Here is a 57,671-nt window from a genome sequence, read left to right as displayed (position 1 = left end):
GGTATTACGGCGAAGCGCAAGCTGATTGGGACGATTTTTTCCCGACGCTGGAAGAAATCGATTTTACCGACAAAATCGTCGGCATTTTCGGCTGCGGTGATCAGGAAGATTATGCAGAATATTTCTGTGACGCCATGGGAACAGTACGCAATATCATCGAACCGCACGGCGCCACGATTGTCGGCTACTGGTCAACTGAAAGCTATAATTTTGAAGCGTCGCAAGCACTGGTTGATGGCGACAAATTTGTCGGCTTGTGCATTGATGAAGATCGTCAACCGGAACTGACCGAACAACGGGTCAGTGCGTGGGTCAAGCAAATTTATGATGAAATGTATTTGGCAGAGCTGGTTTAATCGTCTATACCTATCATAATTATTTTACATGATAATTTGCAATTGATAAGTATTCCTCATAGAATACAAGGGAATCATAAAACACTTATAGCGATTTTATCTGATTTGTTCCCTAATCAACGATAGCTATCCGATACGAGGTTAATATGTCTGAAGACAACATCAAATTATTAAAAAAAGCCGGTTTAAAAATTACCGAACCACGCTTGAAAATTCTGGCTTTAATGCAGAATCATCATAATACCGAATATCAGCATTTCTCAGCGGAAGATATCTATAAAATGTTATTGGAACAAGGGGAAGAGATCGGTTTAGCCACGGTTTATCGAGTGCTGAATCAATTTGATGAAGCCGATATTCTGATTCGCCATAATTTTGAAGGCAATAAATCAGTGTTTGAGCTGGCTCCAATTGATCACCATGACCATATCATTTGTATGGACTGCGGTAAAGTGATCGAATTCAGCGACGATATTATTGAGAAACGCCAAAAAGAGATCAGCAAAGAGTATGGAATCCAACTGGAAAACCACAGTTTATATCTGTACGGCAAATGCAACGACATCAAAAACTGTGATGAACCCAGTAAAAAATAATTTAGTAATCTAAGTAACAGATAAGCCCGCTAACACAGCGGGCTTATTTTTTAGGGATTTTGGCTATAAGTTAAAACAAATCCTTCAGATGCCCTAAATTAGTTTTCGCGGTATCAAACACTTCGCCCGCTTCCCCGGCATACAATTTCTTGGTCATCGAGGTCATAAAACCGCGCATTTGCTCCAAACTCGCATGTGGCGGCAAGCTCAGCGCATCCGAATTGGTGTAAATATTCACCAATGCCGGACCGTCATGGGCAAATGCCTGTTGAATCGCAGCTTCCACATCTTCAGTTTTGTGTGCCGCAAAGCCTTTGATATTCATCAATTCGGCAATTTTTTCAAATTCCGGATTTACCATGTCAGTTTGCCAATCGACCAAACCGGAGACTTCCATTTCCAGCTTGACCATGCCCAACGCGCGGTTGTTAAACAGGATAATTTTAATCGGCAATTTATATTGCATAATCGTCGCCAGATCACCCAACAACATCGACAAGCCGCCGTCACCACACAGAGCAACTACTTGTCTTGAACCGGAAACCGCAGCACCAATCGCCATCGGCATTGCATTTGCCATCGAGCCGTGATTAAAAGATCCGGTCAAATAACGATTTTTCTTACGCTTGATAAAACGTGCCGCCCATACCGATGTCATGCCGGTATCTACGGTGATCACCGCATCATCTGCCGCGATTTCATTCACCAAATGCGCCACATATTCCGGCTGGATATGATCTTCTGCGCCTTTATGTTGAATATAATGTGCAAAATTCGCCTCCGATTTGGCAAATTCCTGCTGCATTGCCGTCAGGAAAGTGCGGTCTTGATGCTGTTCCACCAGCGGCAGCAATGCGCGCAAAGTGTCACCGACATCGCCCGCCAAGCCTAAATCGACTTTTGCCCGCCGCCCCAGACGCTCAGGTTTGATGTCTAATTGTACAATTTTGTTTTTGGTCGGTAAAAACTCCGCATAAGGGAAATCGCAGCCCAACATCACCAGCAAATCCGCTTGGTTACACGCATCATAACCGGAACGATACCCCAGTTGACCATTCAGCCCGGCGCGAAATTCGTTATCATCACTGTCAAAGAAAATTTTGCCTCTGAACGTATAACAAATCGGTGCTTGTAATTTAGCTGCCAGCGCTTTGACCTCCGCTGCCGCCTCACGACAGCCATGTCCGCAATACAGCGTAATTTTTTTGTTTTGATTCAGCAAATCGGCAAATTGCTGTAATTCATTATCGTTCGGGCGATAAACCGCAGCCGTGGCATAATTGATTTCGGAAGTCGGAATGCCGACCGCACTTGCCGAAGCCACATCCCCCGGCAAGCCTAAAACAGCAACACCCTTTTGTGAAATTGCCGCTTGAGCCGCACTTTGCATCATATGCGGAAACTGCTGTGCCGTATTGGCGACTGCCACAAATTTGCTGCAATCTTGGAACAGGTAATAAGGGTTGGTTTCTTGAAAATAGTCTTGTGCGAATTTATGTGTCGGGCAAGTGCTGGCAATGGCGATCACCGGGTTGCCAGAACGATTGGCATCATACAATCCGTTAATCAAATGCACATGTCCCGGTCCCGAACTGCCCATACAACAGCCGATGCCGTTCAATTCTGCATCCATTGAAGCAGCATAAGCCGCCACTTCTTCATGACGCACATGGATCCATTCCAATTTTCCGTTGCTACGAATCGCAGCATTCACCGGATTCAAGCTGTCGCCGGTAATCGCATACACACGTTTTACCCCTGCTTGCAGTAACATTTCGACCAATTGGTCTGCGACTGTTTTACTCATCGGTTCCTCCTTTTGAAGATTGTGGTTAAAGTCCTAGCAATAAATAGCAGAAAAGTGCGGTTTGTAAAAGGCTATTTTACTCTAGATGTTTTAAAATGCTTTATGCCGAACCGCCAACATATAATTAGCACTGACATCAGGCTTTAAGCAAAAATTACCGCTCAGCGGATTGTAGTGATAACCGGTGATATCAAAACAGTCTAGATTTGCTTGCTCGCACCAGCTGATCAGTTCTGCCGGTTTAATAAATTTATCGTAATCGTGCGTGCCTTTCGGCAGCATTTTCAGCACATATTCCGCACCGACCACCACTAATGCCCACGCCTTCAAAGTGCGGTTGATAGTGGAAAAAAACAGCACGCCGTCTGGCTTCAGCAGTGCTTGACAACTGCGCACCACCGCACTTGGGTCGGGAACGTGTTCCAACATCTCCATGCAAGTGATCACATCAAATTTTTCACCTTGCTGTTGCTGCAACGCCTGTAAAAAATCTTCGATGGTCGTTTGTTGATAATCAATCTTCAAACCGCTCTGTTGTGCGTGTTCCAACGCCACTTGCAACGGTTGCGGCGACATATCAATCCCCGTTACCTCAGCCCCCTGCCGAGCCATGCTTTCCGCCAAAATCCCGCCGCCACAGCCGACATCGAGCACGCGCTTACCGAATAAACCGTTGGCTTGGCGCAAAATATAGTCCAGACGCAGCGGATTTAAGCGATGAATCGGTTTGAAATCCCCATCCGGATCCCACCAACTTTGCGCCATTTTGGCAAATTTTTCGATTTCCTGTTGATCAACGTTTTGCATGCTATCGGTTTCTCAAATAATGAATAAAACCGCACTTTGCCAATTTTATTCTAATTAAAAACGTGGCTTTTATTATGCAGAATTATCCATCAAAATTCACTATAAAATTAGGGAAAAATGGGGCTTTATGCTATAATCCGGTTACTTTTCAGCGATGGTTTTACCCGCTTTATAAGCTTTATATTCAGTCAATTAGGAAAACTTTGAATGAGCGAATTTGCAAGTGACGTTTCCCCCGTCAATATTGAAGAAGAACTAAAATCCTCCTACCTTGATTATGCTATGTCGGTGATTGTCGGACGTGCTTTGCCTGATGTGCGCGACGGGTTGAAGCCGGTGCACCGCCGTGTGCTTTTTGCGATGAATGTCGGCGGCTACGACTATAATAAACCGTACCGCAAATCGGCGCGTGTGGTCGGCGATGTGATCGGTAAATACCACCCGCACGGCGACAGCGCGGTGTACGATACGATTGTGCGCATGGCGCAGCCGTTTTCGCTGCGCTATATGCTGGTCGACGGACAAGGTAACTTCGGTTCGATTGACGGCGACTCGGCAGCGGCAATGCGTTATACCGAGGTCAGAATGACCAAAATCGCCCATTCGATGCTGGCGGATTTAGACAAAGAAACGGTCGATTTTGTGCCGAACTATGACGGCTCGGAGCAGATTCCGGAAGTGTTGCCAACCCGTATTCCTGCCTTGTTGGTCAACGGTTCTAGCGGCATTGCAGTTGGTATGGCAACCAATATTCCGCCACACAATTTAGGCGAAGTCATCGACGGCTGTCTGGCGTATATCGATAATAATGAAATTAGCATTGACGAATTGATGACCTATATTCCGGGGCCGGATTTTCCGACTGCCGCAATAATCAATGGCCGCAAAGGGATTGAGGACGCTTACAAAACCGGACGCGGCAAAATTTATGTGCGTGCCAGAGCGGAAGTGGAAACCGATGCCAAAGGCAAAGAAACCATTATCGTGCATGAAATTCCGTATCAAGTGAATAAAGCCCGCTTAATCGAAAAAATTGCTGATTTAGTTAAAGAGAAAAAAGTCGAAGGTATCAGTGCGCTGCGTGACGAATCCGACAAAGACGGGATGCGGATCGTGATTGAGATCAAACGTGATGCAGTGGGCGAAGTAGTGCTGAATAACCTCTATTCCTTAACCCAACTGCAAGTCACCTTCGGTATCAATACTGTCGCCCTCGATCACGGACAGCCAAAACTGTTAAATTTGAAACAGTTAATTGAAGCGTTTGTTCTGCACCGTCGTGAAGTGGTGACACGCCGCACCGTATTTGAATTGCGTAAAGCCCGTGAGCGAGCACATATTTTGGAAGGCTTGGCGATTGCGCTAGCCAATATCGATCCGGTAATCGAGTTGATTCGCCAAGCGCCAACCCCGGCCGCCGCCAAAGAGGGCTTGTTGTCGCAGCCGTGGCAACTGGGTAATGTGGCAGCAATGCTGGAAGCGACCGGTGTCGACAGCGCTCGTCCGGAAGATTTGGCGCCGGAATACGGGATTCGCGATAACACGTACTATCTGACCGAAGTACAAGCGCAAGCCATTCTCGATTTGCGCTTACATCGCCTAACCGGGCTGGCACACGATGAACTGCTGAACGAATATAAAGAAAAACTGACGATTATTGGTGGTTTACTGCATATTTTGAACACGCCTGAACGTTTGATGGAAGTGATCCGCGAAGAATTAAATGAGATCAAAACCCAATTTAACGATCCACGCCGCACCGAAATCACTGCCAGTTCTGCAGATATTAATCTGGAAGATTTGATTGCACCGGAAGATGTAGTGGTCACCCTGTCGCACGAGGGCTATGTTAAATATCAGCCGCTGTCTGACTACGAAGCACAACGTCGCGGTGGCAAAGGCAAATCCGCCACCAAGATGAAAGAAGAAGACTTTATCGAGCGCTTATTGGTTGCCAACACTCACGATACGATATTATGCTTCTCTAGCCGTGGTCGTCTGTATTGGCTACGCGTATTCCAGTTGCCGCAAGCCAGCCGTGGCGCACGTGGCCGCCCGATTGTCAATATTCTGCCGTTGCAGCCTGATGAACGTATCACCGCTATTTTGCCGGTCGCAGAATATGCCGATAATAAATTTATCTTTATGGCAACCGCCAGCGGTACGGTGAAGAAAACTGCACTGACCGAATTCAGCCGTCCACGCGCCAGCGGGTTGATTGCAATTAACCTGCGTGACAACGATGAGTTGATCGGCGTGGATATCACCGAAGGCGACAATGAAATTATGCTGTTCTCGTCGCAAGGCCGTGTGGTGCGTTTCAGCGAAGAAGCGGTGCGCGCCATGGGAAGAACTGCCACCGGTGTGCGTGGCATCAAACTGGCTCTCAGCAACGATCTCAGCGACGACGAAAACGAGAATGACGACAGTGCCGGGGATGATTTTGACACCGCACTTGACCTGAATATCGACAAAGTGGTTTCGTTGGTCGTGCCAAAAAATGATGGCGCAATTCTGACCGCCACGCAAAACGGCTACGGCAAACGCACCAAATTGGACGAATACCCGACCAAATCACGCAATACCAAAGGCGTGATCTCGATTAAAGTCAGCGAACGCAACGGCAAAGTCGTGGCGGCAGTGCAGGTGGAAGACAATGATCAAATTATGCTGATCACCGACGCCGGCACCCTGGTGCGCACCCGTGTCAGCGAAGTCAGCACTGTTGGACGTAATACCCAGGGCGTGCGCCTGATCCGCACCGCCGAAGACGAACATGTCGTCAGTTTGGAAACGATTTGTGATTTGGACGACGAGGAATCAGAAATAATTGATTCAGAAGTTACTGATACCACCGAAATGGTGGAAGAAGTCAAAGAATAAACACAAATTAAGATAAATAGCGCTATTTATCGACTCGATAGGGCGGATATTTTCCGTCCTATCGATAGATCACTCAAGTAACAAGCAAAAATATCTTTTGCTCTACGCTACATCAGATCAATATTTGGATAACATTTTTCGAATTGCCGCAACCGTCATAAATAATCGTTGTTGATCAATAGGCTCAAAACCATATTGACTATAAAAATCCGCTCTTCCCTCTTTCGCATCAACAAATACAACTGGGAAGCCGACAATTTCTGCTGCTCGCTTTAAATTTACCAGCGCATCAACCAGTAGTTTTGAACCAAAACGCTTTCCTTGAAAACGTTTATCGACAGCTAAACGAGAGATCAATCCTGCACTTTCAACAAATTTATGCTTATTTTGTAAGGTCAGTGGTAGGTTATCTAACTGAAAATTAATCATTGTCAGTGTATAAAAACCAATAATTTGTGATGGCTGTATCGGATCAACCAGAACATAGCTTCTTGAATGATCTCTTTCGCCCAATTGATTAGCGGTTAATTTAAGAAAATTATTCAGCGGCTTAACGCCACAATCAAAACCAGATCTATCATGAATTCTACTATTTAGCGGCACAATAACCATACTTATCTGCCTAAGTGTTCTTCAAAGGCTTGCATTAACTTCTGATTTTCCATATCTGGATTGTCTAGAGCAGACAATAACTTGAGAGAGCTCTCTCTATTTAACTTAATCAAATTTTCTGCTTGCAAAATTTCTTTTGCTTTCTCGACAGCAGCATTCACTACAAATGAATTAATACTGGTAATCCCCGCTAACTTTGCAGCTTGCAGTAGTAACGATTGAGTATCTTGATCAATGCGCGCAGTAATCCGTGGCGTGGCAGTAGTATGCATAATAAACTCCTATAATGTGCCATTTTGTCACATTATAGGTATGTTTTGAATATTAAGCAATGCTACCTTAAGTCAGTATAACGATCTCCAATTCATCCTGACCGCACTTTTAATGTTAACGATTAATATCAATCACCACCACTTCCGCTTGTGAGCCGATTCGAAATGGGATGCCCCAAAAGCCGTAGCCGGAGGTGACCACAAAATGACGGTCGTTTAAGTTAAGATAGCCGTGATCCAGCGGATAAATGGCTTTAGTAATCAAATTCGCCGGAAAAACTTGCCCTTTGTGTGCATGTCCCGAGAGTTGCAGATCCAATGCCAATTGGCTGTTTTCAATGATATCGTCCGGGCGGTGATCAAGCAGGATCCGCAGGCGGTTATCTTGCGGTAGATAACCGAGCAGTTGATCTAACGGCAAGCGGGTTTTATCCAGGTGATCGTTGCGTCCGACCACCACGAAGCGACTGTCAATCGAAACCGCTTCGTCTGCCAACACTTTGATCCCTACAGCTTGTAATGCTTGACGAATTTGTTGTTGTGCGCCGAAAAAATCGTGATTGCCGAGGGTGGCATAAACGCCGAGCGGTGCGCGTAATTTCTGCAAGTGCGGTTGCATATTTTCTGCCAGATAATACTCCAAATTATCATCCATAATATCGCCCGGCATCAGGATGATATCGACCTGTTGCTGCTGCATAATCTCGGCTAATTTATCCAACTGTTTTGCACCAAACAGTTTGCCTAAATGCAGATCGCTGACTAAACCGATACGCAGACTCCCCTGCAATTTGTCGCTGTGAATTGCATAATGTTGCACATACGGGGTGTAGGCATTGTATAAACCAAAACCAATGATCGAAACATACAGCAACGGCGCTACCAGACGCAAAGTGCGGTCAAGTTTAAGCGGATTGACGACACGCTTTACCAATAAACGGATCAGCCACAGCCCCAGCGTGAGCATAAAGGCGTAGGCAAGCAAAAACAGTACAAAAGCGGTGATTCTGTATTGTGGAAAAACACGACTGGCCGTAATCGCCATTAAGATATTCGGCAGCAGCCACAGCAAGGCACTCAGCAGAAAACCGCACTTTTGCCCGATGTAGGGTTTCAGATACCAACGCAGACCACGGTTGCTGATATAAATAAACAGTTGTGCGGTTAAAATCACAACCGCAAAGATAATTAAATAGCGTGGCGGCATTATTTGCTCTCCCCAATAACTAAAAAAGTGCTTCAAAAAAAGAAAAATCCTCTGACCAAAATCAGAGGATTGCATTATACCGATTAAATCGGACTTAACGATAGATTTTATACCGCACTTTTAAGCGGCATTTTTATACCGCCGTTTGAAAAATCACTTCATCCGCTTTTTTCACATAGCTATTGATCTGGTCAAAATTCATATAACGGTAGGTATCCGCTTTATCAGTTTGCAGATCGGCTGCGTAGCGCAGATATTCGTCCACCGTTGGTAAACGCCCTAATAAGGCGGCAATTGCCGATAATTCAGCCGAGGCCAAATATACATTCGCCCCTTGCCCTAAACGGTTCGGGAAGTTGCGGGTCGAAGTCGACACCACGGTTGCCCCGCTCGCCACTCGTGCCTGATTGCCCATACACAATGAACACCCCGGCATCTCCATTCTGGCACCACTCTTACCAAAAATGCTATAGTATCCCTCTTCGGTCAACAATGCCGCATCCATTTTGGTCGGTGGCGCAATCCATAAACGGGTTGGGATCACCTCTTTGAATTTATCCAGTAGTTTGCCTGCCGCACGGAAATGACCGATATTGGTCATACAAGAACCGATAAACACCTCATCGATCTTATCTCCGGCAACGTCCGACAGTTTACGCGCATCGTCCGGATCATTCGGCGCACACAAAATCGGCTCTTTGATTTCATTCAAATCAATTTCAATCACTGCTGCATATTCCGCATCGGCATCGGCTTGCAACAATTGCGGATCAGCCAGCCAAGCCTGCATTCCCTTGATTCGACGCTCCAAAGTTCGCACATCGCCGTAACCTTCGGCAATCATCCATTTCAACAGCGTGATATTCGAATTCAGATATTCGATAATCGGTGCTTTATCCAGCTTAATGGTACAAGCCGCCGCCGAGCGCTCTGCCGAAGCATCAGACAGTTCGAATGCCTGTTCGATTTTCAGATCTTCCAAGCCTTCGATTTCTAAAATCCGCCCTGAGAAGATATTTTTCTTGCCTTTTTTCTCTACCGTCAGCAAACCTTGCTGAATCGCATAATACGGAATCGCATGCACCAGATCCCGCAGCGTGATTCCCGGTTGCATAGTGCCGCTGAAACGCACCAGCACGGATTCCGGCATATCTAACGGCATCACGCCGGTCGCCGCAGCAAACGCCACCAAGCCGGAACCCGCCGGGAAGGAAATACCGATCGGGAAACGGGTATGTGAATCGCCGCCGGTGCCAACCGTATCCGGCAACAACATTCGGTTTAGCCACGAATGGATAATGCCGTCACCGGGACGCAGCGACACACCGCCACGGTTCATAATGAAATCCGGCAAAGTGTGATGGGTGGTAACATCCACCGGTTTTGGATAAGCCGCGGTATGGCAAAAGGATTGCATCACCAAATCGGTTGAAAAGCCCAAACACGCCAAATCTTTCAATTCATCACGAGTCATCGGTCCGGTGGTGTCTTGCGAGCCAACCGAGGTCATTCTCGGTTCACAATATTGCCCCGGGCGAATGCCGTCCACACCACAGGCACGCCCGACCATTTTTTGTGCCAACGTGAAGCCTTTGCTGCTCTGCTCAGTGGCTTTCGGCTTCGCAAACACCTCATTTTCCGGTAAGCCCAATTCACAACGGGCTTTATGGGTCAGCCCACGCCCGATAATCAACGGAATCCGTCCACCGGCACGCACTTCGTCCAGCAACACATTGGTTTTTAAACTGAACTCAGCCAAAACTTGCTCAGTGCCGTGTTTGCAGATTTTGCCTTGATACGGATAAATGTCGATCACATCGCCCATTTCCAGATTGTTGACATCCACTTCAATCGGCAATGCGCCCGCATCTTCCAAGGTATTAAAGAAAATCGGTGCAATTTTGCTGCCCAACACCACACCACCGGCACGTTTATTCGGCACAAACGGAATATCGTCGCCCATAAACCACAACACGGAATTGGTCGCCGATTTACGCGACGATCCCGTGCCGACCACATCACCGACATACGCCAGCGGAAAGCCTTTTTGTTTTAACTTTTCAATCTGTTTGATTGGGCCGATAACCCCGGCTTCGTCAGGCTGAATACCCTCACGTTCATTTTTTAACATCGACAGCGCATGCAGTGGAATATCCGGGCGTGACCAAGCATCTTGCGCCGGCGACAAATCATCGGTGTTGGTTTCTCCGGTCACTTTAAACACGGTTACAGTGATTTTTTCCGCTAATTTCGGACGAGATAAATACCATTCAGCCTCTGCCCAAGAGTGTAACACTTGTTTAGCGTAATCATTGCCTGCATTGGCTTTCTCTACCACATCGTGAAAATTATCAAACATCAGCAAGGTGGAAGAGAGTGCGGTCGCTGCCAACGGTGCCAGTTTTTGATTATCCAGCGCTTTCAGCAACGGCTCAATGTTGTAGCCACCTTGCATCGTGCCAAGCAGCTCGACCGCCCTTTCCGCCGAAATCAACGGCGAACTGACATCACCACTCACTAGCGCAGATAGAAATGAGGCCTTCACATACGCCGCTTCGTCAACGCCTGCCGGCACCCTGTTTTCAAATAAATCGACTAAAAAAGCCTCTTCCCCTGCCACCGGTTTTTTCAGCAGCTCCACCAACCGGGCGGTCTGTTCTGCATCCAGCGGCTTAGCAACCACACCTTGCTGTAAGCGTTGTTCAACATGGGCTCGATAATCGGCTAAGAAATCTGACATCATTACACCTCGTCATTATGATTGTGAGTAAGTAGAGTAAGTTATGGCTCAACAACAGATCTTCGCTAAATCTATTGTTATTAAATTGTTACATATTACACCCTCTATAGTGCGACGCTACCACTTTATTTAAATTATTTGGGCTAGATCAAGGATTTTTTGCGATTTAAAGTATAAAAGTGCGGTTTGTCCTTTATTTTTCAATAATTCGTGCGATTCCAGCTTCCCAAAAAACAAAAGCGAACCACTCGGCTCGCTTTTAGTCAACTCATTCAACTGGCTAGTTGATTAGCGCTGTAACAGATAAGTCCTTAACAAACTGAAATCATTTGCCATTTCATCGGACAACAACGGCAGTTTGTTGTGTTTGTCCAACGCTTGCGGCAACGGCAGATCCAATCCAAGAATACGATCAACGCTCTCTTTGAATTTCGCCGGGTGGGCGGTGCAAAGGAAGATGCCGGTTTCGCCCGCTTGCAGATCGGCACTTAAGGTATCGTAAGCAATCGCACCGTGCGGTTCGCACAAATAACCTTTGGCTTGCATTGCTTGAAGTGCGGTTTCGGTTGCCGCATCGCTGCGCGAATCGCTGTGCAGTTCGCTTAAATTCCAACCATTACGCTTAAAGATTTCCTCCACCCGTGGCCAGTTGTTCGGGCGGCTCACGTCCATTGCGTTGGATAAGGTCGCCACGGTGGCGTTTGGTTGCCATTGCCCGCTCTTCAAGTAGCGCGGTACGGTGTCGTTGGCATTGGTCGAGGCGATAAAGCGCTTAATCGGCAAGCCTAGCCATTTGGCGATCAAACCTGCGGTTAAGTTGCCAAAGTTACCACTCGGTACTGAAACCACCAGGTTATTACGCTGCGCTTTCGGCAACTGCGCCACCGCTTCAAAGTAGTAGCACACTTGCGCCAGCAAGCGACTGATATTGATCGAATTCGCCGAATTTAAACCGATCGCCTTGCGTAAGTCTTGATCATCAAAGGCTTGCTTCACCAACGCCTGACAGTCGTCAAAATCACCGTTAATCGCCACAGTGCGGATATTGCCGCCCAAAGTACAGAACAGTTTCTCTTGCAGCGGGCTGATTTTGCCTTTCGGATACAGGATCACCACTTCGATATTGTCTAAACCGTAAAACGCATGCGCTACCGCCGCACCGGTATCACCGGAAGTGGCGGTTAAAATCGTGATTTTGCCTTCGCCACGGATTGCCGCCAAGGTGCGCGCCATAAAACGCCCGCCGAAATCTTTAAACGCCAGCGTCGGTCCGTGGAACAGTTCCAGCGCATAGATATTGTCTTCGACTTTCACCAACGGCGCCGGAAACGTGAACGCATCACTGACGATTTGGTTCAAAACCGCACTTGGCAATTCTTCGCCGATCAGTGCCGATAAGATCGCTTGGCTGCGCTCGACAAGCGGCAGCTCCAGCAACGCATCAACATTGTCCAACGGTGGAATCACTTCTGGGAAAAACAACCCTTGGTTTTTGCCCAATCCTTGACGTACCGCTTGAGCGAAATTGACTTGCTGTTCCGGGTGTTTGATGTTGTATAAATTCATTAAAAAATCCTTTAATTGTGATTTGTTATTCACTTATTCAGCGAGGCGATGTAGGACTGATTGTATTCACTCGGATTATTGACAAAGTCATTGATGAGGCAAAGTAGGGGCGGATTGCATATCCGCCCGTATACGAAGCTCGACATAAGCACTTAATCAATAAAGGAAAAATGCAAAATACAGTTCGGGCAGATATGCAATCCGCCCCTACTCTATTTATAAATTCCCCTACTTATTTATAAATTCCGCTCGTTTATCAGTCATAGAATGACATCAGTCTAGCAGCCTTGCCCCTTGATTATCAACCTGACAAACATGGACGAAGCCCTCGTTGTTCTGCAAATAGTTGTTTTCTAAATAGGTTGCTACTTTACTCGCAGTTGACAAATCTGGCGCGATCGCAAAAATCGTCGGGCCGGAACCTGAAATGCCGGTCGCCAATGCGCCCAGATCACGGCAGCCTTGTTTTACATTATCATAATTCGGCAGCAACTGCTCACGGTACGGCTCGGCAATCACATCTTTCATCATCAAAGCGGCTAAATTGGCTTGTCGGGTATGGCAAGCATGTACAAAACTACCCAGATAGCGACCATGATCGATCACATCTTGGCGACTGTAGCTTTTCGGCAAAATCGCACGGGCTTCAGCCGTGGAGACTTCAATCCCCGGATACGCCAGTACCCAATACCATTGATCAAAAAACGGTAAGGTTTGGCTGATATTGCCTAACGATTGGACCATCAACTGCACACCGCCCAAAAAGCACGGCGCTACGTTGTCATAGTGAATCGAGCCGGAAATCCGCCCCTCCAGTTCGCCCATCATCTCCAGCAGTTCCATTTTGGAAAATGGCTCTTGATGGAATTTATTCAACGCCACCAACGCCGCCACGATCGAGCAGGCGCTCGATCCCAAGCCGGAGCCGATCGGCATATTTTTTTCCAAGATCAAACGCAGCGACCGCACTTTGTAATTGCGCAGTTTTAAACGTTCGCAAAACAGCACATAGGCTTGATAAACAATGTTTTTTTGTGGTTCTTTTGGCAATTTGCGCACAAAATAACCGGCACTTTCCAATTCAAAGCCTTGTGCAATGGCTTCGATCTGCACGACATCCCCCAGCAATGAGCCATCGATCGGCGAAATTGCTGCGCCTAAAGTATCAAAACCAACACTGACATTGGCACTGGACGCCGGGGCGTAAACTCTTAACAAATCTGACATTAATTGCCCCCTCCATTTTGCAGTGTGCGCAAAATATCAGCGAAAATCCCGGCAGCCGTCACATCATTGCCGGCGCCATAGCCACGCAATAACAGCGGAATCGGGTTGTAATAACGGGTATAAAACGCCAAGGCATTTTCTCCGTTTTTCACTTTATACAATGGATTATCACCATCGACTGCTACAATCGAAACCTTGCATTTGCCATTTTCCAGTTGTCCGACATAGCGCAACACCTGCCCGTTGGCTTTGGCGGCAGCAACACGTTCGGCAAATTCAGCGTCCAGCTGCGGCAGCTCAGCCATAAAGTCCGCTACATTTTTGCCGTCGGCAAAACCCTGCGGCAACACACCTTCCACTTCAACGTCTTTCAGTTCCAACATCAAGCCGTTTTCACGGGCGATAATCAACAACTTACGTGCCACATCGCTACCGGACAAATCATCGCGCGGATCCGGCTCGGTGAAGCCTTTTTCTTTGGCCAGTGCGGTGGCTTGCGACAGGCTCAAGCCTTCTTCCAGCTTGCCAAAAATAAATGACAATGAACCGGACAGAATCCCGTCAAATTGCAGCACTTCGTCGCCCGCTGCCAACAGTTTTTGCAAATTATCAATCACCGGCAATCCGGCACCGACATTGGTGTCGTACATAAATTTTCGCTGATTTTGCGCCGCAACCGCTCTTAAGCGCAGGTAGTACTCCACATCGGAAGTGTTGGCTTTTTTATTTGGCGTCACCACATGAAAACCGGCACTCAAATAGCTGACGTATTGATTGGCAATATCTTGGTTAGAAGTGCAATCCACCAGCACCGGATTGACAATATTGTTATCTTGCACAAATTTTACCAGACGCTCCACCGAATATTCAGCGTCGGCTTGCACCAGCTGTTCACGCCAGTTAGTCAATTCCAGCGGCTGTTCGCTCAGCAGAAGTTTTTTCGAATTCGCTAAGGCATAGACGCGGATCGCGATATTCTTTTTTTCCAGATAATCGGTCTGGCGTTGGATTTGATCAACCAACTCGCCGCCCACACCGCCGGTGCCGACCACGAATACATCGACTACTTGATGATGGGTGAACAACGCACGATGGGTGGCTTTCACCGCTTGCACCGATTTGTTTTGCGGCACGACAGTCGAGATTGAACGTTCGGACGATCCCTGTGCGATCGCCACAATATTGATATTGGATCGGGCAAGTGCGGTAAAGAAACGGGCGGCAATACCTTTCGCGGTTTTCATGCCGTCGCCGACCACGGAAACAATCGATAAATTGTCGGTGATCTCCAACGGTTCTAATTGTTTATGCTCCAATTCGTAAGCGAACTCTTGTTGTAACGCTTGCTTGGCGATCGCGACCGATTTGCTTAATACACAAAAACTGATGCTGTATTCAGACGAAGATTGGGTAATCAAAATCACCGAAATCCCCGCTTTCGACATGGTGGAAAAAACCCGCGCCGCCATACCGACCATGCCCTGCATGCCCGGACCGGAAATATTGAACATACTGACATTATCCAGATTGGTAATCCCTTTCACCTGCAAGCTGTCCGATTTAACGTCGTTATTGATGTAAGTACCAGGCGCATCCGGATTGGCGGTATTTTTAATTACGCAAGGAATGCTACAGCGCACCAACGGGCCGATAGTGCGCGGATGGATCACTTTCGCACCGAAATAAGAAAGCTCCATCGCTTCTTGATAAGAAAGACTGTCCAACAAACGGGCATCACTGACTAAACGTGGATCGCAGGTATAAACTCCGTCCACATCGGTCCAAATCTCACAATAATCCGCATCCAGACACGCCGCCAACACCGCCGCCGAATAATCCGAGCCGTTGCGTCCCAGTAATACTAATTCACCTTGTTCATTACCGGCGGTAAAACCGGCCATTAATACGATATTTTGTTTCGGGATAGACGCCGCATCCACACGCGGTTTGGATTTACTGATACTGACCGACGATTCCAAATAAGTGCCTTTCGCCACCAGTTTTTCCACCGGATCAATCTGGCTGACCGAATAGCCTTTCGCCTCAAACCAGGCTTTCATCATCGCAATCGACAGTTTTTCGCCACGGCACAAAATGGTGGCATTCACGCTGTCAGGACAACGCTTGTTGCGCTGAATATCGCTTAATACCTGTTTCAGTTGGGTAAATTCGTTGTCAATAACTTGCAGAAGGGTGATTTTGTCGAGTTTGGGATTGGCTTGGTGTAAGCCATCGATAATGCGGTAGAAAATGTGAAGGGCGTCGTTAAAATCCTGTTCAAAATTTTCTCCGGCGACCGCCTTTTCTACCAACGCCACCAGATAATTGGTGATTTTCGCCGGTGCCGACAGCACGCCTGCCGCCTGATCCTTCAAATGCGCCTGTTCAATCAACCCGGCAGCCTGTAAAAAGCGTTCCGGATTCGCCAACGACGTTCCTCCAAATTTAAGCACTCGCATAATCTTCTCCTAATTCTCTAACATATTGATTTTAAATACTATTCTTAAATACTAAAAAACCCGCACTGGTCGGTGCGGGTTGCTTTGATTTTGTTATACAACACTAACCCGCCACGGACTTACGCATGGTAATCATAATGGTGGTGATAATGGTTGTGTTGTTTTGCATAATTTGGTTAATTTTTAAAAAAAATTGATGTGATAGAAATACAGAATTTCGTTCGGGTTGTCAATTAAAAATTAGAAACAAACCAAATAAACGCTATTTAATCTAGTCTAGCTCTCACTGCAACAATATAGTAGCTAAAAATAATTTTTATATTTCTAAGAGTAAATCTGCCGGAATACCTAATCCATAATGTAATTTTTTAATCATGGTTAAGCTCAGACGGCGTTTACCACTTAACACTTCCGACACTTTTGACGGTGACCCCAAATACGCCACCATATCTTTGGCATTGAGGTCATTTTGTTCCATTTTAAACTTAATAATATCAAGTGCGGTCACATCATTCGTCGGAAAAGGATAATGCTTAGCTTCATAAGCCTCGAGCAGCAACGCCAGCGCATTCAGCTCCAAATCCTGCTCACTTTCGACTTCCGGTTCTAAATCCATTAATTCGGAAAGCCTTACCAAGGCTTCGCGATAATCCTGTTCATCAGCAATTAATTTGATACTTTTCATCTTCGCTCCTAAAAATTCTGCTTACTATACTCAGCGTGTGTGCCAATCCATTCGATTTTTACAATTCCATTAAGATAGCGCACTTTCACCACGAGCCGGTAATGGTTACCTTTAATATTAAAAATAACACGGTTATTCGGCAAGAAATCACTGTTACGATAAGCATTTTTGATCTCTTGTGGGGTTTTCCAAGCCGCTTGTTTTACCTGCTGCAACCACGTTTTTATCGCTTTTTCACTGTTGGCATGTTTCTTGCAAAATGACAGCAACAGCTCTGTTCCAACCACAATCATTGATGCTCCTTAAGAGTAAAGCCAGCATAACATATTTCCCATTTTGGGAATATTATTTTCTACTTTTATATTTTTGTCAGTTACCACTGATGTTCTCTTCGATCCTGATCGCAAAATCAATATTCAATCTGAAACCACTCTTACTTAGACAGCCTCACCATTCCACGCTAGAATAACCCCACTTTTTGTTCACTTAACAGACCCTAGAATTATCCATGTCTATTCAACACAATCTGGCTGAGATTCATCAGCAAATCACATACCATTGTCAACAAGCTGACCGCACGTTGGGATCGGTAAAACTGTTAGCGGTCAGCAAAACCAAGCCATTTTCTGCAATTGCCGAAGCGGTTGCTGCCGGGCAAACTGCGTTTGGTGAAAATTATGTCCAGGAAGGTGTAGAAAAAATTCAGTATTTTCAATCACAAAACATCCCGTTGGAATGGCATTTTATCGGGCCGTTACAATCGAATAAAAGCCGTTTGGTGGCAGAACATTTCGATTGGATTGAAACCGTCGATCGGCTGAAAATTGCCGAACGCCTCAGTCAACAACGTCCGACCGCGCTTGCGCCGTTGAATGTACTGATTCAAATCAATATTAGCAACGAAAGTTCTAAATCCGGCATTATGCCAAACGCCTTACTGCCGCTTGCGACACAGATCGCAGCACTGCCGAATTTGCGCCTGCGTGGTCTGATGGCCATTGCGCAAGACAGTGATGATCCAAGCGTGCAGCAACAGGCTTTCAGCCGCATGCAACAACTATTTCAGCAGCTACGACTTGCCCTGCCTGAACAGCAAATTGATACGCTATCGTTAGGCATGAGTGGCGATATGGCAATGGCGATCAAGTGCGGTTCTACCCAAGTGCGGATTGGCAGTGCGATTTTCGGCGCAAGAAGCTAAAACAGGACATCAATTCGTGCTATACTCCGCCCCTTTTTCGATTTATTGATAGAGGCTGTTTATGTTTGGCTACGATCCAACAATTATTACCTTTACCATTTATATCATCGGTATGCTGCTGATTGGGGTGTTGGCATACCGCTATACCAGCAACTTATCCGACTACATTCTCGGCGGGCGTAGTCTGGGCGGCTTTGTCACCGGCATGTCTGCCGGCGCATCGGATATGTCCGGTTGGTTGCTGATGGGGCTGCCCGGTGCGGTGTATGCTGCCGGACTGGTCGAGGCTTGGATTGCAATCGGTTTGACCATCGGCGCTTATTTGAACTGGTACTTCGTTGCCGGGCGCTTGCGGGTATTTACCGAAAGCCACGATAATGCGTTGACGCTGCCGGAGTATTTTCAAGCCCGTTTCAGCTCAAAACAGGGCAATAATAACCACAAAATGTTAAAAGTCGTTGCCGCTAGCATCATTCTGTTTTTTTTCACGATTTATTGCTCCTCAGGTGTGGTTGCCGGAGCACGATTATTTGAAAACCTGTTCGGCACACCTTACCAAACCGCACTTTGGTATGGTGCACTTGCTACCATTATTTACACTTTTATCGGTGGTTTCTTAGCGGTCAGCTGGACTGACACTGTGCAGGCTACTTTAATGGTATTGGCGTTGATTATCACGCCGGTGATGGTGCTGTTTGCGATTGGTGGCATCGACGACTTTTCACAGGTATTGGCAGCGGCAGGCAATGATCTGGGCAAAAACTTCACCGATATGTGGACAGGCACATCGCTGATCGGTTTATTCAGTTTATCTGCTTGGGGCTTGGGCTATTTTGGGCAACCACATATTTTGGCACGCTTTATGGCGGCGGAAAATGTGCGTTCATTGACCAGCGCACGACGCATAGGTATCTCATGGATGATTTTCTGCTTATTGGGCGCTGTCGGGGTTGGTTTTTTCGGGATTGCCTATTTCTACACCAATCCGGAATTAGCCACAGTGGTCAACAACAATCGTGAGCAAATTTTTATTGAACTGGCGCGCCATCTATTTAATCCATGGATTGCAGGGGTGCTGCTGTCCGCAATTTTAGCCGCCGTGATGAGCACCTTAAGTTGCCAGCTGTTGATCTCCTCCAGTGCGATCACCGAAGACTTTTACCGTGGCTTTATTCGCCCCAAAGCCAGTGACAAAGAGCTGGTGTGGTTAGGACGCTTAATGGTGTTGGCCATTGCGGTGATTGCAATTGCAATCGCACAAAACCCGGAAAGTCAGGTGTTGAAACTGGTGGAACATGCGTGGGCAGGCTTCGGCAGTTCGTTTGGGCCACTGGTGCTGTTTTCACTCTTTTGGCAACGCACTAACGCCAACGGTGCTATGGCGGGAATGATAACTGGCGCATTGGTGGTCAGTTTCTGGAATAGAGTGATTCCGGACAGCGGAATTTATGAAATGATCCCCGGTTTCATCCTGTCTTCACTGGCTATCGTGCTGGTTTCACTGCTGACTAAACAGCCGGAAAATGATATTCTGGAAAATTATCAGACTGCCGATCGTCAATATAAAGCGAATATTTAGCGGCAATTTGCGCTCAAAAATACCGCACTTTGACTTTGCGCCAGTGCGGTATTTTACCAGTGAGTTTTAATCAACCGTTCAGCCGCTGCAAAAGTGCGGTATACAGATTAACGCCGGTCAGCAGTTGCTGTTCATCAAAATCGAATTCAGCTTGGTGATGTCCGGCAGTGCGGTCGGCACCAACAATAAAGTAAATCGCTTTGCCGCCGTGTTGCTGCACCCGTCGTCCGAGAATAGTTGCGTCTTCACTACCGTTGAAGCTATAGGTCGGGGCAACTTGCGCCACGTCGGTCTCTTTTTCCGCCAGTTCGCTGATTAATTCAACCAATTCAGCATCGTTATCGAGATCGACCGCTTCGCCCATAATTTCAGTTTCATAGTTCACATCAAAACTGATAGCGATACCTTTGGCGATTTGCAATACTTGATCCACCATATATTGATTGATCTCGGCATTTTCACCGCGCACCTCCAACTGCACTTCCGCAGTGGTCGGAATCACATTACGCCCTTCGCCCGCTTTCAACCCCCCGACATTGATTCGAGTCATACCGTCGCCGTGGCGCGAAATGCCGTGCAGTTGTGTCACGGCATGTGCCGCCGCCAGCAAGGCATTGCGTCCCAAGTGCGGTGCGGCACCGGCATGCGCCGGTTTGCCGCAATAGCGTATATCCATTTTTGTAGTGCAAAGAAATTTTTTCGGATTGGCAATAATCGTACCGGAATCGGCACAGAAGCTGAGATGAGAGGCGGCAAAATAGTCGGCATCATCGATAATACCGCTGGCGGCAATTGCCGCCGCGCCACGCACGCCCTCCTCCGCCGGCTGAAACACCAGTTTAATTTTACCGTTTAATTGCGCTTGGTTGTCGGCAATCCATTGCGCCACCCCCAAGCCGATCGCCATGTGTCCGTCATGCCCGCAGGCGTGCATAAAACCGTCATTTTGTGAGCGGAAACCCAATTTGTTGGGCAGGTGATCCTCAAGTGCGGTTTCCTGCACATTGACACAATCGATATCGAAGCGCAGCGCCACCGTGTTACCCGCTCTGCCGGAATCAAAAATCGCCACACAGCCGGTATAACCGTCCATTTTCTCCAACCAGTTTTGATCGGCGCCCCGTGCAATCGCCTGCTTCAAACCGACATCGACAATCGGTTGCTGCCGTCCGCGGACAAACTCTGGATTGATAATTTGCTTGCCCAACCTCACTTCAAAGCCCATCTCAGACAAGTATTGTGCCAATTTAGTGGTGGTCAAAAATTCACACCAACCGGTTTCCGGAAATTGATGAAATTCCCGCCGCCACGCAATCAACTGTTGTGGATTAATGCCCATACTACCCTCCAGCTATAACATAAACAGAGCCAAAAACAATACCGCCAGCACCATGCCCGGTGCAGTTCGTTTAATCATATCCACCGGATTCGCCATCGCCAAACCGGCACAGACAATGGTCACCCCGGCAATCGGCGAAGCCGTGCGGCCGATGGCACCGGCAATCGCGGCTGCCATGCCCAAATTGACATGAGTGTAACCCAGCTCAGCCGCATGCGGCGTCACCGCCGTATTGAAGGCTATCGCCGCCGCATCACCGGAACCGGTGATGATGCCCATCAAAAACGGTCCAATGGTCGCCCCCCAACGGACAAATTCATTGGAAGATTTTAAGAATTCAATTGCCGAGTCAATCGCCCCGGTCGATTTCAGTCCGGCGACAAACACACTGGCGGCAATGATAATCCCCAACACGTTGGCATACGAATTGCCCATGCCGTTGAAAAATTCATTAGTGATTTTCACCGGCGAAGCACGAGTGACAATGATCGCATAAATCGCGCCGATCAACATCGCTTCCGGCACCGTCATTTTGGTCCATGCCAGCCAAGAGATTTGTTGCAATTCAGTACCGCCGATCACCAGCAATACCACCGGAATCAACGGCGCCAGCGCATACAAAAAATTCACATTGGTGAAATGTTGCTCTGCGTTTTGGTTTTCTGCCAAATATTCATCACGGAATTTTTTGTGATAATCGCCCAAAGCCACGGCTAAAATCGTCAATACCACCGCACCGATTGCGCCGGCAATAATGGTGTAAGGCGCATGGCTCAGGTTCACTTGGGTCACCGTCAAACCCGACATTTCACTGATCATTGCCGAGTGAGAAGATCCGGGACTCATCATCGAACCGAACGTTCCTGCCAAAATTGCCGCCCCGGCGGTTGCCGGACGCACGCCAGCCGATTTCAGCACCGGTATCAAGGTTGCACCCACCGCCGCCGCACAACCGGCCGCCGACGGAATGGCGATATTGATAAAAAAAGTCAGAATCGTAGCGATCGGAATCAGAAAAAATTTCAAACCGCTTAAAGGCTTAGTCAACAAATGTACCAAGTGCATATCGCATTCGGTATATTTCATCACATAAGCAAAGCCCATGCTGGAACAGATTGCCATAATCAACCCGGCGCTGGTCATGCTTTTGGCAAATGCTTCCAATGCGCCCATCGGATTCAGCGTTAGCACTGCCATCACTAACCCCACGCCTAACAACACCGTGCGGGTTTCATATTTTTTAATCAACAGATAAATGGTCACGACAATGCCCAATAACGCAATGCCCATCTTTAATTCATTCATTTACAATCTCCAAATCATTTTATATCACTCATAATTGAACGTGGAATTAACCGCTATGGTTTCCATATCCATTTTTCCGCTGAAACGCAAAATATCGTCAAAGCCCAATACCGTTGCTTTGTGATCACGAATTTGCAACGCAGTACCTTCCGGCAGGGCATAGACCAGCGCTTTCGGGTTGACCAGCAAAAACTCATTTAACCGCTCTTCGCGACTTTCACCGTTATGCCCCTGTATTTTGCCGGAGATAAAGTGCGGGTTGATTTGTGCCGGAAACAAGTTCAAGGCTTCAAACGACGGCGGATAGACAATCGGCATATCGTTGGTGGTCATAATTGAAGCGCCGGCAACATTCGCCCCGGCACTCCAGCCGAAATACGGCGTGCCGCTATTCACTTTTGCCCGAATCGGTTCCAGCAGGTTGTGCCGATACAGCTGATTTAACAGACAAAACGTATTGCCACCGCCAATGGCAATCGCATCAGCTTGTTCAATCGCCTGCACCGCACTTGAGGCACGATGTACTGAAATAATTTTCATATCCAGCGACTCATATGCCTGCTGTACTGCCGCTTCATACTGATCATAACTACGACTGACCCCGGCATAAGGCACAAACGCCACCGTTTTGCCACGATAATCGGCTAAAAAACGGCTAATCCAAGGGATACAATGCTCCAAATAACCCGTAGTACGGTATTTAGAACCACTCATTAACAGCATTTTCTTGATACTCATCAGTACACTCCTTTTGCTGGTGATCATGTTTTGACGAGTATAAGTTTACCGCAACTATTTTTAGCGTATAGTGAAAGAGATCATGCTTTCAGCAAACAGTTTGTAAACTTTCCTATTTATGACCGTTTTTAAGGAGAAAAAGAATGCAGCCCATAACAACACCAGTTATTAGCCAAACAATTAATATGCCAAGAATCAAAGCGCTGATTAATCATCTCGCCACTATTTCCAGCTCGCCACATGAACTGACACGCCTAGCCTTTAGCAGCGAAGATCTGGCTGCTCGCAATTATGTATTGGAAATCTGTCGACAATATCCGTTAAAAGTGCGGATCGATGAAATTGGTAACCTAATTATCCGCTATGACGGAACTCAAAACGACTTGCCCGCGGTGGCATTCGGTTCACATATCGACACAGTGGTCAATGCCGGAAAATTCGACGGACCGCTTGGCACCATTGCCGGCTTGGAAATCCTGCTGCAATTGTGTGAACAACAACAGCAAACCCGTTATCCATTGGAATTAATCATTTTTACTTGCGAAGAGTCCAGCCGTTTTAACTATGCCACTTTGGGCAGTAAGGTAATGTGCGGTGTCAGCAAGCAAGCGGATTTAGCCCATTTGCAAGATAAAAACGGGATTAGCCTCGCCACCGCACTTCAGCAAATCGGCTTGGATTTTCAGCAAGTCGATCAAGCCAAACGCTCCGCCGCTGAATTTAAATGCTTTTTTGAATTGCATATTGAACAGGGACCACGTCTGGAAAATGAACAAAAAACCATCGGTGTCGTCACCGGCATTGCGGCACCGATTCGCTGCATCGTGAAAATTCAAGGCCAAGCGGATCACTCCGGCGCAACAGCAATGAATTATCGCCATGATGCATTATTAGGCGGCGCCGAATTAGCATTGGAATTGGAGCAAGCCGCGATTCGTGCCGGACACGCCACTGTCGCCACAGTGGGACAACTGCAGGTTAAACCGGGCGTGATGAACGTGGTGCCGGGCTATTGTGAATTATTGATCGATATTCGCGGTACTGATATTACCGCACGGGAAAGCGTATTTTCTGCCTTACAACAAAAAATCGATAAGGTCAGTCAACAACGCGGCTTACAGATCGAACTGCAACTGATTTCGCGCGATCAGCCAATCATCTTGAATACAGACATGGTTAATACGGTTGAGCAAGCTGCGGTAGGCTTAGGCTATACCTATGAAATTATGCCGAGCGGTGCCGGACACGACGCCATGCACATGGCAACTCTATGTCCGACCGGTATGATTTTTGTGCCGTCACGCCAAGGCATCAGCCACAATCCGTTGGAACACACCGATTGGCAAGATGTGGAAGCGGGCATCAAAGTGCTGCAAGCGGTGGTGCTACAACAGGCGGAGCTGATATAAAATCGCAATAAGGCGATATTTTTGCGCAAGCAATTATTTTCGAATCGGCTAATCTGAGCACGATTTTTCATATTAGGAGGCACAAATGCGAATGTTAAAATGGATAGCCGGCGGAATCTGCTTATTCAGCGGCTTATTTTCAACAGTACAAGCCAATATGACTACGCCAAAACACACGCCACAACAATTGCAACAGCAGCAACAAACTCAGCAGGCGATTTTGCTGGATGTACGCAGTCTTGAGGAGTTTAATGCCGGGCATTTGCAAAGTGCGGTTCACATTGCGCACGATCAAATTGCGTCACAAATCAGTCAGATAAGCAGTGATAAACAGCAACCGATTTATGTTTATTGCCGCAGTGGTCGCCGCTCCGAATTGGCAAAAGCCGAATTAGAAAAGTTAGGCTATCATAATGTGATCAATCTAGGCGGCTATCAACAGTTGCAAGCCGATGGTTTCAAATAGAAAACCATCGAAAAGCAAAGTGCGGTTCTGCTCGAACCGCACTTTAAAAATAAACATACTCTATTTTAAACCGATAAGCCGCCAACGGTTATGCGACAAGCCGTCGATTTTGCCTTGCTTCACCTGGGTAATATAGTCGATCATCATATTTTGAATGGTGCCGGCTTCACTGCCTAAAGCCACTTTCGATTCCCATAAAACCGGAATGGTCTGTCCTGCAAAAATTCCCCCTGTTTTGCTGAGTTGCCCAAAGCGGTAGGAATTCATGCCGACTTTTAATTTGAGTTCATCCGTCACCGGACGTCCGTCAGCTAAGGTTAAATCAACAATTTTATGTCCGCTTGGCTGAGTTAAATCAATGTTATAGTTGACCCCACCAAAAATATCGAAGGTCACATATTTGGATTTTCCACGCTCTGGATCATAACGATAAGCCGTATCGCCTGCTTCAATGGTATTAAAATAGTCGGCTGACCACTCCATATACTGCTTCAGCTGTTTGCCGCTCAACTCATACACCGTCACATCACCGCCGGCATAGCGGTAGTTATAAATAATATCTTTTTTCTTAATCGGCCCTTTATCCAAACGTACCTTTTCATGATCGAAGGCAAAGGAAACCACATCAGCTTTGCTGTAATGTAATTCGACGTCGGTAATCAGCGACGATAATCCTGTATCTTGTGAAAAAGCAACGGATACACCATGATTTTTCTGTTGCAAAACCATGTCATTGGCGGTTTCACCAATCACGACATTATTTAAGCGTCTTAACTCGTCATGATAAGGTTGGTAAATGCTGACGATTTCAGGATCGGCATCCAGCTCTTTCACCGGTACAGTTTTTGCCGCTTTTGACAACAGTTTAACCTGCTGTTTCTCATCAATATCAAAGGTTAAATCCACTTCAGAAACCACCGTGCCGTAACGGTGCGGCTCAGTGATTAACACATTATTGATGGTTTCGCCGGGTATATTTTGGTGCATATGCCCGGCAATAATCACATCAATCCCCTCAACCGCATTGACCAGATCCCTAACGCCGGTTTCGGCAATGTTGTTTTCATTCTCAATGCCCATGTGGGCAACCACAATAATCGCATCGACATGCCGGGCTTTTAACGCCGCAATTTGCTGCTTGGCTTCCTCAATCGGCGAGCTAAATTTCATCGCGTTTAAGTGTCCGGTGTCTTTTTCAAAGATCGCCGACATCGGCGTAGTCAAACCGATAATACCCAGTTTCACCCCGTCTTTTTCAATAATCGTGGTCGGGGCTAAGTAACGTTCGCCGGATTGATGATAAAAATTAGCGGTAATTTTTTGTGCGTTGATATCTTGCAAAATAGCATCCAACGCCGGCATACCAAAATTAAACTCATGATTTCCCAACACAAAAATATCATAACCCATCGCATTTAATACTTTCGGAATGGGATTGTCTTGGTAGTATTGCGGGGTTTTGGCAAACACTTCCACTTGGTTATCCTGAATCGCATCGCCAACATCAATCAAAACCACATTATCATGCTGTTGCTTCACGCGCTTAACATAACTCGCAATCTGGGCATAAGATCCCGAACGATCTTCAATATCAGCCCCATAGCTCCAAGGCACCACTCGTCCATGCACATCAGACGTTCCCAGCAATTTGATGTTAATCTCTTTAGCAACCACACTGCCCGCCATCGACAACATCAATAAGCTGCTCATTATTTTACGCATTATAGACCCCTTTTATTTTTATCTATTTTATGATTACCCATTTATAGCACACCACACTTGAGCGGCTAATAACCTTGAAAATATACCGTTTCTACCAATTTCACTGCGAGAAACGCCAAACTGAAACGCTGTTCGTCGCACACCGACCAAAACTGAATACCGTTTTCTAATGCTTGCACATCACTGATATGCAGTTGATCTTGTTCTTGATACTGCTCACCATTTGTCACCGGCGTGACAATTTGTTCCTCATGCCACACAAGCAGTTCATTTTGTTGCCATGCTGCTTGCCATTGCCCCACATCGGTTTGGTAATCAGAAAGTGCGGTTACTTGTTGTGCTAAGCCGTAGAAAACCGCACTTTGCACTTGGTGGATCACCAATTGAATGTCACTGTTTGGCAGGATTTTTTGGAACTGTTGCAGCAAGCGCTCGCTGCTGTGCAGTTTGAACGGCACTGCATCAAATGCCAACCGCACTTCGCCCTCGTCCAATGGGATCCCGTTCAGCAAGCGTGCGGTCTGCCCCGCCAATTTTTTCACCTGCTCGGCATTCACATACGATGCCGGCAGCATTGAGGTAACCAGCACCCGATTAATCCCCCCTTGCAGCAACAGCTCACCTGCGGCAAGCAGTAACTGGCTGATTTGTGGATCGGCAAGCGCCACGATATTGCGGTTACGCAGTTCGGACAGTTGCTCGTCATTAAAACCCGGCACGATTAACGGCACATCTTGCAATGCCGCACACACACCGTTGAGGTCGATCACCACACAGCCACTGTCCGCCGCTTGTGCCAGATAGCTGGCGTGTTTGGTTTCTCCGGCAAAAAATAGATATTGCTTATCCGACCAATCAAGCTCTTCGATATTTTGCTGCTCCACCGCACGGTTATTAAAGCGCAAGCCCTGCTCCTCGCCGAACGGATAAATCTCGGCAACGGTTATTTTCTCCGTCAGCAACTCGCTTTGTTCTAATAAATCTGCGATCTTCTCCGCCAACTCGAACTCTGCGGCAATGACAATATTCAGTTTTGTTTGCATCTTTTCCCCTAATTTCTAAAACAGTGCTACAATAATTTTTAGCTATTCTACGGAATTTCCTGTAATAAGTCTGTAAAAGAATCGAGAGTTCCCCCATGACACCGGCAATTAATTACCTGAAAAAACAAAAAATTTCGCATACGATCCACAGTTACCAACACGACCCGCACAACACCGATTTCGGGCAGGAAGCGGCAGAAAAACTAGGCTTATCCCTTGAACAAACCTATAAAACCCTGTTGGTCGCAATGAATGGCGATCAGAAAAAATTGGCGGTGATGGTGCTGCCGGTGTCGCATTTGTTAAGCCTGAAAAAAGCCGCCAAAGCGCTGAAGGTGAAAAAGGTAGAAATGGCAGAAATCGATGCCGCACAAAAATCGTCCGGCTATCTGATCGGCGGCATCAGCCCGATCGGGCAGAAAAAAGCCTTACCCACTTTTATCGATCAAAGTGCGGTTGAATGGGATGTGATCTACGTCTCCGGCGGCAAACGCGGTTTGGATATTGCCTTGACTGCGCAGGATTTGGCATTGGCAACGAAAGGGGAATTGGCAGATTTGCGGGATGAGTAAATCTACACATTATTTCCTTCTCCCTTGATGGGAGAAGGTGCCCGATAGGGCGGATGAGGGTGAGATATCACAGCACTGCTCCCTGCCCCCTCATCCTGATTTTTGCTTCTGAACGAAGCTAAAATCTGTCCTTCTCCCACAAGGGGAGAAGGAATTCTAACAACTACGCTCCAACGCTTTCACCAGTTCGGTCGATAATATTTGGTGGCTTAGATCACACAAGTCACGGCGATCTTTCCCTGTAGCATCAATCGCTTCAAAAAAATTGAGTTCAATCACACCGCACTTTTGTGCTGCCAGATCTTTTAAGGATTGCACCAGACTGATATCGCCGTAATACGCCATGGTACGGTTGACACCACCGTTTTGCGCCGGATAGAAACACAGCACCGGCCAAATCTTGGCTTCGGCATCAATCGCCGCCTGAAAGAAACTGCTTTTGAACGGCAACACCTGATCGCCGATGGTCGACGTGCCTTCCGGAAACAGGGTGATCTGTGCGCCGTTGCGAAGTGCGGTTGCCACGCCGTCGACTTTGCCCTGTGTACTCCCGTTGCCACGTTGACGCGACACAAACACTGTGTTGGCTTGCGCTGCCAGATAGCCGATAATCGGCCATTTGCGCACATCGTCTTTGGCAATGAACTGCCCCGGTAATACAGCATTGATCGCAAAAATATCTAACCAAGAAACGTGATTCGAGATAAACATCGAGCCCTTGACTTGTGATAAGTGCGGTACGTTATGGGCGTTGACCTGAATGTTAAACACCCGCAAAATATTTTGCGACCAGCGTTGAATCCGCGCCAATTTTTGTTGTGGCGTGCACCAACGAAACAACACCAACATTTGAAACACACCGCTTAACAGATAGTACATAATCCATGATAAGCGCCAAAAAACTCGCAACGTTTGCATAATCCGCCTTATTTTAAACTGTACCGTTCAACGACAGAAATGCTTTAAATAACGTTCGTCCAGACGGGTGATCGGCATCATAATCAACACGTCCGCCGAGTTGAAATCCGGATCCCAAGCCGGTTCGCCGCAAATATAAGCACCGGCACGCAAATAGCCTTTGATCAGCGCCGGTGTCGAGACCTCTAAATCCTGTTGCAATTTATCCAATTGCACCGGCACATGCGGAAACACCCGATATTCCAACGGCGATAGATATTTTTTCTCCAATTTACGGTATAGGCTTGCTGCGCTGTGCCCGCCGTCGCTCATGCTGATACTGCCACAGCCGATCATATACGACAGATTCTCCAAGTGCATAAATTTAATCAATCCGGTCCACAACAGCAGCACGACACCGCCGTTGCGGTAGTCTTTATGTACGCAAGCGCGCCCCAATTCGACGGTACGATCTAAAATATGTTCAATACGACTGAGATCAAACTCGCCGGCACTGTACCAGCCGCCGACTTTGCGTGCGCCTTCAATGGTCAACAGACGATAGCAACCGACAATTCGTCCGTTGTCTTCATCTCGGACAATTAAATGCTGGCAATGTTCATCATATTTATCAATATCCAAACCGTTTATACTCTGAATTTTCGCCCCCATTTCATTGGCAAAAATCTCGTAGCGCAAACGTTGCGCCTCTTCAATTTCGGCTTGAGTGGATGCCAGCGTCACCACTAAGCGCTGGTTGTCAACCACACTGTGTTGTTCGATATGATGTTGCAACACAAGCTCTCCTTACCTAAAACTCACATTATCACTACTAATTTAGGGCGTTATCATATCATTCTTGCGTGTTTCGTAAAACATTTATTGGTGAACGGCGGTAAAGCAGCAAAGACGGCAACAATGCCAGCAAAATGGCAAAAATAAAATTAAACAAAATAAACAGGTATTCCTCTTCGCCCAAGCGCACCGGTAGCACAAAGCCACTTTGCAAGCTAAGATGTTGGGAAATCAACTGTGCCGCGATATAACCGATAGCCACACCCAACAGCATTGCCAGCGCAATCATCACGATCAAAGCAAACCAAATCAGCAAGAAGATCTTGGCACGTGGCGCACCGAAAATCCGCCACGCTGCCACCTGTTTTTGTCGGTTTTGCAGATACAACACAATAATCATCAAAAGTGCAGTTGCGACCAGTACTTGCGTGACGATCGACACCCACAACAGAACCTCTTTGCTATCGCCTAACACGCCATACACCCGCACTAGCACTTCCGCCGGGAAAACCGCTTGGGTAGTGTCGGTTTTATACTGGCTGCGCAATTGATAAGCCGCGGCGAAACTCTTTGGTTTAACCACAATTGCCGATACGCCCAGTTCTGCGATCTCGTGCTGATGATCATGATCGTGCTCATCAACATAGCCCGGCGGACCATCATGTAAATGATCATGATGTTGATGAACATCCCAGACACTGGTAATCGGCACTAAAATCGCTTTATCCCAAATGCTGCCCCCTTCCGGTAAAATCCCGACAACCGTATAACTAATCTCGTCATGGGCGTGGTGATTGGCTTCACCCAATTGACCGTGCATCGGACTGAAACTGTCACCAATTGCCAAACCGCTGTTTGCCCCGACCACAGCTTCATAATCTTTTTCAAATGCTCGTCCGACGGCAAGTTGGCGTTTGCCGCCGTCGAGCAAAAGTGCGGTATTGGTGCCAACAATCGGCATAGTTTGATAATAATCACCAAATGCTAACGGTGCCGCCCACTCGACCAACGGGTTGGCTTCAAGTTCTTTGAACACCGCTGTATCCAGCAAATTGAGTGGTGACGGCTGTAGGAACACCGTACTCAGCACCAGTTGCACTTCGCTGCCCGCTGCGCCGATCAATAAATCAAAGCGATCCGCCGCTTGCGCACTGCCTTCACGCAATGCACGTTCCTGCAAGTTAACGGTGATACTCAACGCAGTTGACAACGCAATCAGAAAAATAATCAGCAGGCTGCCAAATTTGCTCTTTTTAAAATCAAGTAATAACAGTTTTAGCATTAACATATTTGCGCTCCTGTCTGCTGATCCGAGACGATAATCCCATTTCGCAACAACAATCGGCGTTGCAGCTGTTCGGATAAAAAATGATCATGGGTCGCCACCACCAAAGTACATCGCTCTTTTTCACTGATTTCCAACAGCAGACGGGCAATATTACGGCTGTTTTCCGCATCCAGGCTGGCAGTCGGTTCATCAGCGATAATCACGTTCGGCTTTGCCAACAGCGCTCGTGCAATCGCCACTCGCTGCATTTCACCGCGCGATAATTTAGCAACATCACTGTGTAGCCGTGGCATGTCCAGCTGTTCCAGCAAAGATTCCGCCCGTTGTTTCAGCGCATCAGATATACGCCAGTGGCGAAAAGCCAACGGCAGTAATACATTTTCCAACGCACTCAAACCGTTGGTCAGATAAAAATCCTGCATCACCATGCCGATATGTTGAAAACGCCATGTATCACAAGCAGTGGCTGAAAGTGCGGTCAACTCTTGTTGCTGCCATTTCACCGAACCCGTGCTAGGTTGTAATACTCCGCTGATAATATTGAGAAACGTACTTTTACCACAGCCGGAAGGTCCCATCACGGCGACCTGTTGTGCCGTGGCAACGGACAAGTGCGGTATCGCCAAAATCGGTTCTGGCAATGCCGGAATGTTGACGGTCAAATTCTTGATTTCTAACATTTGATCTCCTGTCAAACTAGGGGCTGTTTTATAATTTCTTGAATCGGGCATCGGTAATGCGCAGCAAGCTGACAAAGCCGGTTTGTGGATCAGTCCATGAGCCGTATTCTAATTTTCCTGTCACCTTGATCATGGCATTATTTTGTACGAACGGTTGTTTTTTATCCAAATACACCACCACGATATCGGCAGGCCAATCGGCATCAGACGAACAAAACGGACACAGTGCCATCGGTGCTTTGGTCAGCACAAAAAACTGTGCGTCGGCTTTCAGCGGCGGCGCCATAAAACCGTTCATTTCAACCGTCTGCTGCGACAATACTTTGACTTTTTCGGAAAACTCCATGCCCAGCACCGAAATTTTGCCGTACAACTCATCAAAGGTTAGCGAGGATGCCGCCAAAGCAGGCAGAGTCAATAATACCAAGCAAGCGCCGGCTAATCCTTGTTGTAAACGATGTAATGAAAACAGCGGAGTCACCCCCGCTTGATTGGATTGTAAAATGTTATTCACCATTCAAATTCCATTATTTTTGTGCGTTATTAATCGCTAAACTGTCCACAATCACTTTGAAAATATCCGAGTTTTCCATATAGCCTTTGATCGCTTCCGAACCCGGTCCCTGCGCTTGAATCACGATATCATCGATCGCATGCACCCCGGTGGATTCGCTTTTCGGCAGAATGCCGGTGCGCAACACTGCACCCGGAATATTTTTATAGGCTTCATTGGCAACGTATTCGTCTTTTTCATTTTTCAATGCCGGTACGAATTGCCCGTCGAGTTTCGGACGGAACGTTTCGTAATAATCCGGATAGTTGTTGAAGAACACCGCCAGACGTTTGCTGACATCCAGTTTATCCGGATAGCCGTCGCCGTTTTTGTCTTCGTAATTCGGATAGCCCGCCGCCGCATACACACCGACTTTTTCACGCATTTGGTCGCCCGGTTTGTCGTCATCCACCGTACCGATTAATGAAATGCCGTGCGTATGGTCGCCGGTGACGATGATAAGGGTGTCAGGGTGGGTTTCGGCGAATTTTTTCGCAATATCAATTGATTGGTCAAACATAATCGTACTCATGATCGCGCGCTCCCAATCCAGCGGATGCGAAGCTTTGTCGATTAATGACGATTCGACCACCAGCACAAAACCGTCCGGATTTTGTGATAGCACATCAAGTGCGGTTTGGGTCATGCTGGTTAGATCCGGCTGATCCGGAAATTTTTTGCTCACGCCGTTATCGGTTAGGAAACGACGATCTAGCACGGTATCCATGTTTCCGGTGTGGAACAAGCCTAACAATTGTTTGGTGTCTTGCGGAATCGAAGTCAGTTCGCTGTTGCTGGTGACCAGTTTATAGCCGTCATTTTTAAACATTTCGACATAGTTCAACTCATCTTTGCGTTTTGAACCGGGTACGCTTTGCGGCAGAAAATACGCCGAACCGCCGCCCAAAATCACATCTGGTTTCACCTCAAACAACATACCGGTGATCTTGTCTTTGTCGGCACGGCGGCGGGTGTGGGCAACCACTGCTGCCGGCGTGGCGTCTTGGATTTCAGAATCGGTGACTATGCCGACGCTTTTGTTGGTTTTACGTTTAATCACCTCGCCCAAGGTCTCTTGTTTCGGGTGATTCAAATTGTCATCCGAGCGGCTGACATACACCCCCAACGCATTAATCGCCGATTTATGTCCGGTCATGTAGGCGCTCATTGTGTTGGCGCTGTCGGCAGTGATGGCATCGGTGCTGGACGTGCCGATAAAGCCGGTTACCGGCATGCTGTCCATCGCCAATAACCCGTTGGCTTTGCCTTCAGTCACGCCTTTGGAGAGAATCCGTGCGCCGGTGCGGTGCGCCACTGATAAACCGTCACCCAAGAAGAAGATCACGTTTTTGGCTTTAGCCACGTCCGGGGTTTGGTAAACCGTCCAGTTGACCGCACTTTCTTTGCCGTTCGCTTTGGTTTCGACTTTATAGTCGCCGGCAGCTTGCAGGCTGACATTGCGTAACCAAAGGGCGGAAACGTCTTTGCCGTCTTCTTTTTCGATAAATTCAACGTTGCTGCTGCCTAACACGTCTTTGAAATCATTACCGTTAATTAAAATGCTGACTTGATCCGGGCTGACGATTTCATCGAATTCCACTTTGAAATCAAATTTGCCGTCCGCCATCATGGTGGCGCGATCAATCGGATAAATGGTCTGCGCCACCGCACTTAACGGCAGAGCTGCCAGCACAAAGGGGAATAAGTAGCGTCGCTTCATGGTTGTCTCCTAATTGTTTATTAAAATAGGCACTCAATAGCTGAGGCATACCTACTATACAAAAGAAATGTGACAGAAATATGACAGTAACAAGCAAGGCAACCGCATACGTTTGTTTTTCTAATAACGGCCTTCTTGGTATTCACGATCGGGTTTCGCTGATGGCGACTTCCTTTTTTTGCTTGTACAAAAAAAGGAAGCAAAAAAATACCCCCCAATTGTAGTGCTGTTCTTCGCCTTTGCTAATTTCTACGCTCAATTTGTAAACTCGCTACGCTCAAACACGACAAATTGAGCTTGAAATCTTCACGCAAACGCTCAGGCACTACAGATGGGGAATGAAAACCAACCACACCGCACTTTGGGTTAACTACCCAAATTTAAAAGATAAAATACGGTTTAAAACCTTGTACTCTGCGCTGTGTTTTTCGACTGCCCTTATAAACTGCCTGAGCGGGGGTGAAGGTCGCCATCGGCGAAACCCGATAGTGAATACAAAAAATAAATGCTCATCAGCAAAACCCAATTCGGATTTCACGCTGCTGAGCTTTATGTTAAGATACTGCTTTTACGATAACGATCCCAACCCAAGACCAGCCCAAGATGCGAGACTTCCATTCCAGCCCCTCCGGCACTCATGCTAATGTTATTGCCTTTGCTTTTTTATTAATGGCATTTTTGACCGGAATCGGCTCGGCATTCCAACTGCCGGTGTTAAGCCTGTTTTTATCGCAGGAAGTGCAGGCAAGCCCGATGGCGGTCGGCTTCTTTTACTCCTTTAATGCCGTGGTCGGCATCATTATCGGACAACTGCTCGGTAACTACTCTGATCGCCTGCCGGATCGGCGCAAACTCATTCTGATCTGCTGTTTTATGGCAGCTGCCGGCTATTTTATCTTTGCCTTCAGCCGCAATTACTACATTCTGATCACCTTTGCCGTCGTGTTGTTTGGCTTAGGCTCGGCGTCTAACCCACAGATTTTTGCTTTTGCGCGCGAATACGCCGACAGCAGCCGCAAAGAGGCGGTGATGTTTTCCACCATTATGCGCACACAAATTTCATTGGCATGGATTGTCGGACCACCATTGGCGTTTTCTTTAGTAGTTGGCATGGGCTTTGAAGTGCTGTTTTCAATTGGCGCATTGACTTTTATCGGCAGCGGACTGCTCGCCCTATTGCTGCTGCCTAAATTACCACGGCAAACAAGTGATCATTCCACGACAACAAAAACACAAGCGCCGCAGCAAAATCGCCGCTCGACACTGTATTTGTTCCTCGCCACGATGCTGATATTTTGCTGCAACAGTATTTATTTAATCAATATGCCGTTATATGTAATCAAAGAATTACAACTGGAAGAGAAACTGGCAGGTATTTTAATGGGTACTGCTGCCGGTTTAGAAATTCCGATCATGTTACTTGCCGGTTATCTGACCCGTTATATCAGCAAAAAAAGTTTGCTCTTGTTTGCCATTGGCTGTGGCTTGCTGTTTTATGCTGGGCTATTATGGATTGAAAACCACTGGGGACTGATTGCCTTACAGTTACTCAACGCAGTCTTAATCGGAATTACCGCCACGATCGGCATGCTCTATTTTCAAGATTTGATGCCACAGCAAATGGGTGCCGCAACCACACTGTTTACTAATGCCGCCAAAAGCAGTTGGGTGATCGCCGGACCGATCGCCGGTGCAATTGCCTCAATTTGGAACTACCAATCCGTGTTCTATTTCTGTCTGCTATTCATTGTGCTCGCGTTTTGCTGCATGTGGCGAGTCAAAACATGTTAAAGCCTGTTTCATCGGCTACGAATACTGCTGCTAATGCCCAAATCAAAGGGCATCTTATTGTGCTGTTCACTATTTTGGTGTGGGGTATGACCTATGTCGCCACCAAGGTGTTATTGCAAGATTTTCGACCGTTAGAAATTCTGCTGATCCGCTTTGCCATCGGCTTTACCGCACTTTGCCTGATCTATCCGCGCAAACTGCCGTTTGTCGGCTGGCAGCAAGAAGCCTATTTCGCCGCTGCCGGGTTGAGTGGCATCACCCTGTATTTTTTATTGGAAAACATTGCCCTGCTCTACACCCAAGTCAGCAATGTCGGGATTATTATTGCCGTGGCGCCACTGCTGACCGCGCTGTTGAATAGGCTGTTTTTAGGCGGAGAAAAACCAACGCTGGCTTTTTTTAGTGGCTTTTTGCTGGCGATGCTCGGCATTGCCTTGATCAGCCTGAAAAGCAGTGACGAGTTGCAAATTAATCCGTTAGGGGATTTTCTGGCATTGCTGGCGGCACTGGTTTGGGCAATCTACTCGACCCTGATGAAAAAAATCAGTGAATTCGGCTACCGCACTTTGCAAACTACCCGTCGCGCTTTTCTTTACGGCTTGCTGTTTATGCTGCCACTGACTTGTTTGATGCCGTTTAAGTTGGATTTTAGTCTGATCTTAAAACCACAAAATCTGTTTAATCTGCTGTTTCTCGGCTTTGGTGCTTCGGCAATCTGTTTTGTCAGTTGGAATTATGCGGTCAAGGTGCTCGGCACGGTGAAAACCAGCCTGTATATCTATCTGGCGCCGGTGGTGACGGTGATCAGCGCCGTCTGGATTTTGGACGAGCAATTAAGCTATTTTTCCATTGCGGGCATTGTGTTGATCTTATTGGGCTTGGCGATCTCTGAGAGAAAAGTGATCTAAACTAAAAAAAGCAGCGCTAAATCCCCCTAAACGCTGCTTGCCTGAGATTCTGTGAATGCAAGCTGGTATTAAAAAACCGTTTCCGCCACATCACGAATATCTTTCCCTTTGAGATAATAATAGATAAATTCACAAATATTTTGGCAGCGGTCACCAATCCGTTCAATCGCCCGTGCGGTCAAAATTGCCGTCAGCAGGCTATCAACACTTTCAGGGCGTTTTTTCATACCGGCTTTCGCATCCAGTGTAATCTCTTTATAACGCTCATCGATTTTGATATCACGCGCATAAACGCTTTTGGCTTCATCCAAACTCATACTGGAAAAGGCACGTAGCGTGTCGTGCAGCATCGCAATTGCGTCTTGCGCCATCACATCAATTTTATCCAGCAAGGTTTTTTCAATCGTAATATCATCGTGAAGTGCGGTCTGGCTCATTTTATCCACCGAATCACCGATCCGCTCCAATTCCGCTGCCACTTTTAAAATGGTGATGATAAAGCGCAAGTCATCGGCGAGCGGCTGGCGACGGGCAATCAAGGTCACACAAGCCTCGTCGACCGCCACTTCCAGCGCATTGACTTGCTCGTCCGCCGCGACCACATCACGCGCATTGATCTCATCACTGCCTCGGATCACTTTGAGGGCATCGTGCAATTGGTTCTGTACTAAGCTTCCCATGGTCAACAACAGCGATAATAAGTGGTTGAGATCCTTGTCATATTGTCTGACGATATGTTGTTTTTCATTAAGTGTCATTCTGTTCTCCTTTTAAACGATATTGCTGTCAGCGAGACGGTTAACCGAAGCGCCCGGTGATGTAATCTGCGGTTCTGCTGTCCCTCGGTCGATTAAACATTATCTCTGTTTCCCCGTGTTCGATAATATCGCCCAAATACATAAACACCGTGTAATCCGAACAACGTGCCGCCTGCTGCATATTGTGGGTGACGATCACCACGGTGTAATCTTCTTTCAGCTCCAGAATCAAATCTTCAATCATGCCGGTTGAAATCGGATCTAGCGCCGAGCAAGGCTCGTCCAACAGCAACACTTCCGGTTTAATCGCAATACCGCGCGCAATGCAAAGCCGTTGCTGTTGCCCGCCCGACAAGCTGTAACCGCTCTTGTGCAGTTTGTCTTTGGTTTCGTTCCAAAGTGCGGCTTTGCTCAACGCCCACTCTACCCGTTCGTCCATTTCAGGCTTCGACAATTTCTCGAATAAGCGTACTCCGAAAGCAATATTATCATAAATCGACATCGGAAACGGGGTCGGCTTTTGGAACACCATGCCGACTTTGGCACGCAGCAGCGAAATATCTTTTTTGCTGCCGATGATGTCCTCGCCGTCCAACAAAATTTGCCCTTCCGCCCGCTGCTCCGGATATAAGGCGTACATTTTGTTAAACGTTCGCAGTAAAGTGGATTTGCCACACCCGGACGGCCCGATAAACGCCGTTACTTTATTGGCTTCAATATCCAGATTGATATTTTTTAGCGCATGAAAATCGCTATAGTAGAAGTTTAAGTCTTTGACTTCGAGAATTTTTTTACCCGGTTCACTCTTATTCAAATCAATAATTCCCATCGCTTATTCCTTATTTCTTTTCTCTATTTTTAAACACAACACGTGCCAACACGTTCAGCAACAACACCGCAAAAGTGATGATCAACACCCCGGTCCACGCCAGCTCCTGCCAGTTATTGAACGGGCTGGAGGCAAATTTATAAATCGTCATCGGCAAGCTCGCCATCGGTTTACTCATATCCAAACTCCAGAATTGGTTGGAAAGTGCGGTAAACATCAAAGGGGCGGTTTCGCCGGCAATCCGAGCAACACTCAACAGCACACCGGTGATGACGCCAGCGGTTGAAGCACGCAAGGTGATCGACAGAATCATTTTCCATTTTGGCGTTCCCAAGGCATACGCAGCTTCACGCAAACCGTTCGGGATCAAATTCAGCATATTTTCGGTGGTGCGGATCACAATCGGCACCTGCAACAGCGCCAACGCCACCACGCCCGCCCAGCCGGAGAAATTACCGAATGGTGCCACCAGCAGCACATACACGAACAACCCGATCACAATCGACGGTGCCGACAGCAAAATATCGTTGACAAAGCGCATCACTTCCGCCAACCATGATTTTTTGCCGTATTCAGAAAGATAAATCCCGACCAAAATCCCCAACGGTGTGCCGATAAAGGTGGCAAACACCACCATCATCAAGCTGCCCATAATCGCATTCGCCAGACCGCCGACTTCGGCATTCGGTGCTGGTGTCATTTCGAGAAAAGTAGCAAGAGAAAGCCCTGCTATCCCTTTTTGCAAGGTGGTGAACAAAATCCAGACCAGCCAGATTAAGCCGAAAACCATTGCCAACATCGCAATTCCAATCGCAATGTTATTGATAATCCGACGTTTGTTTTGCAACCGCACTTTGACTTTTTCATAGTGATTATTTGTGATGCCCATTATTTGGCTCCCTCATTTTTAGATAAACGACGTACCAATAATTTGGAGACAATCAACACGACTAAGGTAATCGCAAATAGGATTAAGCCCAACTCCATCAACGCCGAAATGTGCATATCCGATTCCGCTTCGGCAAATTCATTGGCAATCGCAGAGGTAATACTGTTGCTTGGCATATACAGCGACAAACTGTCGAGCTGATAGGCATTACCGATCACGAAAGTGACTGCCATCGTTTCGCCCAATGCGCGCCCCAAACCCAGCATAATCGCACCGACCACACCGCTTTTGGTATAAGGCAACACAATGCGCCACACCACTTCCCACGTGGTGCAACCGACGCCGTAAGCCGACTCCTTCATCAGTGCCGGGGTCTGTTCAAACACATCGCGCATCACCGAAGCGATATAAGGAATGATCATAATCGCCAGAATAATCCCGGCGGCAAGAATCCCGATACCAAAACTCGGACCGGAGAACAGCGAACCGATAATCGGAAAACCCGACACCACTTCGCCCAGAGGACGCTGAAAATATTTAGCAAACAGCGGCGCAAAAATAAAAAAGCCCCACATGCCATAAACAATACTCGGCACTGCCGCCAACAATTCGATTGCCGTTCCCAACGGACGACGCAGCCACATTGGCGCCAATTCGGTCAGGAAAAAAGCAATGCCGAAACTTGCCGGCACCGCAATAATCAACGCGATTAACGAGGTGACTAAAGTACCGTAAATCGGCACCAACGCCCCATATTGATCCATTGGCGGATTCCACTCTTTTGACCACAAGAAAGAGAAACCGAACTCTTTGATTGCCGGCAGGGAAGAAATAATCAGCGAAAGAATGATCCCGCCCAGAATCAACAACGTCAGATAAGTGGAGAATCTGACCAGTAATTCAAAAAAAATATCACCTTTCTTACCGGGTGATATTACTGTTGCGGATTTATTTGACATATAACGTCCTTTATAAGTCCATTTTTAGACAATAGAACGGTGTGCGCTAACACACCGTTCCATTAACACCATTTAGTAAAGCGCTTTGCCGTCTTTGCCAACAATATTGGCTTTCCAAGCTGATTTAATCGTGTCAACCACTGAAGTCGGCAACACCGCATAATCTAATGCAAGGGCTTCATCACCGCCTTTGTCTAATGCCCACTCGAAGAATTTCAAGGTTTCAGCCGCTCTTTCAGCACTACCCGGCTGTTTTTCTAGCAAAATAAACGTAGTTGAGGTGATTGGCCACGCGTTTGCGCCTTTTTGTTGGGTCAAGTCTTGTGCGAAAGAGTGGTTCCAATCGGCACCGGCAGCGGCATTACTGAAACTGTCGGAACTTGGTCTGACCACTTCACCGTCGGCAGACACTAGGCTGGCATACGGCAAATTGTTTTGTTTGGCATAGGCGTATTCAACATAGCCGATTGCACCGTCAAGTTGTTGGATTGAAGCGGAAACCCCTTCGTTACCCTTGCCGCCAAAAGAACCCGGCGCCCACTGTACTGTTGAACCGGCACCGACTTTCTCTTTCCACTCGGCACTGACTTTTGATAGATAGCTGGTGAACACGAAAGTCGTTCCCGAGCCATCAGCACGACGAATCACGGCGATGTCTTTATTCGGCAGATTCAAATTAGGATTCAGCTTTTTGATGGCTTCATCATTCCATTTTTTCACTTTGCCCAAATAGATATTAGCAACAGTTTCTCCGTCTAACACCAACTCACCGCTCTTAACATCGTCCAAGTGCACCGCCAAAACCACGCCGCCAATCACCGTCGGGAATTGGAACAAGTTTTCTTTCGCCAACTCTTCATCTTTCATCGGCGCATCAGTCGCCCCAAAATCGACGGTTTTGGCTATAATTTGTTTTTTACCACCGGAAGAACCGATACTTTGATAGTTTATACGGTTACCGGTTGCTTTTTGATAAGTGTCCGCCCATTTAGCATAAACCGGTGCCGGAAAAGAAGCACCGGCGCCGGTAATGTCAACCGCACTTGCCACTCCGGCAGACAGAACCATCGCAGAACCCATCAAGGTGAACAGTGAAGTACGAACCAATTTATTTTTAATAGCTTTCATAATGTCTCCTTAAATAAAATTTGAAATTTTTGTCGGCAAAACCAATTGAACAAACCGTTTTCTGATATGCCCATCCCACAACTTGTGCACAAATATAGATCAAAAATTTACCCGAGCAAGCTGTTTTTTCCATCTAAAAAGTGACAAAATAAATAGCTACCCAACTATTATTAATTTATTATCATTATGAAATATAATATTTTTTTATTTTTGTCATATAACTGTCATAAAACAAAAAAAGTTTAATTGCTTATTTTTCGAACAGCGAGCAAACTATTTGCAACCCTTTCCTGATTTTCACACTTCCACTTTGTTATTCTTCAAAAATGACGACTAAAGATAAAAAAGGATAATCCTTTTGTTTGACGCTGTTTTTTGCTAATATAACAAACCTATTGGGGCTGATTCTGGATTCGACGGGATTGGCGAAGCCCAAGGTGCATGTCGAGGTGCGGTAGGCCTCGTAAACAAACCGCAAAACAATAGTCGCAAACGACGAAAACTACGCTTTAGCAGCTTAATAACCTGCTCTTAGCCTTCTCTCCCCAGCTTCCGCTCGTAAGGCGGGGATCAAGAGGAGTCAAACCCAAACGAGATCGCGTGGACGCCTCCGCTTGCGGATCGAAACGTTAAATTGAATCAAGCTAGTTTATCTGTCGCGTGTCTGTCCGCAGTGGGTAAGTGAAATTAAAGACTGACTAAACATGTAGGACTGAAGGTAGAGTAATTTCGGACGCGGGTTCAACTCCCGCCAGCTCCACCAAAAAACATATCGTTACTGTTCGTAACTTATCGGAAAGCCTAGAGAATACAAGCCTCTAGGCTTTTTTCTTGTTCGTAGCTTACCGTTTCTTTTCGTCTTAAATCTAGAATTTTAGTAATACGTTTAGTAATATGCCGATCGTATTACTAAAAACCGTATTACTAAAAACGCCTGGAGGCTTGATATGGCTAGGACTGTTAAGATTTTAATGAAAACACAAGTTGATAAAGCAAAACCATCAGAAAAGCCTTATCATCTTGCTGATGGTGGTGGGTTGTATTTATTGGTAAAACCCAGCGGGGTGAAAACATGGCAATTTAATTATTACAAGCCGATAAGCAAAAAGCGCACCTATATCAGCCTCAATAATTATCCTGATTTTTCTCTTGCTCAAGCAAGATCCAAGCGAGAGGAATTTAAAGCCTTACTAGCTCAAAATATCGATCCACAACTCTACCAACAACAAGAAACCGAACGGCAGCAACAGGCGGATAATAATACGTTTGCCAAAATTGCAGCGGCATGGTTTGAAGAACGCAAAACCCGTGCCCGCTTTTCAGAGAAAACAGCTGCTGACACTTGGAGCATGATCGAACGCCATATCATCCCGCACTTTGGCGAATTGCCAATAACACAAATTACCGCACTTATGGCCATCAATGCGTTTAAGCCATTACAGATCAGAGGAACGTTGGAAACCTTAAAGCGGGCAATTCAGAAAATGAATGAAATCATGACTTATGCCCTACACCGTGGAATTATTGAAAGCAATCCTATTGCCAATATTGGAAAAGAGTTCGATAGCCCAACCGTTACCCACATGAAAGCAATCCAACCGGAACAATTGGGCGAATTTTTGACAGCCCTCGCAAATGCGAATTTAACGCGCACTACGCGTCTTTTGATTCAATGGCAACTATTGACCATGACACGCCCAGCAGAAGCCGCCACAGCTCGCTACAGCGATATAAACGAGAAAGAAAGAATATGGACTATCTACATTCAAAAAGGTTTAAAAACGACTGACGAGGGACGAGAGCATAAAGTTACGCTATCAAGGCAGGCTATCGCCGTTCTTCACGAAGTTAAAAAGCTCAGCGGTGGCAAAACGTATTTATTCCCGGGTATTAAAAATCCGTCAAGTCATATAGATCCACAAACTGCTAACGCTGCCATTAAAAGAATTGGTTATCGTGGCAAGCTGGTGGCACATGGAATGCGAGCGATAGCCAGTACCGCATTAAACGAAGCCAGAACACCCGACGGACTACGACGATTTGATAAAGATTTGATCGAAGTGGCATTATCACATATCAATAACGATGACGTGCGTATGGCTTACCTCAGGGCGGAATATCTGCCACATCGTTTTGATATGCTGCAATGGTGGGGTGATTATGTCGAACAAGCCGCACAAAACGCTATACCAAGGTTTCATCTACAAGTTGTTAATGCTTAAGCCAAGAGAACACTAGCCAGCCTTTTCGGTTGGCTTTTTTATATCCACATATTATTTTTTTAAACTTTTATAGTTTTATCTACTTATCTATTTATTTACTCTTATATATATTTATTTTTTTGATTTCTAAAGAAAAAATATAAGTAGATGAATAAATAGATAAAGAATAGGTAAGGGGGTAAAAGTAGGTTTATCAATTTCATTCCTTGGCACAAGTAAGATCGAGAATAACGCCCAATTCATGAAAAAATCCGATTATTCACAAATCCTTTTGTAAATTCCTTGTTCGTATCTTTTCGCACCCTTTCGCTTTAAAAATCCTCTATTTACAACGCCTTAGAAGTAGTTATCTTATGATATGGGCTACTTGTAGCCGTCTTAATTAAGATAAAAGGTAATCTATGAATATCCATAAAATTGTTAGAAAAGACGTTATTGATCTGCTTGCCGCTAATCTTGAGGGCGTAAAGCATTTTTATAGCGGTACTGCTTATTTTCCTGATGTTCAAAACCAATTGCCGTCAATTTCCGTTTCAATCCCTAACGCTACCTGTGAAGCCGCAGGGTTTGGTGTAACGGAATGGAATGGGACGCTTGATATTACTATCTTTGTTCCATTATTTGAGGGTGAAGATCGTCTAGATGATATAGCGGAACAGGCAGCCAAATTAATCAAGGTTGGTTATGGTTATAAAAGTATTCGCCAGTTCCGGGCAGATATTGGGTACGGTTATGAATTTGACACAGAGCAACACGCTTGGAAATCGGCAACATTAAGTTATTCCATTGATTACGGCGAACAACGAACAAATTAGAGGATTCATCTATGTTTAAAAAATTACTCGAATTACGCCAACAAAAGGCGAAACTGGCGGAGGATATGCGCAATTTGCTGACCCAAGCCGAAACCGAGAACCGTAACTTGTCAGAGGCAGAATCAAAAACCTTTGATGAACTGCGCTCTCAAGCTGCCACCCTAAAAACCGATATTGAGCGTTACGAATCGTTAGCCGATGAAGAGCGCAGTCAAAGCGGGCAACCGGTGGAGACTAAAACAATGCAATTTAGCAATGATGAACTACGTCACTACATTAAAACGGGTGAATTGCGCTCTTTATCCACTACCGCCAGTGATGACGGTGGCTATACGGTCATTCCGCAGTTGGATAAGCAAGTCATGACCCGCTTGACCGATGACAGCGTTATGCGTCAAATCTGCCATGTGGTGCGCTTGCCTGTCGGGGCGAAAGAGTTCAAAAAATTAGTCTCCGCAGGTGGTGCCACTGTTCAACACGGCACCGAGGGAAGCGCCCGCACTGAAACCAACAGCCCGAAACTAAACGAGGTGACGATTGCGCTTAATGCGATTTATGCCTATCCGAAAACCACTCAGGAAATTCTGGATTTTAGCTCGATTGATATTTTGGATTGGCTTTCAGAAGAAATCAGCGAAACCTTTATCGAAACCGAAGAATCGGACTTAACCAGCGGTGACGGTACGAAGAAAGCTAAAGGGTTATTAACCTATGCCCGCGCAGCTACTGCTGACAAAACCCGTGCTTTTGGCACCCTTCAAAAATTGGAAGTGGCTAACGCAGCCGGGATTACCGCTGACAGCTTGATTGACTTGTTCTATGCCTTACACAGTAAATATCGCAAAAATGCGGTGTGGGTCATGAGTTCAGCAATTGCTGCTCAACTTCAAAAACTGAAAAACGGTAATGGCGATTATATTTGGCGTGATGGTTTATCCGCTGGTGCGCCCGCTACGCTGTTAGGCTTACCTGTTCATTATTTGGAAACCATGCCGACAGGTGGCGCAGGTAAAGCGGTGATCGCCTTGGGTGACTTCAATCGCGGTTATTACATTGTGGATCACGCTACCGGCGTTCGCACCCGTCCGGATAATATTACCGAGCCGGGCTTTTATAAAGTCCACACCGATAAATATTTGGGTGGTGGTGTGGTGGATTCCAACGCCATCAAATTTATTGAAACCAAGGCTTAAGCCGAGGAAATCAGGGGGCTGCAAGTCCCCTTTTTTATCAACAGGAACATAAATGCTCACAGTTAAACTTTACGGCGATCTTAAACAATTTATCCCTGATGATAAACCGCTAAAACTGGCGGTTGTTACCGGTGCCGAAGCGATTAAGTGCATGACATCTCAGATCGAGGGTTTGCAGCAGCACATTATGCGAGGCGTATATAAAGTGCGGATCGGATCTCGTTATTTGTCGGAACAGAATCTAAGCCAAGGGCTGCATGAAATATTATCGAAAGGTGCGGTACTGCATATTACGCCGGTGTTGAAAGGTGCGAAAAAAGCAGGGGTTTTTCAAACCGTCTTTGGTCTGGTGTTAATTGCTGCGGCGTATTTTGTACCGGCATTTGCGCCTTATGCTACGCAGATGTACGCAGCCGGGGGAGCGATGGTATTGGGTGGTGTTTCGCAAATGCTGACCAAGCCACCCAATATGGATATGAAGCTCGGTAACAGTGACAAAAAAACGGGCTCTTCTTTTTCCGGCTTACAAAACCTGTCACCACAAAACCGCCCGATTCCGCTGTTATACGGGCGGATGATGGTCAGTATGATTCTGATTTCTCAAGGGGTTGACACCTTTATTCCAGAGCCGACAGAAGCCGAGAAAGAGGCTATGCGTAAGGAAGAAGAGAAAAAGATACAACTGGCAAAATCCTCCGGCAATCGCTATCCGAAACCGTTTGAGTATGGTGAGCATAACGAGCGAGACAGAGAGCGAGAAGCAGAAAATGCGCGAGCCGATCGAGAACGAGCGGAGGCAGATAAGAAAAATGAGCGGGACGAACGACGTTCAGAGGGTACAATTTAAGGGGGTATTATGAAAGATTTTGAAGTCAGATCTGTCACGCTGCAAGCCGATAACCAAAAATTAATCGGCTATGTGGTGCGCTGGAACAGTCAATCTAAACCGCTATGGGATTTTATCGAGCAGTTCGCCCCCAATGCCTTTGCGGAATCGTTAGCCGAAGGGCAAGACGTGCGGGCACTGTTTGAACACGACCACACTAAATTACTGGGCAGAACCGCCGCAGGTACGTTATCGCTGGTGGAAGATAACACCGGCTTACGCTTTGAGTTAGTGCCGCCAGACACCACGCTAGGGCGTGATTTATTGGTTTCGGTGGAGCGTGGCGATATTACGGGGATGTCTTTTGGTTTTCGCACGCTTTCCGATTCGTGGGATTTTGAGCAAGAGCCGATTTTGCGCACTGTAAACCGTGCCGAGTTGGTAGAAATTACGATCACCAGTATTCCCGCTTATCCGGAAAGCAGTGTTCAGCTTGCCAAACGGTCAATGGCAGATGCCCGGAAACGGCAACAGCCTAGCGCACTCTTAAACCGTTGGGCTGAGCTGGCGGGGGTGTAAGATGTGGCCATTCAAACGCAAAACCGAACAGCGCAATGCGTTCACCGTTGACGAGTATTTATCGTATCTTGGGTTAAGTAATACAGGCGCCGGGGAATTTGTCAGCCCGTCCACTGCCGAAGCCTTGCCCGCCGTGCTGAATGCAGTCACGGTAATTAGCGAAGCGGTGGCGGCTATGCCCTGTTATCTGTATCGCTTGGAAAAGGACGGACGGGAGCGGGTATTTAACAGTCCGGTAGATTTCTTGCTGAATGAAATGCCGAACCGCAATCAAACACCGTACCAGTTCAAATACACGATGATGAGGCACTGCTTGTTAAATGGTAATGCCTATGCGGTGATTGAGTGGGATAAAAAAGGCGAGCCGCTATCCTTAACGCCTTATCCGCCAAGTGCGGTTAATATTCAGCGCATGACCAACGGCAGCTATATTTACCAAATCACCGATTTAAGCGGCAAGGTTAAAACCTATCTACAGGACGAGATTTTACACTTGCGGCACTCGTCCGATGACGGCTTTATGGGACGTTCCCCGATTACGATTTGCCGGGAAACCATAGGGCTGGGATTAGCGCAACAACGCCACGGATCGGCAGTGATGAAAAATGGTTTAATGGCAAGCGGCTTAATTACCACATCCGAATGGTTGGACGCGGCTAAGGGGGATAAAGTGATTAAATCCCTTGAACGCTATGCCGGTGCCAAGAATGCAGGTAAAACCCCCGTGCTTGAAGGCTCAATGGACTATAAACAATTGGGCATGACCAACCAAGACGCAGAATGGCTACAGAGCCGCACATTCACAATTAGCGATATTGCCCGAATTTTCAATATCAGCCCGATCTTTTTACAAGACTATTCCAATAGCAGCTACAGCAATTTCAGCGAAGCCAGCCGCGCATTTTTATCACAAACTTTGCGCCCGTGGCTGACCAATTTTGAGCAGCAACTGAAAGACGCGCTGATGGTGGATTTGAACCGCACTTCCCCGCGCTATCTGATTGAGTTTGACACCAGTGATTTATTGCGCACCAGTCAAAACGACAGATTCAATAGCTACGATGTGGCGATTAAATCCGGTGTGATGTGTCCGAATGAAGTGCGCCGTAAAGAGGGCTTAACTCCCTATGCTGGTGGCGATGAATTTAGCCAAGCATGGAAGCAAACCGTTGAAGTGAAAAAAGGTAGCAACGAGAAAGGGGCGGACGATGGCAAGAATGATTAGCGCCGGACGTTATAACAAGCAGGTGGCAATTCAGCGCCCGATTCATACCGCAGGCAATTACGGACAGCATACAACCCAATGGGAAGATGTCACTACGGTCCACGCTGCCGTTGAACCGTTGCAGGGACGGGAATATTTTAGCGGGCCATACATGATGGGTGAAAATATTATCCGGGTGAGAATCCGCTATCAACCGAATATCACCAACAAAATGCGGTTGAAGTATGGCGAACGGATATTAGCGATTTATTCGGTGATAGACAGCCGAGAAAGCCACCGAGAAATACAGCTGATGTGTAAAGAGGGGGAAGCTTATGCCCGATAATTTAATCACCTTAGACGAAGCCAAGGCACAGTTAAGTTTGGATCACAATATGGATGATAACTTGATTCAGGGTTATATCGCGGCCGCCCTTGAGGTGGCGCAAACGCATATCGGCAAAACCTTTAGCGATAGCCTGACCGATAAAACGGTACCCTTTAGCCAGTCTATCAAGATTGGCTGTTTGATGTATGTCGGTCATCTTTATGCCAATCGAGAGATTGCCACCGATACCGCACTTCACATGGTACCGATGGCAATCAGTGCGCTATGGAATGTGTACCGTGAACCCGGTTTATATTGAGGTGGTGGCTTATGCCCTTTCAGCCCTTGCGGCGTTGCACCTATCCCGGCTGCCGTAACAAAGTACAGTTCGGACGGTGTGACGAACACAAGCCCAAGGATAACCGCCTGCCAGCCTCACAACGTGGCTATGATAGCCGCTGGACGAAGTACCGGGCGCAATACCTCAAGGCGCACCCGCTATGTGTGATGTGCTTAGTTAAAGGCAAGTACACCCCGGCAACGGTGATAGACCACATTAAGCCAATTGAGAACGGTCAAGCCGATCCACTGTTCTGGGCTGCCGACAATCATCAAGCGCTATGCCGTGACTGTCACAGCTACAAGACCAGAGTGATAGACCAACGGGGATTTGGTGCAAAGAAAAGAAATGAAACTTACTAACATAACTACAAGGAACTAAGACTATGAGCAATTGGAAAAACGATCCAGAACTGGAAGAGTTACTAAACAACGTTAAAGAACGCAGACCGCACTTATGGAGCAAGCTATCTAAGCTGAACATACAAGCCAGTAAAGCAGAGGCTGAAGAGTTTAATCAATTAAAGCGGGAATTATGCTCTATCAAGCTTCCAAGTAATGAAGCGCTAGAGAAGCTAACCGTAGGTGAATACAACAAGTTGGCACAATCCGTTGAGGCTAGATACGATGTTGTGCTGTTACTTTGTTCGATCTTTAAATAGTGCTGAATCAAAAAGGTAATTGACGGGGTGGGGGGAGTTTCAAAAACAAAGAAACTTCCCTTAAGAACCGCCCGCCCCCTCAAATTTTTACGCACAACACTTTTTTTGAAAATATAGGACACACAATGACGAGACGCAAAACCCCGAAAGCACCTGACTACTTAGACGAGATCGCAACACAGCAATGGAAAGCCCGAATTAAACAACTCTTGGAGCGTGGCGATATTCAAGACGCGGATTTAGTTCATCTGGAGATGTACTGCCTGAATTACTCGCTTTATCGCCGTGCGGTTCAAGACTTGGCACAGCGTGGATTTTCGATCACCAATTCCCAAGGCACGGAAGCACGCAACCCGGCACTGACCGCCAAGGCGGACGCAGAGAAAATCATGATTAAAATGTCGTCTTTGCTTGGCTTCGATCCTGTCAGCCGCCGTAAAACGCCAGTGGAAACGGAAGAATTAGACGAATTAGATCAGCTAGGGGCATAAATGAGCGAATGGCACGACTACGCAGAAGCCGTTAAACATGGCGAAATTATCGCTTGTAAGCGCATAAAACAGGCTGTTGAGCGGTATTTTTCAGATCTGAATAATCCGCTTTATGTGTTTGATGAAACGACTGTAGCGCAGTTTATCGCCTTTTCACGTCTATGCCCTCACGTTAAAGGACACTTACGCGGTCAGCCCATTGAGCTTTCAGACTGGCAACAATTTTTATTTGCCAACCTGTTCGGCTTCAAGCATAAAGAGACCGGATTGAGAAAATACCGATCCGCTTATGTTCAAGTCGCACGCAAAAATGCTAAATCTACCGTTGCCGCCGTGCTTGCCAATTGGTTTCTGATTATGGAGAAAGGGCAACAGGATATTTACACCGCCGCTGTGAGCCGAGACCAAGCCCGAATTGTGTTTGATGACGCGCGCCAAATGTGCTTGTTATCGAAGCCGCTTAAAAAACGGGTCAGCATATTGCAGCATAAAATGATCTACCCGAAAAACAACAGCCTTATGCGTCCACTGGCGGCGAAGTCAAGCACCATTGAGGGAACTAACCCCAGCCTAGCCATTGTGGACGAGTACCACTTACACAGCGATAACAGCGTGTATAGCGCACTGGAATTAGGACAAGGCGCACGCCCTGAGGGATTATTGTTTGCCATTACCACTGCCGGAAGCAATGTGATTTCTGCCTGTAAACAGCATTATGATTATTGTTGTCAAATTTTAGACGGCAACGAGCAGAACGATTCATTATTTGTGCTGATTTTTGAACTGGACGAAGAGAGCGAAATCGACAGCCCCGACAATTGGATCAAGGCTAATCCCAATATCGGCAAATCCATACCGCACTTAGACTTTGAAAACACCATCAAGAAAGCACGAGGTATACCGTCGGAATGGGTGGAAATGCTGACCAAGCGTTTTAATGTGTGGTGCCAAGGCTCGACACCGTGGCTAGGTGATGGCAACTGGGCAGCGTGTCAACGGGATTACAGCGAAGACGATTTACACCTCAAAGAATGCTATATGGGCTTGGACCTATCCAGTACCAACGATTTAACCAGCGTATGTTATGCCTTTCCGCACGGTAACAAAGTGCGGTTGTATGCCCGGCACTATATCCCCGAATTTCAGCTTAACAACGTGGCCAACAAGAACCGTGCTATCTATCGGCAATGGGTGCGCCAAGGTTGGTTACGCACTACCGAGGGCGATTGTATCGATTATGACACGATTCGAGATGACATTTTAAAAGACGCAGAACGATTTGACATCAGCATGATCGGCTTTGATGTCTGGAACGCCACGCACCTCAGAACCCAGTTACAAGGCGCAGAGCTTGAAGTAGAGCCGTTTCCGCAAACTTATCAACGTTTCAGCCCGGTAGCGAAATCGGCGGAAGTGCTGATCAATCGGCAAGTCATCGAACACAACGGCGATCCGGTTTTAACCTGGGCGCTATCTAATGTAGTCATGGAAACTGACGCCAACGCCAACATCAAGCCCAACAAAAAGAAATCGGCTAACAAAATTGACCCGGCAATTGCTTTTTTAATGGCGTTCGGCACGTATCAACTTGAATATGGCGATATTGCTTTTGAAATGAGCGAAGCACACAAAACCGCCCTTGATAACTTCAACGGCATAGATTTATAACCTAACCAATAGCACCAACAAACGACGTTAAAAAAGCACTGCAAAAACCTTTATTGATTAATTCGGCAGGTGACTAAAAAAGTCACAAAATAGCGATAGTTGATATTTTTAAGTAGAGCGGCTAGAATGACTAGACAAGCAACGGCAAGCTACAAGCAAAGACGACAAGTTACAAGATGAAGTTTGAACACCTAATTAGTGCAACCCTATGTGATTTTCAGTTACTCCTTGAACAATTTAATTTACCTATTGCAGTAGGTAGCATAAACGATAATGACTTTATACTACTCCAACGCGGTTATGGGGAGCTAAATTGGGATTACATTATTACTTGTTATTATAGTACAGATAGTAGTTTTGACTTTTGTCTTAAATTAAAGGATGCAACACGCAAAGGAATTGATGCGCCAATAGGTGCTTTTTTAGCCTCTTATAAAATTGAAGCTGAAACATTAGAGATTTATGGCATCGAAAAGTTTGGTAATAGTATCTATCTAGATGGGAAAATGTTTTTATTTTCTATGTTTGCCACTTTTATATTTATGTCAAAAATTCAAGGTCAATATATTAAGCTAATTGATGTTGAAAAAGGTAACGAAATTCTACGAAGCTATTATAAGCAATTTGGATTCGTAGAAGATGGCGAAGAAGATTTTATTTTAGGAATGGATAAATTACAAAATCTTATTGAAGATAGCATCAAAGGTAATTAAGGTGGATAATATGAAAAAATCAGTAGAATTTTCAGCTAAAGAAGTTTATGAGCGCACCGGAAAGGCAATGGAGTTGTTAATAAATGCTGCCCCTAAAATGCTTGATGATAATCGCTTTTTGTTTAAAGGACAAGAGGCACATGGTAGAAAAAAGATTCATAAAAATAAAAATGCTGCTTAAGAAATAATAGCATTTAAGAAATAATAACATTGAGGAAGCACTACTAAAGTAGTGCTTTTTTTATTATTCTTGATATTATTATAGATGAAAGAAATCTAATTTAGTGAGGCTGCCTATAATATGAGTACATTTGATAAACAAATATCTGTTTTTGTCGGTAAAGTAACGGGCGCATTAAAAGATCATAAAAAAGCCATGAGAAAGGGATTAAATGCGGCCGCTAAAGAGGTAAAAAATACGATCAAGCCCCAAGCGCCGTTATTAAAGCGTAGTTCTAATTTCCGACAACGGGGAACGATCAAAAACAATATCCGGCATAAAACTATAATCAGAAAAGACGGCAATTCAGGGATAGCCATTATTAGAATCATGCGAACCAAGGGGCGCAAAATGGCAAGAGTTGGCGAAAATACCAAAGACAGAACCGATCCATTTTACTGGTGGATGTTGGAATATGGCACTAAGAAAATGGAAGCCCGCCCGTTTATGGAAAAAGGTTTTAACGAAAGCAAAGATAAAGCAACAAATAAAGCACTTGAAATCTACTTTAGCGAAATGAAAAAGCTAGCCGGAACCAAATAAAAATCCCACTGGCAAGGTGGGATTTCATTACCTATCACGATTAACTTTACCGCTTACGAGTGGTTAGTTAATCAAATTATTCAGCAAACTATTTTGCTGAACGGTCATATTTTATCATAAGTCAGATAATGATCCATAAACAAGTTTTTTCACAGCCCCACTTTTGTTATGATTTCCTTGATGATAATTACAAAGGATAATGAGCTATGACAGAAGAAGAGTTACGAAATCTTGTAAAAGAACAACTCGATTCAGAAATAACAAGCGGAATCGCCAATGCCTTAGATAATGACGCTATGCGAAATCTTGTCATTAATAGTATAAAGAAAAAATCAATATTAGATGCTAATCAAACAATATTATTACAATGTGAAAATTTAAAACAAATGATTTTAAACTTAGAAAAAGATTATATTGATCTATTAATTACTATTACATCTAGAAACATGATTAATTCTGAAAAAGTTAATGGCTATCTTGATCATGCAGTAGATATAAAAATTAAATATAATTTAATAGCTGATACAATGCTGAATAATATCAAGGCACACTCCGTTTTTCTTTCAAAAAAATCTGATGTAATGCCAGCAGTGAAAAACCACTTTAATGGAAAGAAAACAGGGCAAAATAAATATAATGGAAAGGATAGAATAAAAGAACAAGTTTGCGAAACTGCTAAGGAGATTAAATCTAACCGTACTGAAATAAATGACAGTCAACTAGCAAGAGAGGTTTTAGCAAGACTTAAATTAAAAGTAACACCAATCACCGTGAAAAGATGGCTAAAAGAAGCCGGAATTATTTAAAAAATCCGCAAACTCATGATCAAAGTATCTTATGATCTAAATCTGATCATAAGATACTTTGATCATTTCCTCCTCTCAAATCATTCAGTTAAATTACTTTCGTCTAGACAACAAACTTATCGTTATTAACCAGATGAAAGGATTTATTAATGGAAACATCAAAAAACCGTCCTACAAAAAACCAAATATGGATCAGCACTGCCGATTTAATGACAATGCTGTCCTTTGGCCGCACAAAACTCAATGAGTTAGTCAAAACAAATCAATTTCCGCAGCCTATCCGCTTGACAAGCAACTTTATCCGCTGGGATTTAGCCGAAGTTAACGAATGGATCGAGCAACAGAAAGCAACTAGAGGAGCCGCATAATGACTAGATTAATGATGATTATTTGCCAGTTGATTTATAAACCGTTGGAGGGTGTAAGCGAAAAAGAAACATATTTCAAAGTTCATTTTCTGAATGCCCGCAATGAAATAAGCGAACTAGAACGAACCTTATATATTCAGATTCACAAAGAGAGGGAAAAAACCGAGGCAGGCAGACACTACACCCGCTACACGATTAAAAATCCCGATCATTTTGTCAAACTTGTCCGCCTTTTTAATGAGAAGTTGCGCTATCAGCAACGCGAGCGGAATCGCTGCCACGATGTACGCCCAATCACAATAGACGATGTAACCAGCGCTATTCGACAAATTAAGGCTTAAAAAAATGCCGGGTAACCACACCCGGCAAAAACTTTTAACTTACAGGTGATTTAATCCAAAGGAGCTATTATGAATTTAAATCATGATAATTTTATCAAACATGAAAATTATTGCAATGATAATTTTTCAACTTCTACCCTACCTGATTCAGTTTTTAACGTAATTTCTGATTCGGTTGCTTCAATCCTACAAAACGCAATTTTGCGCTTTGCTTTAAAATCAATCTATTACCCTTTCGGCTCAATGCCACGGGCAGAGAGTTCTTTACGCAAAATCCGTTTAATCCACGTTGCCAGTGAACCAGCGCCATCAATTTTAGCTTGTTCCTCCAACTGCTGGCGAAATTCTTCAACTAATCGCATCTGGTATTGCGGTGATCTTTTTTCAACTTTTTTCATATTGCCCCTTGCAATGGTACGTACCATATATTATAGTTTAAATCATGGTAATTACCATAACAAACAAAGCACCAAAAAGCAAACGCCCCAAAGTGGCGCAACACTCAAGGGCGTTCTAACCAACCATCTTACTAAGGATAAGACTATGGCTAAGCCAGATTATACCCGAAAAACCATTAGCACCCAAACGTTGGCGGCGGTATCAGCCAACGGCGGACACCCTACCAATATTCAAAAACGTGACCCAAATCACTTTACAAGTGACCGCACTTTAGGTTATTTTGTTCCCGCAGCCGCAAAATCGGTTGCCGAGCCTCGAAACTCGAATAGATATACGGCGCATGACACGCCTAATAATGCGTGTTTTTTTATGCGTAGCATTCGCACACCCAAAGCAAATACGTTCCCGAATTTTCGGGAGGGTAAATTTCTATCAATGGTGGCGTGCGATGGGAAAGGTTTCGCCCTTTGCTGTGTTCCGTGTATCGCAGTTTTCGAGCCCGTCGCACGTTACCGCCCAAGCCTCGAAACTTCAGCGGTAACTTCTAAAATCAAACACGGAGTTACAGCCATGATCTATTTATTTATCGGTATCAACCGCACCGACACCACCAATCAAATTCACCGTTTACGCATTGCCGCCACCAGCGAGCAACAGGCACGAGCCATATTAGCCCGTGATTATGTGTTGTGCTTTGCCGGGCGAATCAACCGCACTTTAGCCGCTAATTCTATTCAGGGGGTGATTTATGCGTAATTCAAAACCAACCCCAAACGCTATTTTTAAATCGGTTATGGCGAAAACTGCCGAGGGTAATTTGATCACCGAGGATGGCGAGAACCTTTTGAAATTGTACCGTAATGAACTTACCGAGGCTTATCACTTACCAAAAGACTTTAGTGAAGTTCGACACATTGAAGCCCAAAAAGGCGAGCAAATCGGCTTAATCGCCTCTTTGGCAGTGAATTTTGTGAACTATCACATATTAGCTAAAGCCTTGTGTGAGATCCCCGACATTAAGCAGCTTATTGATCAGACTTTAGGTGAAGCATATCTAGCCAATGCTACCGAATGGACAGGCGGCAACCTGAACCATATCAGCCAAATAATCAATGTTGACAATCTAGGCGCTGACTGGCGAGAACAAGCAAAAGCCAGTCATCAGAAAATGATTGAAGAAAGCGCACCATTGCCCCACAGAACAATTGTAATGACTGGTGAGGAGGTGCAGCATGACTAATATCTCATTCGATAAACAAAACATGATTAACCAAAACTTAACGCAGGCAAAAGCCCTTACTACCTTACTTCAAGACTATAGCCAAGAATGCGGAGGCGATTTTAGCCTGAAAAACCATTTGATTTGTGATGTACTTTGGACGATAGAAACGCTAATCGGCAACGCACAAAGCGCAATGGAGGGGTGATGTCTAACTTAACTAAAGCACGGTATTTCAATTCACAAGATAGAAATTACCAAGAGGAATTAATCATTATAGCCGGGGGGCTGGCGTATGCCAAGCCCTCACTGGAAAGGATTTCACAATGGCGCAAGTTGTCAAAAGATGATATTCCAGTTCTTGTTGGTTCTAAGGAATTGGAGAAGTTGCCAAATGTGGCAATAGTACCGGAAGAGCAAGAAATCGCCTCTATTCATCAAGCAGGCACATTAAAGGATAGTGAGATTGAGGGGATTATTGCCAGTATTGCGAAGCATAGCAAAGTCAAAACCTTGAATTTTTATGATTCAGCACTTCAACGGCAAGACCTGAGCGAAAAACTGTCTAAAGTGCGGGCAGGTGAAGACGATATAAATAAGCTGGTTGTTGAATCACTTCTTGATACTGAAATCGATCTGCACCATGCCAGCGATGACGATAAAGTTAAAGCATTCTTAAGGTGGCATGATTCCCCACTAAGACGTGACATTACATTGGGCAAAACCTACCAATACACAGGCGCAGTTTGGGAAGAGGTTGCTCAAGAGCGGTTAGAGCGTAAAGCGCTTGCCTTTTATCGTGATAAAAAAGCGGATTTTAAAATCAATACGCTACGAAAATTAGCGGAATTGATTACGTTAAGCATTGATGAAATGCCAATAGAAAGCATGGATTACATCGGCTTTACGAATGGCGCACTCAATAAAAAGACCGGAGAATTCATTGCGC

At 46.0% G+C, this 57,671-nt stretch carries 60 protein-coding genes and 1 other RNA gene (2 of these 61 cut by a window edge); 33 read left to right on the top strand and 28 right to left on the bottom strand.

The window, feature by feature from the left end; translation table 11 throughout:
* Positions 1–356 carry the 3' portion of a flavodoxin FldA gene (fldA, locus tag EDC16_RS07875; protein WP_132967139.1) on the top strand. The gene continues 169 nt to the left of window position 1, outside the view, so the window shows 356 of its 525 coding nt (coding positions 170–525); its start codon lies off the left edge, out of view; it ends in the stop codon at positions 354–356.
* A 146-nt stretch (positions 357–502) separates the two neighbouring features.
* On the top strand, positions 503–952 hold the full coding sequence (gene fur / locus EDC16_RS07870) for a ferric iron uptake transcriptional regulator (protein WP_132967137.1): 450 nt from the start codon (positions 503–505) through the stop codon (positions 950–952).
* Positions 953–1,022: 70 nt separating this feature from the next.
* Here fur and EDC16_RS07865 read toward each other — a convergent pair whose 3' ends face one another.
* A complete protein-coding gene (locus tag EDC16_RS07865) occupies positions 1,023–2,759 on the bottom strand; it encodes a thiamine pyrophosphate-dependent enzyme (protein ID WP_132967135.1) in 1,737 nt (578 codons plus the stop codon).
* 90 nt (positions 2,760–2,849) lie between these two features.
* Positions 2,850–3,566, bottom strand: coding sequence for a bifunctional 2-polyprenyl-6-hydroxyphenol methylase/3-demethylubiquinol 3-O-methyltransferase UbiG (gene ubiG, locus EDC16_RS07860; protein WP_132967133.1), 717 nt, complete (start codon positions 3,564–3,566; stop codon positions 2,850–2,852).
* A 207-nt stretch (positions 3,567–3,773) separates the two neighbouring features.
* Between ubiG and gyrA the strand changes: the two genes are divergently transcribed.
* Complete coding sequence (gyrA, locus tag EDC16_RS07855) at positions 3,774–6,449, top strand: DNA topoisomerase (ATP-hydrolyzing) subunit A (RefSeq protein WP_132967131.1); 2,676 nt, start codon at positions 3,774–3,776, stop codon at positions 6,447–6,449.
* A gap of 117 nt (positions 6,450–6,566) precedes the next feature.
* Here the strand turns inward: gyrA and EDC16_RS07850 are convergent, their stop codons facing one another.
* The 9 genes from EDC16_RS07850 to EDC16_RS07810 all read right to left on the bottom strand — a co-directional run bounded on the left by EDC16_RS07850 (position 6,567) and on the right by EDC16_RS07810 (position 17,510).
* On the bottom strand, positions 6,567–7,061 hold the full coding sequence (locus tag EDC16_RS07850) for a GNAT family N-acetyltransferase (protein WP_132967129.1): 495 nt from the start codon (positions 7,059–7,061) through the stop codon (positions 6,567–6,569).
* A gap of 2 nt (positions 7,062–7,063) precedes the next feature.
* Complete coding sequence (locus EDC16_RS07845; RefSeq protein ID WP_132967127.1) at positions 7,064–7,333, bottom strand: type II toxin-antitoxin system TacA family antitoxin; 270 nt, start codon at positions 7,331–7,333, stop codon at positions 7,064–7,066.
* Between the two features lie 115 nt (positions 7,334–7,448).
* Complete coding sequence (locus EDC16_RS07840; protein ID WP_132967125.1) at positions 7,449–8,540, bottom strand: metallophosphoesterase; 1,092 nt, start codon at positions 8,538–8,540, stop codon at positions 7,449–7,451.
* A 133-nt stretch (positions 8,541–8,673) separates the two neighbouring features.
* Entirely contained in the window at positions 8,674–11,280 is a 2,607-nt protein-coding gene (gene acnB, locus EDC16_RS07835) for a bifunctional aconitate hydratase 2/2-methylisocitrate dehydratase (protein ID WP_132967123.1), read from the bottom strand.
* A 288-nt stretch (positions 11,281–11,568) separates the two neighbouring features.
* Positions 11,569–12,846, bottom strand: a complete 1,278-nt coding sequence (gene thrC / locus EDC16_RS07830; RefSeq protein WP_132967122.1) for a threonine synthase — start codon at positions 12,844–12,846, stop codon at positions 11,569–11,571.
* A gap of 273 nt (positions 12,847–13,119) precedes the next feature.
* Positions 13,120–14,064 carry a homoserine kinase gene (gene thrB, locus EDC16_RS07825; protein WP_132967276.1) on the bottom strand — a complete coding sequence of 315 codons (945 nt, stop codon included), beginning with the start codon at positions 14,062–14,064 and terminating at the stop codon, positions 13,120–13,122.
* Between the two features lie 8 nt (positions 14,065–14,072).
* Entirely contained in the window at positions 14,073–16,532 is a 2,460-nt protein-coding gene (thrA, locus tag EDC16_RS07820) for a bifunctional aspartate kinase/homoserine dehydrogenase I (RefSeq protein WP_132967120.1), read from the bottom strand.
* 316 nt (positions 16,533–16,848) lie between these two features.
* A complete protein-coding gene (locus EDC16_RS07815; RefSeq protein WP_132967118.1) occupies positions 16,849–17,217 on the bottom strand; it encodes a helix-turn-helix domain-containing protein in 369 nt (122 codons plus the stop codon).
* 8 nt (positions 17,218–17,225) lie between these two features.
* The gene (locus EDC16_RS07810) at positions 17,226–17,510 is read right to left on the bottom strand and encodes a type II toxin-antitoxin system HigB family toxin (RefSeq protein WP_132967116.1); all 285 of its coding nucleotides are present in this window, start codon (positions 17,508–17,510) and stop codon (positions 17,226–17,228) included.
* A gap of 215 nt (positions 17,511–17,725) precedes the next feature.
* Between EDC16_RS07810 and EDC16_RS07805 the strand changes: the two genes are divergently transcribed.
* A complete protein-coding gene (locus tag EDC16_RS07805; RefSeq protein WP_132967113.1) occupies positions 17,726–18,418 on the top strand; it encodes a YggS family pyridoxal phosphate-dependent enzyme in 693 nt (230 codons plus the stop codon).
* A 61-nt stretch (positions 18,419–18,479) separates the two neighbouring features.
* Positions 18,480–19,997: a sodium/proline symporter PutP gene (gene putP, locus EDC16_RS07800; RefSeq protein ID WP_132967111.1), complete on the top strand. Its 1,518-nt coding sequence runs from the start codon at positions 18,480–18,482 to the stop codon at positions 19,995–19,997.
* A gap of 70 nt (positions 19,998–20,067) precedes the next feature.
* Here putP and EDC16_RS07795 read toward each other — a convergent pair whose 3' ends face one another.
* The 3 genes from EDC16_RS07795 to pepE are packed head-to-tail and all read right to left on the bottom strand — an operon-like array spanning position 20,068 to position 23,373.
* A complete protein-coding gene (locus tag EDC16_RS07795; RefSeq protein ID WP_132967109.1) occupies positions 20,068–21,336 on the bottom strand; it encodes an amidohydrolase in 1,269 nt (422 codons plus the stop codon).
* A gap of 12 nt (positions 21,337–21,348) precedes the next feature.
* On the bottom strand, positions 21,349–22,641 hold the full coding sequence (dcuC, locus tag EDC16_RS07790; protein ID WP_132967107.1) for a C4-dicarboxylate transporter DcuC: 1,293 nt from the start codon (positions 22,639–22,641) through the stop codon (positions 21,349–21,351).
* 24 nt (positions 22,642–22,665) lie between these two features.
* Positions 22,666–23,373: a dipeptidase PepE gene (gene pepE / locus EDC16_RS07785; RefSeq protein WP_132967273.1), complete on the bottom strand. Its 708-nt coding sequence runs from the start codon at positions 23,371–23,373 to the stop codon at positions 22,666–22,668.
* A 149-nt stretch (positions 23,374–23,522) separates the two neighbouring features.
* On the opposite strand from pepE, the gene EDC16_RS07780 reads away from it, so the two are divergent.
* Complete coding sequence (locus tag EDC16_RS07780; protein ID WP_132967105.1) at positions 23,523–24,788, top strand: Zn-dependent hydrolase; 1,266 nt, start codon at positions 23,523–23,525, stop codon at positions 24,786–24,788.
* A gap of 85 nt (positions 24,789–24,873) precedes the next feature.
* Entirely contained in the window at positions 24,874–25,254 is a 381-nt protein-coding gene (locus tag EDC16_RS07775) for a rhodanese-like domain-containing protein (RefSeq protein WP_232517243.1), read from the top strand.
* 60 nt (positions 25,255–25,314) lie between these two features.
* On the opposite strand, the gene EDC16_RS07770 is transcribed toward EDC16_RS07775, so the two are convergent.
* On the bottom strand, positions 25,315–26,976 hold the full coding sequence (locus EDC16_RS07770) for a bifunctional metallophosphatase/5'-nucleotidase (RefSeq protein ID WP_132967103.1): 1,662 nt from the start codon (positions 26,974–26,976) through the stop codon (positions 25,315–25,317).
* Positions 26,977–27,041: 65 nt separating this feature from the next.
* Complete coding sequence (locus EDC16_RS07765; RefSeq protein ID WP_132967101.1) at positions 27,042–28,019, bottom strand: oxidoreductase; 978 nt, start codon at positions 28,017–28,019, stop codon at positions 27,042–27,044.
* Positions 28,020–28,114: 95 nt separating this feature from the next.
* On the opposite strand from EDC16_RS07765, the gene ybaK reads away from it, so the two are divergent.
* On the top strand, positions 28,115–28,591 hold the full coding sequence (gene ybaK, locus EDC16_RS07760; RefSeq protein WP_132967099.1) for a Cys-tRNA(Pro) deacylase: 477 nt from the start codon (positions 28,115–28,117) through the stop codon (positions 28,589–28,591).
* A gap of 156 nt (positions 28,592–28,747) precedes the next feature.
* Here ybaK and EDC16_RS07755 read toward each other — a convergent pair whose 3' ends face one another.
* Genes EDC16_RS07755 through EDC16_RS07730 form a run of 6 tightly spaced genes read right to left on the bottom strand, consistent with a single transcriptional unit; the run spans position 28,748 to position 34,524 of the window.
* Positions 28,748–29,509 carry a lysophospholipid acyltransferase family protein gene (locus tag EDC16_RS07755; protein ID WP_132967097.1) on the bottom strand — a complete coding sequence of 254 codons (762 nt, stop codon included), beginning with the start codon at positions 29,507–29,509 and terminating at the stop codon, positions 28,748–28,750.
* 27 nt (positions 29,510–29,536) lie between these two features.
* On the bottom strand, positions 29,537–30,286 hold the full coding sequence (locus EDC16_RS07750) for a GNAT family N-acetyltransferase (RefSeq protein WP_132967095.1): 750 nt from the start codon (positions 30,284–30,286) through the stop codon (positions 29,537–29,539).
* 55 nt (positions 30,287–30,341) lie between these two features.
* On the bottom strand, positions 30,342–31,571 hold the full coding sequence (locus EDC16_RS07745; RefSeq protein WP_132967093.1) for an FtsX-like permease family protein: 1,230 nt from the start codon (positions 31,569–31,571) through the stop codon (positions 30,342–30,344).
* The gene (locus EDC16_RS07740; protein ID WP_132967091.1) at positions 31,565–32,251 is read right to left on the bottom strand and encodes an ABC transporter ATP-binding protein; all 687 of its coding nucleotides are present in this window, start codon (positions 32,249–32,251) and stop codon (positions 31,565–31,567) included. The genes EDC16_RS07745 and EDC16_RS07740 overlap by 7 nt, the downstream gene beginning before the upstream one ends.
* Before the next feature lie 28 nt (positions 32,252–32,279).
* A complete protein-coding gene (locus EDC16_RS07735) occupies positions 32,280–32,768 on the bottom strand; it encodes a hypothetical protein (RefSeq protein ID WP_232517242.1) in 489 nt (162 codons plus the stop codon).
* 10 nt (positions 32,769–32,778) lie between these two features.
* Entirely contained in the window at positions 32,779–34,524 is a 1,746-nt protein-coding gene (locus EDC16_RS07730) for an alkaline phosphatase (protein WP_132967089.1), read from the bottom strand.
* A 603-nt stretch (positions 34,525–35,127) separates the two neighbouring features.
* On the opposite strand from EDC16_RS07730, the gene EDC16_RS07725 reads away from it, so the two are divergent.
* Both EDC16_RS07725 and EDC16_RS07720 read left to right on the top strand, forming a co-directional pair.
* Entirely contained in the window at positions 35,128–36,315 is a 1,188-nt protein-coding gene (locus EDC16_RS07725) for an MFS transporter (RefSeq protein ID WP_132967087.1), read from the top strand.
* Positions 36,309–37,223, top strand: coding sequence for a DMT family transporter (locus EDC16_RS07720; protein WP_132967085.1), 915 nt, complete (start codon positions 36,309–36,311; stop codon positions 37,221–37,223). Before EDC16_RS07725 ends, EDC16_RS07720 begins: the two co-directional genes overlap by 7 nt.
* 68 nt (positions 37,224–37,291) lie before the next feature.
* On the opposite strand, the gene phoU is transcribed toward EDC16_RS07720, so the two are convergent.
* The 5 genes from phoU to pstS all read right to left on the bottom strand — a co-directional run bounded on the left by phoU (position 37,292) and on the right by pstS (position 41,786).
* Positions 37,292–37,981 carry a phosphate signaling complex protein PhoU gene (phoU, locus tag EDC16_RS07715; RefSeq protein WP_132967083.1) on the bottom strand — a complete coding sequence of 230 codons (690 nt, stop codon included), beginning with the start codon at positions 37,979–37,981 and terminating at the stop codon, positions 37,292–37,294.
* 40 nt (positions 37,982–38,021) lie between these two features.
* Entirely contained in the window at positions 38,022–38,810 is a 789-nt protein-coding gene (pstB, locus tag EDC16_RS07710) for a phosphate ABC transporter ATP-binding protein PstB (RefSeq protein WP_132967081.1), read from the bottom strand.
* Positions 38,811–38,820: 10 nt separating this feature from the next.
* Positions 38,821–39,693 carry a phosphate ABC transporter permease PstA gene (gene pstA / locus EDC16_RS07705; RefSeq protein WP_416069082.1) on the bottom strand — a complete coding sequence of 291 codons (873 nt, stop codon included), beginning with the start codon at positions 39,691–39,693 and terminating at the stop codon, positions 38,821–38,823.
* A gap of 5 nt (positions 39,694–39,698) precedes the next feature.
* Positions 39,699–40,658, bottom strand: a complete 960-nt coding sequence (pstC, locus tag EDC16_RS07700) for a phosphate ABC transporter permease PstC (RefSeq protein WP_132967077.1) — start codon at positions 40,656–40,658, stop codon at positions 39,699–39,701.
* A 72-nt stretch (positions 40,659–40,730) separates the two neighbouring features.
* Positions 40,731–41,786 (bottom strand): phosphate ABC transporter substrate-binding protein PstS, encoded by a 1,056-nt coding sequence (gene pstS / locus EDC16_RS07695; RefSeq protein ID WP_132967075.1) that lies wholly within the window; start codon positions 41,784–41,786, stop codon positions 40,731–40,733.
* A gap of 397 nt (positions 41,787–42,183) precedes the next feature.
* Here pstS and ssrA point away from each other — a divergent pair.
* The 19 genes from ssrA (at position 42,184) to EDC16_RS07605 (ending at position 55,104) form a co-directional block, all read left to right on the top strand.
* Positions 42,184–42,549, top strand: a transfer-messenger RNA (tmRNA) gene (gene ssrA, locus EDC16_RS07690).
* Between the two features lie 184 nt (positions 42,550–42,733).
* On the top strand, positions 42,734–44,008 hold the full coding sequence (locus EDC16_RS07685) for an integrase arm-type DNA-binding domain-containing protein (RefSeq protein ID WP_132967073.1): 1,275 nt from the start codon (positions 42,734–42,736) through the stop codon (positions 44,006–44,008).
* A 401-nt stretch (positions 44,009–44,409) separates the two neighbouring features.
* Entirely contained in the window at positions 44,410–44,823 is a 414-nt protein-coding gene (gene gpU, locus EDC16_RS07680; protein WP_132967071.1) for a phage tail terminator protein, read from the top strand.
* An 11-nt stretch (positions 44,824–44,834) separates the two neighbouring features.
* Positions 44,835–46,016 carry a phage major capsid protein gene (locus EDC16_RS07675; RefSeq protein ID WP_132967069.1) on the top strand — a complete coding sequence of 394 codons (1,182 nt, stop codon included), beginning with the start codon at positions 44,835–44,837 and terminating at the stop codon, positions 46,014–46,016.
* 52 nt (positions 46,017–46,068) lie between these two features.
* Positions 46,069–46,863 (top strand): tail assembly protein, encoded by a 795-nt coding sequence (locus EDC16_RS07670; RefSeq protein WP_132967068.1) that lies wholly within the window; start codon positions 46,069–46,071, stop codon positions 46,861–46,863.
* A 6-nt stretch (positions 46,864–46,869) separates the two neighbouring features.
* The gene (locus tag EDC16_RS07665) at positions 46,870–47,421 is read left to right on the top strand and encodes an HK97 family phage prohead protease (RefSeq protein WP_132967066.1); all 552 of its coding nucleotides are present in this window, start codon (positions 46,870–46,872) and stop codon (positions 47,419–47,421) included.
* Between the two features lies 1 nt (position 47,422).
* The gene (locus EDC16_RS07660) at positions 47,423–48,646 is read left to right on the top strand and encodes a phage portal protein (RefSeq protein ID WP_132967064.1); all 1,224 of its coding nucleotides are present in this window, start codon (positions 47,423–47,425) and stop codon (positions 48,644–48,646) included.
* A complete protein-coding gene (locus EDC16_RS07655; RefSeq protein WP_132967062.1) occupies positions 48,630–48,971 on the top strand; it encodes a phage head closure protein in 342 nt (113 codons plus the stop codon). The genes EDC16_RS07660 and EDC16_RS07655 overlap by 17 nt, the downstream gene beginning before the upstream one ends.
* The gene (locus tag EDC16_RS07650) at positions 48,961–49,272 is read left to right on the top strand and encodes a head-tail connector protein (RefSeq protein ID WP_132967060.1); all 312 of its coding nucleotides are present in this window, start codon (positions 48,961–48,963) and stop codon (positions 49,270–49,272) included. The genes EDC16_RS07655 and EDC16_RS07650 overlap by 11 nt, the downstream gene beginning before the upstream one ends.
* Positions 49,273–49,283: 11 nt before the next feature.
* Complete coding sequence (locus EDC16_RS07645) at positions 49,284–49,655, top strand: HNH endonuclease signature motif containing protein (protein ID WP_132967058.1); 372 nt, start codon at positions 49,284–49,286, stop codon at positions 49,653–49,655.
* Between the two features lie 23 nt (positions 49,656–49,678).
* Positions 49,679–49,954: a hypothetical protein gene (locus tag EDC16_RS07640; protein ID WP_132967056.1), complete on the top strand. Its 276-nt coding sequence runs from the start codon at positions 49,679–49,681 to the stop codon at positions 49,952–49,954.
* Positions 49,955–50,079: 125 nt separating this feature from the next.
* The gene (locus tag EDC16_RS07635) at positions 50,080–50,445 is read left to right on the top strand and encodes a phage terminase small subunit P27 family (RefSeq protein ID WP_132967054.1); all 366 of its coding nucleotides are present in this window, start codon (positions 50,080–50,082) and stop codon (positions 50,443–50,445) included.
* Positions 50,446–52,113: a terminase large subunit gene (locus EDC16_RS07630; RefSeq protein ID WP_132967051.1), complete on the top strand. Its 1,668-nt coding sequence runs from the start codon at positions 50,446–50,448 to the stop codon at positions 52,111–52,113.
* Positions 52,114–52,289: 176 nt separating this feature from the next.
* Complete coding sequence (locus tag EDC16_RS07625; protein WP_132967049.1) at positions 52,290–52,826, top strand: hypothetical protein; 537 nt, start codon at positions 52,290–52,292, stop codon at positions 52,824–52,826.
* 10 nt (positions 52,827–52,836) lie between these two features.
* Complete coding sequence (locus EDC16_RS12700; RefSeq protein ID WP_157330487.1) at positions 52,837–53,007, top strand: hypothetical protein; 171 nt, start codon at positions 52,837–52,839, stop codon at positions 53,005–53,007.
* Between the two features lie 120 nt (positions 53,008–53,127).
* Positions 53,128–53,589, top strand: a complete 462-nt coding sequence (locus tag EDC16_RS07620; RefSeq protein WP_132967047.1) for an HK97-gp10 family putative phage morphogenesis protein — start codon at positions 53,128–53,130, stop codon at positions 53,587–53,589.
* A 206-nt stretch (positions 53,590–53,795) separates the two neighbouring features.
* Positions 53,796–54,395 carry a hypothetical protein gene (locus tag EDC16_RS07615; RefSeq protein ID WP_132967045.1) on the top strand — a complete coding sequence of 200 codons (600 nt, stop codon included), beginning with the start codon at positions 53,796–53,798 and terminating at the stop codon, positions 54,393–54,395.
* 209 nt (positions 54,396–54,604) lie between these two features.
* Entirely contained in the window at positions 54,605–54,763 is a 159-nt protein-coding gene (locus tag EDC16_RS07610; RefSeq protein WP_232517241.1) for a helix-turn-helix transcriptional regulator, read from the top strand.
* Positions 54,763–55,104: a hypothetical protein gene (locus tag EDC16_RS07605; RefSeq protein WP_132967041.1), complete on the top strand. Its 342-nt coding sequence runs from the start codon at positions 54,763–54,765 to the stop codon at positions 55,102–55,104. Before EDC16_RS07610 ends, EDC16_RS07605 begins: the two co-directional genes overlap by 1 nt.
* A 227-nt stretch (positions 55,105–55,331) precedes the next feature.
* On the opposite strand, the gene EDC16_RS12695 is transcribed toward EDC16_RS07605, so the two are convergent.
* Positions 55,332–55,502 (bottom strand): hypothetical protein, encoded by a 171-nt coding sequence (locus EDC16_RS12695; RefSeq protein WP_165894220.1) that lies wholly within the window; start codon positions 55,500–55,502, stop codon positions 55,332–55,334.
* A gap of 145 nt (positions 55,503–55,647) precedes the next feature.
* Between EDC16_RS12695 and EDC16_RS07600 the strand changes: the two genes are divergently transcribed.
* The 4 genes in view from EDC16_RS07600 to EDC16_RS07585 are tightly spaced (each overlapping or abutting the next) and all read left to right on the top strand, a layout consistent with a single transcriptional unit that may run on beyond the window.
* Positions 55,648–56,259 carry a host cell division inhibitor Icd-like protein gene (locus EDC16_RS07600; protein ID WP_132967039.1) on the top strand — a complete coding sequence of 204 codons (612 nt, stop codon included), beginning with the start codon at positions 55,648–55,650 and terminating at the stop codon, positions 56,257–56,259.
* Positions 56,252–56,743, top strand: a complete 492-nt coding sequence (locus EDC16_RS07595; RefSeq protein ID WP_132967037.1) for a hypothetical protein — start codon at positions 56,252–56,254, stop codon at positions 56,741–56,743. Before EDC16_RS07600 ends, EDC16_RS07595 begins: the two co-directional genes overlap by 8 nt.
* Entirely contained in the window at positions 56,736–56,930 is a 195-nt protein-coding gene (locus tag EDC16_RS07590) for a hypothetical protein (protein ID WP_132967035.1), read from the top strand. The genes EDC16_RS07595 and EDC16_RS07590 overlap by 8 nt, the downstream gene beginning before the upstream one ends.
* On the top strand, positions 56,930–57,671 hold the beginning of the coding sequence (locus tag EDC16_RS07585; RefSeq protein WP_132967032.1) for a DNA primase family protein. The gene runs 1,049 nt beyond the window's last position; only the first 742 of its 1,791 coding nucleotides appear in the window; it begins with the start codon at positions 56,930–56,932; its stop codon lies off the right edge, out of view. Before EDC16_RS07590 ends, EDC16_RS07585 begins: the two co-directional genes overlap by 1 nt.

The organism is Testudinibacter aquarius, from assembly GCF_004342725.1.
Taxonomy (GTDB): domain Bacteria; phylum Pseudomonadota; class Gammaproteobacteria; order Enterobacterales; family Pasteurellaceae; genus Chelonobacter; species Chelonobacter aquarius.
Note: the sequence above shows the minus strand (reverse complement) of the source record. Positions and strands in the feature narration are given on the sequence as shown.

Excerpts from the sequence above, each read along its gene's own strand:
- EDC16_RS07675 (WP_132967069.1), top strand. The coding sequence starts at position 44,835 with ATGTTTAAAAAATTACTCGAATTACGCCAACAAAAGGCGAAACTGGCG.
- EDC16_RS07610 (WP_232517241.1), top strand. The coding sequence starts at position 54,605 with ATGACAATGCTGTCCTTTGGCCGCACAAAACTCAATGAGTTAGTCAAA.
- putP (WP_132967111.1), top strand. The coding sequence starts at position 18,480 with ATGTTTGGCTACGATCCAACAATTATTACCTTTACCATTTATATCATC.
- EDC16_RS07720 (WP_132967085.1), top strand. The coding sequence starts at position 36,309 with ATGTTAAAGCCTGTTTCATCGGCTACGAATACTGCTGCTAATGCCCAA.
- EDC16_RS07645 (WP_132967058.1), top strand. The coding sequence starts at position 49,284 with ATGCCCTTTCAGCCCTTGCGGCGTTGCACCTATCCCGGCTGCCGTAAC.
- EDC16_RS07620 (WP_132967047.1), top strand. The coding sequence starts at position 53,128 with ATGAGTACATTTGATAAACAAATATCTGTTTTTGTCGGTAAAGTAACG.
- thrA (WP_132967120.1), bottom strand. The coding sequence starts at position 16,532 with ATGCGAGTGCTTAAATTTGGAGGAACGTCGTTGGCGAATCCGGAACGC.
- pstC (WP_132967077.1), bottom strand. The coding sequence starts at position 40,658 with ATGTCAAATAAATCCGCAACAGTAATATCACCCGGTAAGAAAGGTGAT.
- EDC16_RS07660 (WP_132967064.1), top strand. The coding sequence starts at position 47,423 with ATGTGGCCATTCAAACGCAAAACCGAACAGCGCAATGCGTTCACCGTT.
- EDC16_RS07810 (WP_132967116.1), bottom strand. The coding sequence starts at position 17,510 with ATGATTGTGGTTGGAACAGAGCTGTTGCTGTCATTTTGCAAGAAACAT.
- EDC16_RS07745 (WP_132967093.1), bottom strand. The coding sequence starts at position 31,571 with ATGTTAATGCTAAAACTGTTATTACTTGATTTTAAAAAGAGCAAATTT.
- EDC16_RS12700 (WP_157330487.1), top strand. The coding sequence starts at position 52,837 with ATGAAAAAATCAGTAGAATTTTCAGCTAAAGAAGTTTATGAGCGCACC.
- EDC16_RS07735 (WP_232517242.1), bottom strand. The coding sequence starts at position 32,768 with ATGGTGAATAACATTTTACAATCCAATCAAGCGGGGGTGACTCCGCTG.
- EDC16_RS07805 (WP_132967113.1), top strand. The coding sequence starts at position 17,726 with ATGTCTATTCAACACAATCTGGCTGAGATTCATCAGCAAATCACATAC.
- EDC16_RS07615 (WP_132967045.1), top strand. The coding sequence starts at position 53,796 with ATGACAGAAGAAGAGTTACGAAATCTTGTAAAAGAACAACTCGATTCA.
- gpU (WP_132967071.1), top strand. The coding sequence starts at position 44,410 with ATGAATATCCATAAAATTGTTAGAAAAGACGTTATTGATCTGCTTGCC.
- EDC16_RS07740 (WP_132967091.1), bottom strand. The coding sequence starts at position 32,251 with ATGTTAGAAATCAAGAATTTGACCGTCAACATTCCGGCATTGCCAGAA.
- EDC16_RS07625 (WP_132967049.1), top strand. The coding sequence starts at position 52,290 with ATGAAGTTTGAACACCTAATTAGTGCAACCCTATGTGATTTTCAGTTA.
- EDC16_RS07775 (WP_232517243.1), top strand. The coding sequence starts at position 24,874 with ATGCGAATGTTAAAATGGATAGCCGGCGGAATCTGCTTATTCAGCGGC.
- EDC16_RS07755 (WP_132967097.1), bottom strand. The coding sequence starts at position 29,509 with ATGCAAACGTTGCGAGTTTTTTGGCGCTTATCATGGATTATGTACTAT.
- EDC16_RS07635 (WP_132967054.1), top strand. The coding sequence starts at position 50,080 with ATGACGAGACGCAAAACCCCGAAAGCACCTGACTACTTAGACGAGATC.
- ubiG (WP_132967133.1), bottom strand. The coding sequence starts at position 3,566 with ATGCAAAACGTTGATCAACAGGAAATCGAAAAATTTGCCAAAATGGCG.
- fur (WP_132967137.1), top strand. The coding sequence starts at position 503 with ATGTCTGAAGACAACATCAAATTATTAAAAAAAGCCGGTTTAAAAATT.
- EDC16_RS07865 (WP_132967135.1), bottom strand. The coding sequence starts at position 2,759 with ATGAGTAAAACAGTCGCAGACCAATTGGTCGAAATGTTACTGCAAGCA.
- EDC16_RS07770 (WP_132967103.1), bottom strand. The coding sequence starts at position 26,976 with ATGCGTAAAATAATGAGCAGCTTATTGATGTTGTCGATGGCGGGCAGT.
- pstS (WP_132967075.1), bottom strand. The coding sequence starts at position 41,786 with ATGAAAGCTATTAAAAATAAATTGGTTCGTACTTCACTGTTCACCTTG.
- EDC16_RS07600 (WP_132967039.1), top strand. The coding sequence starts at position 55,648 with ATGGCTAAGCCAGATTATACCCGAAAAACCATTAGCACCCAAACGTTG.
- ybaK (WP_132967099.1), top strand. The coding sequence starts at position 28,115 with ATGACACCGGCAATTAATTACCTGAAAAAACAAAAAATTTCGCATACG.
- EDC16_RS07655 (WP_132967062.1), top strand. The coding sequence starts at position 48,630 with ATGGCAAGAATGATTAGCGCCGGACGTTATAACAAGCAGGTGGCAATT.
- gyrA (WP_132967131.1), top strand. The coding sequence starts at position 3,774 with ATGAGCGAATTTGCAAGTGACGTTTCCCCCGTCAATATTGAAGAAGAA.
- EDC16_RS07850 (WP_132967129.1), bottom strand. The coding sequence starts at position 7,061 with ATGGTTATTGTGCCGCTAAATAGTAGAATTCATGATAGATCTGGTTTT.
- EDC16_RS07685 (WP_132967073.1), top strand. The coding sequence starts at position 42,734 with ATGGCTAGGACTGTTAAGATTTTAATGAAAACACAAGTTGATAAAGCA.
- EDC16_RS07650 (WP_132967060.1), top strand. The coding sequence starts at position 48,961 with ATGCCCGATAATTTAATCACCTTAGACGAAGCCAAGGCACAGTTAAGT.
- EDC16_RS07670 (WP_132967068.1), top strand. The coding sequence starts at position 46,069 with ATGCTCACAGTTAAACTTTACGGCGATCTTAAACAATTTATCCCTGAT.
- EDC16_RS07730 (WP_132967089.1), bottom strand. The coding sequence starts at position 34,524 with ATGAAGCGACGCTACTTATTCCCCTTTGTGCTGGCAGCTCTGCCGTTA.
- thrC (WP_132967122.1), bottom strand. The coding sequence starts at position 12,846 with ATGAATTTATACAACATCAAACACCCGGAACAGCAAGTCAATTTCGCT.
- EDC16_RS07595 (WP_132967037.1), top strand. The coding sequence starts at position 56,252 with ATGCGTAATTCAAAACCAACCCCAAACGCTATTTTTAAATCGGTTATG.
- acnB (WP_132967123.1), bottom strand. The coding sequence starts at position 11,280 with ATGTCAGATTTCTTAGCCGATTATCGAGCCCATGTTGAACAACGCTTA.
- EDC16_RS07780 (WP_132967105.1), top strand. The coding sequence starts at position 23,523 with ATGCAGCCCATAACAACACCAGTTATTAGCCAAACAATTAATATGCCA.
- pstB (WP_132967081.1), bottom strand. The coding sequence starts at position 38,810 with ATGGGAATTATTGATTTGAATAAGAGTGAACCGGGTAAAAAAATTCTC.
- EDC16_RS07845 (WP_132967127.1), bottom strand. The coding sequence starts at position 7,333 with ATGCATACTACTGCCACGCCACGGATTACTGCGCGCATTGATCAAGAT.
- EDC16_RS07590 (WP_132967035.1), top strand. The coding sequence starts at position 56,736 with ATGACTAATATCTCATTCGATAAACAAAACATGATTAACCAAAACTTA.
- EDC16_RS12695 (WP_165894220.1), bottom strand. The coding sequence starts at position 55,502 with ATGAAAAAAGTTGAAAAAAGATCACCGCAATACCAGATGCGATTAGTT.
- phoU (WP_132967083.1), bottom strand. The coding sequence starts at position 37,981 with ATGACACTTAATGAAAAACAACATATCGTCAGACAATATGACAAGGAT.
- EDC16_RS07640 (WP_132967056.1), top strand. The coding sequence starts at position 49,679 with ATGAGCAATTGGAAAAACGATCCAGAACTGGAAGAGTTACTAAACAAC.
- EDC16_RS07815 (WP_132967118.1), bottom strand. The coding sequence starts at position 17,217 with ATGAAAAGTATCAAATTAATTGCTGATGAACAGGATTATCGCGAAGCC.
- EDC16_RS07765 (WP_132967101.1), bottom strand. The coding sequence starts at position 28,019 with ATGCAAACAAAACTGAATATTGTCATTGCCGCAGAGTTCGAGTTGGCG.
- EDC16_RS07605 (WP_132967041.1), top strand. The coding sequence starts at position 54,763 with ATGACTAGATTAATGATGATTATTTGCCAGTTGATTTATAAACCGTTG.
- EDC16_RS07795 (WP_132967109.1), bottom strand. The coding sequence starts at position 21,336 with ATGGGCATTAATCCACAACAGTTGATTGCGTGGCGGCGGGAATTTCAT.
- EDC16_RS07725 (WP_132967087.1), top strand. The coding sequence starts at position 35,128 with ATGCGAGACTTCCATTCCAGCCCCTCCGGCACTCATGCTAATGTTATT.
- EDC16_RS07630 (WP_132967051.1), top strand. The coding sequence starts at position 50,446 with ATGAGCGAATGGCACGACTACGCAGAAGCCGTTAAACATGGCGAAATT.
- EDC16_RS07840 (WP_132967125.1), bottom strand. The coding sequence starts at position 8,540 with ATGCCGCCACGCTATTTAATTATCTTTGCGGTTGTGATTTTAACCGCA.
- dcuC (WP_132967107.1), bottom strand. The coding sequence starts at position 22,641 with ATGAATGAATTAAAGATGGGCATTGCGTTATTGGGCATTGTCGTGACC.